Here is a 45,665-nt window from a genome sequence, read left to right on the forward strand (position 1 = left end):
TGATTTGCGCTTGAGCAAAGATCTCATTCGTTAAACAGTATTACTGACTCTTTCGAGCAAGATGTACTTCCCAACTAACCAGATTCAATTGCTCTCGGTCTGACCGTGTTATCGTCAATTGCTAATGCGTCGACTCGGTGGGGTTAACCGTGTGGGTTAAACCTTTTTACGTTTTTACATAGTTAACTTGGTATTCATTACCCGATTGAAGTAATGACCAAATTAATCGTGCATTCTTTGCTGCTAGGGCGATGACAGCCCGTTTAAAGCCTCTACGCTCGATAAGCGCTTTAATCCATAAACTGGTTCTATCCATTTTGTTAGTACAGTTTGCGATGACAGCGCGAGCACCGTGTATTAATGAGGTGCGGATATGCTTCTCACCGCGTTTACTTATTCTGCCTAACGTCGGCTTGCCACCTGTTGAATATTGTTTCGGTACTAAGCCTATCCAAGCTGCGAATTGGCGGCTAGTTGAAAAGTGTTTCGCATCACTAACTGTGGCTACAACGGCTGTAGCGGTGACTTCACCAATGCCTGGAATCGTCATTAAACGCTTGGCGTCTTTCATTTGATTAGCAAGGGCATAAAGCTTCCTATCAGACTTTAATATGTCTTGGTTTTGTAGCTTGATGCTTTGCCATAAGTCATTGAGTAGCTCTCTTGCTAAAGCGGGTAAGGCGTTGTCGGTATCTTCTAAGATTTCAACAATGTGCTTTTGTGCTGGATAGCGACCTTTAGGCATGATGATGCCGAATTCTGATAGCAAGCCGCGTAAACGATTAATCATGGCAGTACGGTCTTTGATTTGACCTTGCCTAATGCGATGTAAGCATAAAACAGCTTGTTGTTCTTCGCTTTTAATACTGACAAAGCGTGTTTTAGGTCTTGTTACTGCTTCACATATTGCTTCAGCATCATTGGCATCGTTCTTTTCACTTTGACGGTAAGGGATAACAAATTTAGATGCCACTCTAAGCTAGTAAGGAGTACGTACGTCGTGGCCGTATTTTGTAAATTCCCTTGCCCAGTAGTGAGCACCAGAACAAGCTTCCATTCCAATGATGCAAGGTGGAATGTTAGCGATTTTCTCTAACAGCTTGTTTCTTTTAACTGTTTGCTTTAGTTTAGTTTTACCGTATTCATCTACACCATGAATACTAAAAACTAATTTGGCTGCTTTTGATATAAAAAAGAGTGATACCAATTGCTTTAATTAAGGACATATGGACTCTCCTTGATTGAATGTTTGCACTTTCAATATGGCACATCGCGGCCATTTGGTAAGGGGAGTCCATATCATTCGTTATACATCAAGGATAGTCCATGTCAGTGTTCGAGATACCTAGGTATAAAGAAAATCCAATTTATCTTTTTTTTGAGTCCTACATCTTAAATACATTAGGTTTTGTTAGCTCAGATAGATATAGACAAATTCAAGAAATGAACATCCAAAAAGTTTTTGATTCATCTCATTCTGATTGGCCTTTGGTTGTTGAAGAAGTATTAGATCTATCCGACACAATTCATATTGCTATTAAGCACTTGTGGCTGAAAAATATGGAGTACTATTATGAGTCCGAAGAAGGGTACTTAGCTTTTGCTCAAGACTTCACCGACAACTACATGAAAGCTGAGTCTGAAATAGATATTTGGACTAAAGAAAGCTTAGCGTCTGCTATTACATACATAAATAGCAGTGGTGAATTTGATGTATAACAAGCGCCTAAACTCCGACAATGTTATGTTGTCATGGTTTTGGCAAAAAACGCAAAAAGCCATGCCAACGCATTGCGTGTTAGGCGGGCGTTGGTATGACTCCCCACGTCAAGCAGAACATGACTATTTCGGCCTAAATATTTAAGCCTAGTTTTGATCTTTTGACTCAATTGGTATTGAGCTAACACAGTCGATGAAGCAAGTAATTTCGTCGGTTGTCATGCTGATATTCGTGGATTACTTGTCTTTCAACAAGCAGCGCCTACCTTACAACTCATATGAAAACATTAGGCGTCGTGACACCTGTCTTCAGTCTATGTTCGTGGTTCAATACCGCTTTCGCAGTATTGCCATCCTAACGCTGTCGGTGATTGTGCCACATCCGATGCTTGACCCACTGCATTAGCTCAAAAAGGTTTATCATGCAGGTACTCTCGATAACCGTAGTTTAGGGTTAACTTGTGTCAACACCACTTCCCGTGAAATAGCCCAGATATAAGCAATCATTTCTCTGGCTATCGCGGTCACGACAAGGTTGTAATGCTTACCTTTATGCATGAGTTTTTGATATCGACGGCACAGCCTTAACTGGGCTTGCCATGCAATATCAATAATCTGTTTTGGTAAGTCTTCTTGTCGTTTCTGTATGTCTGTTGAGATATTGGCTGGAAAGCGATATGAGTGTGCACCTTCGACTAATAACCGCCTTGCTCTGCCATTGCCGCATTTTGTTATCGCACCAAGATGCCGCTTGCCACCACTGGAATGTTCCGATGGCACTAATCCTACGTAACTCATTAATTTTCTAGGATGGTCAAAACGGGTTAAATCACCTAATTCTGCAATCACGCCAGCGGCAACTAATAACCTCACACCCCGTAATGCTTGTATCGCTTTGACTACAGGATAATAACGCCAGTTTTTTACATGGTGTTCTAGCTCATTATCGAGCCGTTTAAGCCGTGCTATGCGCTCTGAAATGGTTTGTAAGTATTCTTGCAAGACGATCTGTTGACTAGGATGCGGCAAGATAAGCTCAGTGAGCCAACGCAAATGTTTCAGCGACCAATTGGCAGTACCTCTGTAGTTGATGTTGTTTCTGAGTTGCAGTGCTTTTAGTTGGTATTTGGCATCTTTTAAGTCCTTCATCGCCGTTTCTCGTGCCCGAGATAAGCCCCTAATGGCTTCATCTTCAGGCTCAGGAACATAGATAGCGGTGAGGTCTTCAGATTTGAGCAGTTTAGCCAGCTTCAATGCATCCCGTTTATCTGTTTTAACCTTCTCACCAGGCTTTTTGGGTATTAGCGAAGGCGCAATGACATAGCAGCAATGACCTAAACTCGTGAGCAGTCGATAAATCCAATAGCCACATGGGCCAGCCTCATAAACGAAATGCAGAGTGGCCGTTGGATACTTAGATTGGAACTGCCTAGCAAGTTTGGTTATAGAGGCTTTAACGCTTGAAACTCGTCCAAAATGAATAGCTTGGGCACCACGTTGATCTTCAATGTAGGCCACTTCAACAAATTCTTTATGAGTATCTAGGCCAATAAAAAGTATGTTATGTTTATTCATGCTGATCTCCGATTTAGTTTCTTTGACAAAACTATTATGGCTCTGGCTTTCAGCTAACCCACGATTAATTGGAGATCAGCATCTTTAGTGGGGAGTCATTATGTCTAGGTGTAAAGGATTAAGCCGAATATGTATTTTCTACTAACTTATGATGTAGTTTCTGATTATATCTCTCGAAGAGAAACTTACCGAGATGAGCATATTAAACTTGCTTTATCTGCTGTAGAACGCGGTGAATTACTGTTAGGTGGTGCATTAACTGAGCCTAGCGATGGAGCTGTATTACTTTTTAAAGGTAGTTCTCCTGATATTGCGGAGAAGTTTGCTAAACAAGATCCGTATGTTCAAAACGGCTTAGTAAAAAATTGGAAAGTTAGAGCTTGGTCAATCGTACTTGGTGCAGGAGTTTCTCCTGATGATTTGACAATTAGCACTTAACAAATCATTAAAGCAGGACAAAAACAGTTGGTTTTACTTGTGCCTCACTTACTTATAGCTAACAACTTTTAGCCGGTTATTGAGGCATTATGTTTCAAGACGATTCTAATGAAAATTGGATTACAGAATAAAACTAAAGAAAGGTGTTATCGAATCATATTGGCTCAAAATGAAAATGGTAATTATCTGTAATAAGACATTATGCAAACTGAGATAGCACAGGAAACGGCAATGACAGGAATGACTGATTTATCGCAATTATTATCAAGTATGTCTCCAGAACTTCAAGCTGGGGAATTTGTTTTTTGTTCTGTAACGGGGCGAATTGCTGATTATGTTCACCTTAATCCAGTATGTTTTTTTCAAGAAAAAGAAGGCTTAACCTTAGTGTTATCGGCGGAAAGTGCCACACAGGCATACCTGCCATTTGAGGCAAAATTTAAGCAAATCACGTTAACCGTTCACTCGAGCCTTGAAGCGGTTGGCTTAACGGCAGCAATATCAGATAAACTGACGCAGCATAATATCAGTGCTAATGTGATTGCGGCTTACTACCATGATCACATCTTCGTTCCTGCAGATAAAGCTTCTGCTGCGATGACTGCATTACAGAGCTTTTCAAAAAACTAATCTGTGTACATCCTGAAAATGAAGTGAGTAGATGACCATTATAGGTGTATAACTGACTTCATTTATCTGTCACTTTGCTTATTTTTCCGTACTGAATAGCGATATATTGTTTGAGAATTTAATCGTTATATTTGAGATCTTTAGCAAAATAATTCTATACTTGAATTCTGCTAACAACTGATTGAATACTTGTTAACATTGTCGGTGTTGAAATAAAGTCTTGTAAACGTTATTTCGTGTGGCTATTCAAGGGAAAGATATGACAGAAAATAAAAAAGAGCTTCCTTCAACGCAAGAAGAAAAGCCTACAGAAGAAGCTCAAAAAACCGATGTTGTCGCCGATAATGCCTCACCAGATGCACCTGCTGACAAAGCTAAGAATCAAAAAATCCGAAAAATTACTAATATTATTTTGCTAGTGGTGTGCTTTTTATTTGTATTCCATTTATTTGCCGATCGCTATATACCGTCAACGGACTTAGGACGAGTACGCGGATATGTTGTGCCGATTACACCTCAAGTGTCAGGTGAGGTAATTGAAATTCTTACCACTGCAAATACTTTGGTCCGTGAAGGGGAAGTGTTAGCTCGTATTAATCCAAGAGATTATGAAATTGCCTTRTTTACTGCTCAACAGCAAGTGACCCAAGCAGGGCAAAATATGGGGGCATTAACTGCGAATGTGACAGCTGCCAAGGCTAAAGTGGCTAATGCGGAAGCGAATTATAAAAATGCGCAGGTACAATCAAAGCGTATTTTTACCATGGTTGAGCAACAAGTTATGTCACAAGCTGATGCCGACAATGCCCGTGCTGAGTTAGTCAGTGCTGAGTCTGGTGTCGCAGCTGCAAAAGCTGATTTAGCTAAAGCAGAAGAACGTTTAGGTTCTGAAGGTGAAAATAATACCGCCGTTAAATCTGCACTGTTAGCGTTAGAACAGGCCGAGCTTAATTTAGCAAGAACCGAAATTAAAGCGCCAACAGATGGTGTTGCATCAAACTTCCGTTTAAAAGAAGGCTTTTATGCCAATGCAGGCCAGCCTGTTATGACGTTTATTTCTTCTGAAGATGTGTGGATTGAAGCAAACTTTAGAGAAAACAGTATTGGCAATATGAAGCCTGGCGATAAAGTGGAATTCGCACTTGATTACGCGCCTGGAGAAGTCTTTACAGGTAAAGTCGCCTACATTGATTATGGTGTCGATTGGGGCCAAAACGAGCAAACGGGTAAATTAGCGCAAACGACAGGGCAAACGGGTTGGTTAAGACAATCTCAACGCTTCCCTGTCACGATTGTATTTGATGAAGAGGAAGCTAAAGGGTTACGTCGTGTTGGCGGACAAGCCGACGTGATGGTCTACACCAAAGAGAGCTCGATAATGAACCTATTTGGTAAGTTCTGGATCCGTCTTGTTAGCTGGTTCTCTTATGTCAGATAAGGCGGTAGCGACACTTGATCCTGAATTAGAAGAAGCAATATATACACGACGTGTATTGCGCTTCACTCTAGGTATTGGACTCGCAGTTGGTATTTCGGCGGTGTTTGCTTGGCAATTAGCGTTTATCGTGCCGGTATTTGTGGCTAAGTTTCTTGTTGATAGAGTCGAGCCAACAATTCAAACCGTTTATGAATTGTTGATTTCAATGGTCGTGACTATCGGTATTGCTTGGTTGGTCAGTTTTGGCCCAGTGCAATACCCGCTCGTGCTATTACCTTTGCTGGCCGTGTTGATGCTGTGGGCTTATTATTTGTTCTCCGATCCCAAGTGGAATTTTTTTGCCACTATCTTAATTATTTCTACATTAGTTTTGCCATATTTAGGGATTTTACATCCTGGAGCCGCCATTTTTGTCGGTGTGGGTTTGAGTTTTTCTGGTGTCGTGTCGGTATTAATATTTGCCTTATTACATATTTTACTACCTGACTTATCGCCCAATCGTGAATCTCATATTGAAGCTGGATTGACAACAGATGAGCGCTTATATGAATCGGTGAGAGCGCTGATTATTGCGTTTCCTGTTATTACTTTCTTCTTTTTGTTTGAGATAACAGGCGCCTTACTAACGATGATATTTATTGCTATTTTATCGTTACAATCTGCCGGAAGTAAAAGTGTAAAAGTGAGCCTTTTCTTATTGATTACCAATGGGATAGGCGGGGTATTAGCGATAGTGTTTTATAACATGCTAGTGATTGTACCTGAACTTGTTTTTTATATCGGCCTAGCCATGATGTGCGCCTTAATATTTAGTCAAAAAATTTATGCAGATCCTATTAAGGCCCCCATTTTTGCGGGTATTTTCTCGGCGCTGTTAGTGGTTGTTGGCTCTACGGCATCATCCACAGACGCTGATGTGGCGACGAATTTCTWTATTCGTATTGCTCAACTATTTATTGTCGGGGTGTATATGGTTGTTGCTTCTTTCTTTTTAGAAACGAGAAATTGGCGATTTTTACAAAAAAGAACCGCTGTTTGATGAGTAAACAGATTAATCTTGAGTGACAGCAGGCGAAATTTAAATTGATTTAAATAACAGGTATAGGCAGCTTTTTTAAACAGTATCTAGGCGTTAAAGGTAATCACATCATGACCGAAACCCAAAGTAACGCAAAAAACAAAACTCAAGCTGCAGTTCAAGCTGAATCTAAAAAAACACTGGAAGAGAACCATTACATTCCGCTATTACGTGCCGAATACTTTGTTCCTTTCATTGTTAGATTTAAAGATTTTGAAAATAATATATACCCTGTTCTGAAAGAAGCTGGCCTGCCAGATACTGTACTTTCCTCTAAACCTGAATACCTTTCAGAAGCGGCACTGCAAAAATTACTGGCAATCATGTATCGCAAGCTGAACTCTAAGCGGTTTGCCAATTGGTTAGAGCAAGTGGCGAGAAGTATTTTTGTGCCGCAGCATCTTGCTAAAATGGCATTAAATGGCACGGTAAGAGACGCATTGCTTGAGTTTACCCATCTTGTAAACAGTGAATCAAAACAGACCAATATTCAGCTTAAAACCTCGGTTAACAAAGTGTGGTTCGCACGATACCGAAATATTAAACATTCTTTTGATGCCAATCTCGCAGAACTGTTTGCATTAACTATGATGCTTGAGCTAATTAGGGTGTTAACTCAGAGCCAGTGGTCACCTGAGGAAATTGCTCTACAGTCTCCAAGCGAAGTGGATTACTTAAGTGAATTAAAGGTTAGTAAGTCACAAATTTATTATGCACGCAGTGTCACTGCTGTGAGCATTTCTGCCGAAGTGTTGTCGCAAAGCGTTAAGTATAAAAAAGGCTGGAGCCAACCCCCACAGGCTGTAATTGAGGGGCCTGAGCGATTTATTGATAGCTTTACTCATGCTCTCACGCCTTATTTGAGCATGGGACGAATTTCAATTACCACCGCAGCGGATTTATTAGGACTCAGTGTACGCACTTTACAGCGCCGCCTCACAGAAGAAGGATTGAGTTACAGCAAAGTGATTGAAGGCATTTGCTTTGAACAAGCAAAGTTGATGTTAAATGATCCTAGTGTACCCGTTACTCAAATTTCATCCGCATTAGGGTATGCTGATGTCGCCCATTTTTCGCGTGCGTTTAAACGTTTAGCTGGCGTTTCACCACGTGAATTCAGAAAGAACTTATCTTAATTAACTTCAATTATATTCATGTTGCGATTGAATTACTGATAGTCGTGTTTGCTTCGCTGGGAGCATGACAATTGTCGCGATCACATATGACTGATTAATCTCAGTTTTATATTAAATATGCCCCTGTGCTTAGCGAGAAAAACCAGTTAATAAAAAAATAATAGCGAATTAATATTTTTATTTTTAACTCAGTGTAATCTTATATAACTTACGCTATATTTTAATAGCAAATGAAACATAAATGACTTTTGTTTAAACAAGTTAACGACACTATGTCGATTCATGGTTTCGTTTAATATTGATAAATGGATTGCCAATAAAGCAGGGAAAGACAACTTATGAGTGAGAAAAAAATAACAACTGCATCTGAGTTTACTCATGCTGCTGTTGATGCTGCGATTAAAATTGCGCTAATTTTCATCATGGTGATTTGGTGTTTTAAAATTATTCAGCCGTTTATCATGCCGATTCTATGGGGTGGTATTATTGCTATTGCACTCTATCCAGTGGTGATATTACTCAGTAAAAAAGTAAAACTATCGGTGGGTAAATCTAGCTTGCTGGTCACGTTACTTGCTCTGTCATTACTACTAGTTCCGACTTTCCTTTTTTCTGGCGCGATAGTGTCAGGCACTCAAGATTTTATCGCTGAAGTCCATGACGGTACTTTAGTGATTCCTGCGCCCAAAGAATCTGTAGCTGATTTACCGTTAGTAGGTGAAAAGCTGTACAACTTTTGGTCTTCGGTTTCTTCTGACTTAGAAAAAGTTGTCAGAACCTACGCTGATGAAATCAAAGGGTTCTCGTCTAAGGCTGCAAGTATATTCGGCAGTTTTGGGATGACCGTCTTACAGTTTCTGATTTCGATTATTATTGCAGGTGTATTCATGTCTCGGGCCCAAGGCTCAAACCAGATGTTTCATAAGGTTTCGGTAAGGCTTGCTGGTAAACATGGTGAAGAGTTTTCTGAACTTGCGGTAGCAACGGTTCGTAGTGTGGTGCAAGGCGTTATTGGCGTGGCATTTATTCAATCCATTTTAGCGGGTATTGGCTTAGGTTTAGCTGGTGTACCGGGTACGGGTATTTGGATGTTACTGGTTCTTATTTTAGCCATTATTCAGCTGCCGCCTATTTTAATTTTGGGTCCTATTATTGCGTATGTATTTACCGTGGAATCTTCAACGGTAGCCATTATGTTCATGATTTGGAGTATTTTGGTGAGTGCCAGTGACGCATTTTTAAAACCTATGTTAATGGGGCGCGGTGTTGATATTCCTATGTTAGTGATATTGCTAGGTGCAATTGGTGGGATGATTCTATCTGGCATTGTTGGCTTATTTGTTGGAGCCGTTGTACTTGCATTGAGTTACAAACTTTTCTCAGCTTGGCTTGTGGTTGAAACGGCTGAGCTTGATAGTGAATCTGTGTTACCAGATGCAGAAAAAGAGTAAAGGTAAAGCTTAATGAATAAACATATGTCCCAAGAAGATAACTTTATTTACCTTCTTGGCTCGTTAATATTAGTGCTGTTAAGTGCAGCTTTGGTTGAGCAGTTTTTTGAAGCTGGGCAAATGATTATTGTTGGTACCACAGTCATGAGCTTGTCTATTGCTGTTATCGGTCTAGGCGAGAATAAACGCTGGATTCGATCAACCTTTGGCTTAATGATCACGACGTTGTTATTTGCCAGTATTGGCTCGGTTTTTGAGTTACTTAACCTTGATATTGTTGGCTTATTAACAATTTTGGCTTTTCTCGTCGTTGCAACCTATCGCGCAGCAAAACAAGTATTGTTCAGCGGCAAAATATCCACGAATCAGATTATAGGTTCTATCTGTATATTTTTACTATTAGGGCTAATTTGGGCTTTTATATATTTACTATTGATTGAGATATTTGGCCCCGCTTTTAATGGCATTGAAGTGCAGAAGTGGACTGATAATTTTTCGACGGCAATCTATTACAGCTATATCACCCTAACGACCGTAGGTTATGGTGAGATTTCTCCAAATATGCCCATTGCTCGCTTTTTTGCTTTTTCTGAGGCCATTTGTGGGCAATTTTATATGGCAATTATTGTGGCAAGTTTAGTCGGGGCAAAAATGTCACAAACAGACTCTTAAAGGCGAACGAATAAAGCGTTATCTTTCAGTTTGGTTGCTTGATTCAGATAGAAGAGGTTTCATGGAATTAGCGAAGAAAACCGTGTTAATAGTGGATGATATGGACGCCATTCGCAAAATTAGTTCTGATCAATTACGTCGCTTTGGTGTTGGCCAAATTTATCAAGCTGAAAATGGCGCGAAGGCACTACACATACTTAAAAACACCCATGTTGACCTTATTATTTCTGATTGGAACATGCCGGTCATGTCTGGAATTGAATTACTCTGTGTGGTTCGAAGCACACCAAAATTTCAATATATCCCTTTTCTAATGATCACGGCAGAAGCTGCCAGAGAACGCGTCAGTCAGGCCATTGCAGAAGGTGTGACTGATATTGTCATCAAACCATTTAACAGCATGATATTGCAACAAAGGGTCACTCAATGCTTACAAGGTTTTGTGAGTAATAAAGCTGGTGTTGTAGCACAAGAGGCAACATCGACGAGTGAGCAATCAGATGCAGAAAGTGATATAGCCCTCAATCTTACTAAGCAAGATAAACATCAAAAATCATCAGTACTTATTGTTGATGATACTGCCGATAACTTAACCTTATTAGGTGGATTATTAAAAGACGAGTACCAAGTTAAACTGGCTAAACATGGGGCGAAGGCGCTTGAAATCGCTCAGTCTGACACGCCTCCAGATATTATTTTATTAGATATTATGATGCCAGATATGAATGGCTTTGAGGTGTTAAAGCAACTTCGAAAACATCCATTGTCGGAGCATATTCCCGTCATTTTTGTCACCGCACTCACAGAAGATAAGTATCAACTGCAAGGACTTGATGGTGGGGCAGTCGACTATATCAGTAAACCAATACAACCCGAACTACTCAAATTAAGAGTACGGAATCTGATGGCTTATGTGACTATGCATAAGAATTTGCAATCAGATTTCGACAGTTTAGTGGCAAATGAAAAACTCAAACAAGAAGTACAGCAAGTTTTACAGCATGATTTAAAGGGGCCTATTGCAGGGTTAATGGCATTGATTGAGCAAATTAAGTCAGACCCACATATTTCTAAAAATAACGCTGAAAATGCGACGATTGCTGAGGACATGACATTTCAGTTGTTGAACATGATTAATATGTCCAGTGAACTGTATAAAATTGAAACGGGGCGTTTTGTGTTAAGCCCTAAACGATTCTCTATACTCGCCCTTATCCAAAAAATCATTGCTGTGTTAAAGAAAACGTTTCAGGTTAAGCACTTGCTTATCTATCTTGATTGCGAAGAAGACGGTGATGAAGATTACGTTGCAATGGGTGATGAAAGTTTAAGTTATTCCATGTTATTCAATTTATTAAAGAATGCATGTGAAGCTGCGCCAAGTAAAACACGAGTTTCGCTGATGCTACAACGTGAGCAGGAGCCTGAAACCAAACAAGCCTTCTTAAAAGTGAGTATTCAAAATATTGGTGTTGTGGATGAAGATATCCGACAACATTTTTGGCAAAAGTATGTTTCAGCTGGCAAAAGCGATGGCACAGGAATTGGGACATATTCAGCAAAATTACTTGCCGAGGCTCAGCAAGGTAAAGTGGCATTAGATGTTGATGATACAAACCAAACGACTAGTGTGTCAGTGTATCTCCCGCATGAGTAATTAAGTCATTATGTAGATTCAGGGTTTGCGCCCGAAATAAGGAAGGTTATGGAAATCAATGCGTTTTTGATGTTGGCTTCAGTGGGATTACTTATTTTCTTAGGTTGGCTATTTTTACGTTTGCGCACCGAAGCAAATGAAGACATTACGCGTTTTTTTTCCAATGACAAAAACCGCCTTTATATTGGCTTAATCGTCTGTAGTTTTTTGGCTTTAATGACAACGATTGCCAACATCGGGCTTAACATAGCTTATAAACATGATATTGAAAAAAGCTCTGAAGCATTAGAGTCTGTAGCCTTAACGACGGATGCCGCTTTGTCGTCATGGGTAAAAGGTTGGGAAGACCGTGTAAATGCGGTTGCGACAAACCCTTTGTTATTAAAGCGAGCCATTAAACTAGAAAATATTGGCGCAGATAAAGAAGAGTTACTAGACAGTGAGCACTTAATTTGGTCTAGGGATGCTTATGAACGTTACAGTGACTCTTTTGGATCATTAGGTTTTTTTATTATTAGCTTAGATGGTAAAAATCTCGCGTCTAGCCGAGATACAAACCTTGGTTTAACTAACATTGTAAAACGTATCTATCCTAATTTATTTAATGAAGCGATAAGCGGTAAAGTCGTCATAACCCCACCAATGCGCTCAGATGTTCCCTTGTTAAATCCCTTGGGGATTACCCGTTCAGATACTCCAACCATGTTTGTACTCAGCCCAATTATTCAAGATAACGGTGAAATTACAGCAGTGTTATCGTTACGAATTGATCCATATTTAGAGTTCGCAAACTTAACCCAAAGTGGCGCTGTGGGTGATACTGGTGAGTCATACTTTGTTGATCACAAGGGCAGGATGTTATCTCACAGTCGCCATGAAGATAAATTAGTTTCGCTTGGCTTATTAGAGCCTGGTCAAATGTCAGTACTTAATCTTTATGTCACTAACCCTCAGCGAGAGTTAACGCCAGATGAACCCGCCGCCGAAAGTCATAATGAAAGACGTTTAACCTATGCTGCTGAGCAAGTGAGCTCGCAAAATAATGGTAACTCTTTTAAAAGTTATCGAAATTATCTAGGTGTCGAAGTTATCGGTGCTTGGAAGTGGGATGAGCGATACGGTTTCGGCATTGTGACAGAAATGAGTATTGATGAAGCGAGCAGTAATTTTCAATATTTTAAAAATATCATTATTACCCTAATTTGCATTATTGCTTTGTCTTGTTTATTGCTCACGTCTGCCAGTTTGTGGCTGAGTCGTCATGTATTGCAGCGATTGCAAATCAATAATGAAAAATTAGAAAAAACCATTTCGATTAGAACCAAAGATCTGCAAGAACGTGAAAATAGGTTATGGGATTTATATGAAAACTCGCCTGTAGCTTATGCCACCTTAGATAAAAATGGCAATTTTACCAAGCATAACAAGCAGTTTGCTGAGATAACCGGTCATGACCGTGAAGCATTTGCGACATTGCAATGGATGGATGTATTAGCAACAGATGATGGTGAGGGAAAACAGATTTTTGAATCGGCATTACAAGGTGAAGATACCTCAGATGCGAGATTGTATTTACACACTCACTCAAGTGGCGCGTTGGCGGTGTCATTATCGGTACGAACCGAGTTTCATCCCGATGGGAGTTTAGCTGAGATCCGTTTAGCGCTACTCGATGTCAACGAACAAGAGACTGTTAGGGCTGAAATGCTGAAGAATCAGCAGCAATATCAGACCTTAGTTGAGAATATACAAGGAGCAGTATTTCGTTGTAATTACGTCGATTTGAAGAAAAATAACTTTACCGTTTTTTATATTAGCCCGAATTTCGAACATATTACCGGTTATCCAGTGAGTGACTTTATTGGTAAGAACCCTGTAAGGCGTTTCGTTGATTTGGCAGTAGGGAACGACGGCGAAGGTTTTTTTGAAAAGGTTCGCGAAGCTGCATTACAAAATGGCAAAGTATTACTCGATATGCGGATTATGAATCGCTCTGGCGAGTTACGTTATGTCCAGATTATGGCGAAATTCGAATTAACTGATAATGAGCAAGAATGCTATTTCGACGGTACAGTATTTGATATTACTGAACAGAAATTAGCTGAAAACTTATTACTTGATTCAGAAGAGAAGCTTGAAGTCGCAGCAAAAAGTGCACAGATGGGAATGTGGGATTTTTATCCGAATCAAAATCGTGTTGTCGTTAATCGAATGTACAGCGAAATGCTGGGGTATCGCCAACTTGATGTTTGCGCCAACGAAGATAAATGGTCGCCATTAAAAAATGGTGTAGAAACATTTGCATCGCTAGTTCACCCCGATGATGAAGCTGATATTTTTGACGCTAAGTCCATTGTCGAACACGACCCAAATCAGATTGTCCGTCAGGAATTCAGGTTGCTTCGACAAGACGGTAGCTATGACTGGATTTTAAGTATCGGTCAGACGTCAGAATTTGATGACAAAGGCATGCCTGAACGCATTAGTGGAGTACATATTAATGTTAACGCTGCAAAAGAATTGGAGCGTGAGTTAGCGGACGCCATTGCTGAGGCTGACAATGCTAATAAAGCAAAAGGTGATTTCTTAGCGAACATGAGTCATGAAATTCGTACGCCGATGAATGCGATAATTGGTATGTCTCACTTAGCGCTTGAAACAGAGTTAACCCGTCAGCAACGTAACTATATTGAAAAAACCAATAACTCAGCCCAATCATTATTGGGCATTATTAACGATATTCTTGATTTTTCTAAGATTGAAGCTGGCAAGTTAGATATTGAAAATATTGACCTAAGTATTGATGACTTACTTAATAATGTAAGTAATTTAATTGGTATAAAGGTGGCAGAGAAAGGACTAGAGCTGCTATTTGATATTGATGACAAGATCCCTGAAAACTTACTTGGTGATCCCTTACGAGTTGGCCAAGTATTAATTAATTTAGCCAATAATGCGGTTAAATTTACAGATAATGGCAATATCATTATCTCGGTGATGCTAGACAAGCTCACGTCAACTCAAGCTTATTTAACATTTTCTGTGAAAGACTCTGGTATTGGTATGAGCCTTGAGCAGCAATCGAGATTATTTAATGCCTTTTCACAAGCAGATGCTTCAACAACACGAAAATATGGCGGCACAGGTTTAGGTTTAGCCATATGTAAAAATCTAGCTGAATTGATGGGGGGCAGCATCACATTAAGTAGTGAAGTAGGGGTTGGGAGTACGTTCAATCTTTCCACTACTTTTGATTTAAACCCTATTGCTTCTTCTCCTCGAAATGCAAATCAGCATGTAAGTTTTGAAGGGAAGTCGGCATTGTTAGTCGATGATAACCAAGCTGCCCGTGAAGTGTTATCAAGCTTGTTGATGAGAGCCGGCATGAAAGTAAAAGCGCTTGAATCAGGCCAGGCAGCTATAGATTTAATTAATGCAGGTGAGCGGCCAGATGTGGCGATAGTCGATTGGCAAATGCCCGAAGTCAGTGGCTTAGATGTCGCACGCTTTATTGGCGAGCTTGAGCCTGAGATAAAGCCTAAGCTCATTATGATTACTGCATACGGCAAAGAAGACTTACTCATGAGTGCATCTGATGTGCACTTTGATAGTATTTTAACTAAGCCACAAACTCAGACTAATTTGGTGAAAACCTTATCTTACGTTCTGTCAGATGCTAGCCCTTATGCCGCAGATACCACCTCTAAAAGCGAATTAACACAAGCTTTAACTGATTTGGCTGGTGCCAGTGTGTTAATCGCTGAAGATAACGATTTGAATCAAGAATTGATTGAAGAACTATTAAACAGCAAACAAATTATCACCACGTTAGCTCAAAATGGGCAAGAAGCACTGGATTTGGCAGCTAAAGAAAAGTTTGACGGTATTCTAATGGACTGCCAAATGCCTGTAATGGATGGGTATACAGCGGCATCAAAATTACGAGCCATTGCTGAAAATGCTGATTTACCGATAATTGCGATGACGGCAAATGCTATGGCTGGCGATAGAGAAAAAGCCATAGCCTCTGGCATGAATGATCATATCCCTAAACCTATTGATGTAGAAGCAATGTTTATCACAATGGCTAAATGGATATCGCCAGCAAATCCTATTGATGTGAATAGCCTGACAATTGATATAAATAACGATCATGATTTTGTTAATCAATTTAAATCGATAAATGCAGCGCAAGGTCTGCAAAGAACGCAAGGCGATGTAGCGCTTTACCGTAAACTGTTGGCAAAATTTGTTGCTGGGCAATCGGGTTTTGTGGGGGCTTTCACCCGTGCGATAGCAATTAACGATGAGACGTTAGCAATGCGACTTGTGCACACTTTAAAAGGTGTTGCAGGAATGATTGGCGCTGAACACTTAGCAGAATTAGCCGCTAAGCTTGAGCAAGAGTTAGCAGAAAGTAATGTTAAGACTGTTCTTATATTGGAAAAAGCGCTTAGTGAAGTATGCACAGAGATTAATAACTCAATGCCGACATTATCAGCTCAACAAAATAGTCTAACCTTAGATAAACCATTAGCGATTAAAACCTTATCAGCACTGATTACGATGCTTGAAAGCTTTGATATGGAAGCAACTGAGTATTTAGACGACCACGGTGAATGCTTGAATGTCGAGCCATTACTTCATAATTATAAATTATTAGAAAAGCAGTTAAGCGAATATGAATTAGATACGGCTATGGAAATAGCTAAGCAAATGATTGAGCAATTAAATCAACTTGATTCTTAGCTGACATTTTCGTCAGCACCTTGTTTACATAACATTTAGCGATAGGAGAACAGATGGAAAAACAAACAATATTGGTGGTAGACGATACTCCAGCAAATATTGATGTTCTCGCGGGTGTGCTGAAGGCTGATTATCATATCAAAATCGCAAAAAATGGTGAGCAAGCGCTGAAGATTGCTAGAGCGATTCCGTTGGATTTAATTTTACTCGACATAATGATGCCGGGAATAGATGGCTATGAGGTCTGTCAGGAATTAAAAGCGGATGAAAGAACTCACCATATACCTGTCATTTTTGTTACTGCGAAAATTTCAGCTGATGATGAAATTAAAGGGCTAAATATTGGCGCCGCTGATTATATTACCAAACCGTTTAATCCTCCTATTGTTCAACGTCGTGTGCAGACTCAGTTAGCGCTGACAGATCAAAATCGTATGCTGGCGATAAAAGTGCAGCAAAAAACGGCTGAAATTGCGCAAAATCAACTCGATGTTATTAGAAAGCTAGGCAGAGCGGCTGAATACAAAGACAATGAAACAGGAATGCATGTTATTCGTATGAGCTACTACACGCATATTTTGGCGTTAGCAGCGGGTATCAATGAAGCAGATGCTGAAGTATTAATGCATGCCGCACCTATGCATGATGTTGGCAAAATTGGCGTCTCAGATGCCATTTTAAAAAAGCCTGGCAAATTAACCGCTGAAGAATTTGATGAAATGAAACATCATTGTGTCATTGGAGCTGAAATACTTGGCGATAATGATTCACCTCTTTTAAAAATCGCACAAGAGGTGGCATTGACTCATCATGAAAAGTGGGACGGAACAGGTTATCCCAATGGACTGAAAGGTGAAGAAATTCCACTTTATGGCCGGATTGTGGCTGTGGCAGATGTATTTGATGCTTTGACCAGTGAGCGCCCTTATAAAAAACCTTGGTCTGTTGAGGAAGCTGTAGCCTTACTTGAACGAGAAGCGGGCAGTCACTTTGAGCCTAAATTAGTGCAATTGTTTGTTGAAAATATTGAGCAAATTGTAGAAATTAAGGCTAAATTTAGAGATGAAGGTTAATTGGGTTGGTATAACTGGCAGATGTATTAACAGGTTGGCATAAAATGGTAACTAATGTCAGATGACCAAGATTATACTTGTTGCATATCAAGTCGTTGAGAAGCAGCTGTTCAATCAATTAGTGCTAATAGTATTTCAAGTCATTTTTTGATGAAGCCGAGCCAATATCAGGGTAAGTCATCGCTCAACGTGCATTAAAAATACAGTGACTGATGTCATAAAACTTTGCAATTTACTCCATAGAGGAAAACACCTATGTCTACGACTTTATTCAGTAAAAAATGTCTTTTAGCTGCAGTGATGGTACCGGCTTTACTTACGGGTTGTGCTACAGGCGACACACCTGAGTCAAAAAAAGCCAATGCGCGTAAAGAAACACAAGCGGCATTACAAGAAATTTATGCTGAACATAGTGGTGCTAAAACAGCAGTTGCACAATCTGTTGGCTATGTTGTTTGTACGGGGAGCAACAGTTACTTATTTGCTCTTTCTACTGGCGGTGGTGTGTGTGTATTAACGTCAAATGGACAAAACTCTTATTATCGTTTTGCTACAGGTGGTGTTGGCGCTGGTATTGGCTGGAAGCAAATGGCATTCGTTCAAGCCTTTATGGATAACGATGCCATGACACGTTTTAAAGAATCCGGCTATGAAGGTCAAGCACAAGCAGAAGCCAGTGCTAAGTATGAAGAAAGCGGTGACCAAGCGTCTGCCAACCAATCTGTTGACGTGAGCGGTGTAAAAACATACCAAGTCAACTTGATGGGGGCTGCTGCTCAGGCAACCGTACAAGGTTACAAATATTGGCCAACTGACTTTACTGATGATTTCATCGAAAATGATGAAAAGTAATCGACAGAGTGACTATGACGTTTTAGTCAACGTCTTTAGGGCCTGCTGATCTTTCAAGGTTGTTTTTGCAGCGAATTGTTGACCATTTATACAAGGAAGAGACTTTGTGGTGTAGTTATTCTACATAAAAAGTTAATAACGCAGTAAAAATGGTCAACAAACGCTGCCCAAAGGGTTCGACTAAAAGCGTTTTACTCTTTGTTGGATGAATTTTGCTTAGATGACTTTTGCTTAGATGACTTTTGCTTAGATGACTAGGCATCAATCCATCCGCCTCAATTAAAACGCTTTTATTTCGAACAAAACTTAACCAGCAAAGAACAACAGGCCCGAGTTAACACTGACTAAAGCAAGATATGAAACCGTAATGAACATTTTCATTACGGTTTTTTATTGTCTGTTTAATAGGCTAATCAACCTAAAGGGACTGTTAGGTTGTCGCTCCAAACGTAATTGTTCGAGCTTCAATGACACTCTATACATATTCCTACAGTGATTGTCGCCTTTTTCGCTTTCCGTGAGTCGCTCAATAAGATAAATTACCCTAGTTAATATAATAAAAATTAAAATGATGTTCAGGACGAATGTTTTTAAGGTGGGTTGAAGTTGATTTCAGTATATTTAGTTGATGATCATGAGTTAGTTAGAACCGGTATTCGTCGCTTACTAGAAGATGAGCGAGGTATTAAAGTTGTTGGGGAAGCCCCAGACGGAGAGACTGCTGTGCAATGGTCGCGTCAAAACGAAGCTGACGTAATCTTGATGGATATGAATATGCCGGGTATGGGTGGATTAGAAGCCACACGTAAGATTTTACGTTATCAACCAGAAGCTAAAATCATTGTTTTAACGGTCCAAACAGAAGACCCATTTCCAACTAAAGTTATGCAAGCTGGCGCATCGGGTTATTTAACCAAAGGTTCCACTTCACCTGAAGTATTACGCGCTATCCAGCAAGTTTCTCGTGGCCAACGTTATTTATCACCAGAAATTGCCCAGCAAATGGCATTGAGTCAATTTAGCCATTCAGATGAGAATCCATTTAGCAGCTTGTCTGAACGTGAGCTGCAAATCATGTTGATGATCACCAATGGTGAAAAAGTAAATGATATTTCTGAGAAACTCAATTTAAGCCCTAAAACAGTTAACAGCTATCGCTACCGTTTGTTTGCTAAGTTAGATATCGGTGGTGATGTGGAGTTGACCCGTCTCGCAATTCGCTACAAAATGCTCGATGCCAGTTCTTTTTAAACGCTAGGTGTTATGCCCATGGTATTAACACCTATCCTAGGATAGTGAATGCCATCTCGTTTTAATTCAGCTTTATTTTTAAAAACCGTTTCTTCTTCGCCTGGTGTCTATCGTATGTACGATGACAAGGGCGAAGTGATTTATGTCGGTAAAGCAAAAGATCTCAAAAAGCGCCTTTCTTCGTATTTTCGCGCTAATTTACCTAATGTAAAAACCCAAGCGCTTGTCGCTCGCATTGCCAATATCGATGTCACACTGACTCACAGTGAAACTGACGCATTGATACTCGAAAATGATTACATCAAGCAATACATGCCTAAATACAATGTATTGCTTCGAGATGATAAATCCTATCCCTATATTTTATTGAGTGGTCATAAACACCCACGGTTGGCGTATCACCGAGGTCCTAAAAGAGAGAAGGGCCATTATTTTGGACCTTATCCCAATGGTGGAGCGGTGCGCGAAAGTTTGCACCTGATGCAAAAATTGTTTCCTATTCGTCAATGTGATGACTTGTACTATAAGTCACGCTCTCGACCTTGTTTACAATACCAACTCTCTCGTTGTAGTGCGCCATGTGTTGGCGCTGTTTCTGATAGCGACTATGCAGAGCAAGTTAAACTTGCAGGGTTATTTCTACGTGGCAAAGATAAGCAGGTGATCACTGAACTGGTTGCTAAGATGGATCATGCTGCAACCGAAATGGAATATGAGTCGGCAGCCCAATATCGAGATCAAATCACCGCACTAAGGCGAGTTGCCGAGCAACAAGAAGTGTCGAACCACAAGGGCGATATGGATGTGATTGGCGTACACTACGCCTCGGGTATTGCGTGTTTTCATTTGTTATTTATTCGAGATGGTAAAATTTTTGGCAGTCGAAGCTATTACCCATCTGTACCTGCTGAAACCGAACTTGAAGAAGTATTGGTGTCTTTTATCGGGCAGTTTTATTTAAATGCCGATATTCAACGTACTATTCCTAAAGAAGTGTTAATCAGTGAATCATTTGCTGAAAAAGCCGTTTTGGAAACCACCATATCAACAGCACTTGAACGCAAATTCGAAATCAAAACCCATGTACGTGGTGAGCGAGCTAACTTTTTACGTTTGGCTGTGACCAATGCAAGTAATGCCGTTAATACTCGATTGTCCCACAAAAATACCGTCGAACAACGTTTTCAACTACTAGAAGAAGCACTGGAATTCACCAAGCCTATCTCACGGATGGAATGTTTTGATATCAGTCATACTATGGGTGAGAGCACTGTTGCTTCTTGTGTGGTGTTTAATCGCGAAGGTCCACACAAGGCAGATTATCGCCGTTATAACATTAACGGTATAACAGGGGGCGATGACTATGCTGCGATGGAGCAAGCCTTAAAGCGACGTTTTGATAAAATTGATAACAACGGAAAGGTGCCTGACATTGTATTTATTGATGGTGGTTTAGGGCAATTACGTATTGCTCAGGCAATCGTTGATGAAAAGTGCGTGCATCTTGATAATCCTCCTTTATTGATTGGGGTAACAAAAGGTGAGGGCCGTAAAGCAGGCTTAGAAACCTTTGTATTTGGTAATAATGAACAAACCTTTGAGCTGGCTAGTGATTCACCTGCTTTTCATTTAATTTTACATATTCGTGATGAATCACATCGATTTGCTATTACTGGGCATCGTAATAAACGTCAAAAAACCAGAAACACATCAACACTAGAGTCAATCCCTGGTGTTGGACCAAAACGACGTAAGTTATTGTTACAACATTTAGGTGGAATTCAAGAAGTGAAGGGCGCTAGCGTGGCAGAATTAACAAAAGTGCCCGGAATTAGCCTAGAAATGGCACAAACAATCCATGATGCATTGCGAGGGGGATAAAATTAAGGCAAGATTGGCGCTGTTTCTGACTATTTGGTTTCTTTCATGCCTTTTAATTTACCTATAGCGCTAACACTTTTTCGGTTATTACTTTTACCGGTATTTGTGATTGTTTTTTATCTTCCCTATTCTTGGGCACCGTTTGCTTCTGCATTTATCTTTTGGCTTGCAGCAGTCACAGATGCATTAGATGGCTATGCAGCAAGAAAGTTAAAGCAATCGACGCGTTTTGGGGCGTTTCTTGATCCGGTTGCGGATAAAATAATGGTAACAACAGCGCTTGTGTTACTGGTTCAGCAAAATGACAATATTTATCTTACATTGGCTGCATTATTCATGATTGGCCGTGAAATTGTTATTTCCGCATTACGTGAGTGGATGGCTGAAATCGGCAAACGAGGTGTTGTGGCGGTTTCTTGGATTGGTAAATATAAAACAGCAGCTCAAATGGTCGCGATTGTTGGTTTAATTTGGCAGCCTAATGAATTCTTGACCAATGTGGCTTATGGATTATTCTATATTGCTGCAGTGCTGACTTTCTGGTCTATGATGAGTTATATTTCAGCAGCTTGGAAAGACTTAACGGCAGAGTAGCTTAATAAAAGTTCAATAAGTTTATTTAGTGTTCATTCAGTTAGTTTTGTTGAAAACAGCAATTGACACCGACAGTGAAATCGGTAGAATGCACCCCCGTAGACAGAGATGCTCTAGCGTATAACCGCAAGGTTGCAGCAAGATGACATCAAGGCTTATTTGAAAAGATAAGCAAATGATTGCGACATTAGCTCAGTTGGTAGAGCGATACCTTGCCAAGGTATAGGTCATCGGTTCGAACCCGATATGTCGCTCCAATCATTCTCTATACGGCGCGATGGCAGAATGGCTATGCTGCGGATTGCAAATCCGTCGACCTCGGTTCGACTCCGGGTCGCGCCTCCACAAATTTTGTTTAATTGTATTGATTTAGATACAGTTAAAACAACACTTTTGCCCGAGTGGTGGAATCGGTAGACACAAGGGATTTAAAATCCCTCGCTTAATAGGCGTGCCAGTTCAAGTCTGGCCTCGGGTACCATTATAAGAAAGCCTCGACATTAGTCGGGGCTTTTTTATGTCTGTAATTCGAGTGTTGGCGAAAGATAAAATCCCTCGTCGTTTTAAAATAAGGCGAGCCAGTTCAAGTCTGGCCTCGGGTACCATTATTCTTCTATGAAGAGCTTACATACGACTTATTGTATTAAGTGTATGGTGCAAAAAAGCCTCAACGAAAGTTGGGGCTTTTTTGTGTCTGTAATTCGAGCGTTGGCGAAAGATAAATCCCTCGTCGTTTTAAGATAGGGCGCGCCAGTTCCAGTCTGGCCTCGGGTACCATCATTCTTCTATGAAGAGCTTACATACGACTTAGTATTAAGGTGTATGGTGCAAAAAGCCTCAACGAAAGTTGGGGCTTTTTTGTGTCTAAAATTTGAATTTGCCTCTACGTCTAGGGCAAAAGATAAATCCCTCGTCGTTTTAAAATAGGGCGTGCCAGTTCAAGTCTAGCCTCCGTTACCATCATTTACATACGACTTAGTATTAAGGGGTATGGTGCAAAAAGTCTCAACGAAAGTTGGGGCTTTTTTGTATCTAAAATTTGAATTTGCCTCTACGCCTAGGGCAAAAGATAAATCCTTCGTCGTTTTAAGATAGGGCGCGCCAATTCAAGTCTGGCCTCGGGTACCATCATTCTTCTATGAAGAGCTTACATACTACTTAGTATTAAGGTGTATGGTGCAAAAAAGCCTCAACGAAAGTTGAGGCTTTTTTGTATCTAAAATTTGAAACTTGCTTCTTGGGGAAAAGTTAACATTTCTCCCCTTATTAAAACTTTGTCGTATGAAAGTCACTTATTTCCGCCTAAGCCTAATTCGGGGCATTAATTGCTCATTTCTATTAACTGTTTTTTGAACAAGCCCACAGTTTAATCAATATAAGTTCACAAAGTAGAACGAACACTCTACTATGGGTAGAGTGTTCGTTCTACTAGTGGGGTGTTTGTGCTTAAACAACAAATTGCAGCAAGTCTTGAAGATGTATTTAGCCAGTTTGGTTTTGCTGAACCGAGTGTTTCTCAGTTACAAAAAGCGTGTGATGTGAGTTTGAGAACCTTGTATAAACATTTTCCTTCTAAAGAAGAAATGATTGTCGCTGCGTTAGATTATCGTCACCAACGATACTTATCTTTTTTGGAACAAGATATAACATCACTTTCTGCGACAGAATCTGTGCTGTGTATTTTTGATCGCTTGCAGCAGTGGATGGAGCAATATGCGCCTAACGGATGTATGTCGATGAATGCCATTGCTGCTTTTCCTGAAGATGAAGCGATCAAAGACGCGGTAGATACGCATAAACAACAAGTTAAGCATTACTTGGGTAATGTTTGTCAACGACCAGAACTGGCCACTCAGTTATTCATCTTGCACGAGGGCGTATCAAGTGTATGGCCTTTATTAGGTGCTGATGCGTTTATCTCAACCAAAATCACAATAACCACCTTACTGGAGCACTAATATGTCACCCATTTCAACATCATTGCCACCTACCATGAGTGGGATTCAGCTTTTAGGCCATGGCGGACCCGAAGTCTTAGCGCTAAACAATGACATTGCTGTTCCAAGTTTTACGGACGAAGATGTGGTGATAAAAGTATTAGCCGCAGGTGTGAATAATACAGACATTAATACCAGAACGGCTTGGTACTCGAAATCTGATGCTGATAGCGACGATGCCAGCTGGTCAGGTAATGCATTAACTTTTCCACGGATCCAAGGTGCGGATGTGTGTGGCGTGATAGTGGCCGTTGGGGCAGGTGTTAACCGCAATAGAATAGGCCAGCGAGTGTTAATTGAGCCGTGTTTACGTTTTGCTAAAGGAAAACGTTTAGAGAGCCCTTGGTATTTTGGCTCAGAATGTGATGGAGGGTTTGCAGAGTATACCGTGGTGGCCGATCAACATGCCCATGCTATAGATAGTGAGTATTCTAATGAGGAGTTGGCATCATTTCCATGTTCCTATTCAACGGCTGAAAATATGCTAACTCGAGCTAGAGTGACTGCCAAGGATACGGTATTGATCACTGGTGCTTCTGGAGGTGTTGGCTCTGCAGCAATTCAGTTAGCAAAAGCACGTGGTGCTAAGGTGATTGCTGTAACTAGCCCAAGTAAGAATGAGCAACTTCTTGCATTGGGAGCCGATCAAGTTTTGGAGCGTAATATTGATTTAGTCAAAAGTTTAGGCCGAAACAGTGTCAATGTGGTGATTGATTTGGTGGCTGGCAAGCAATGGCCACAATTGTTAGATATCTTGATGCCAGGAGGACGCTATGCGGTATCCGGTGCTATTGGCGGTGCTATCGTTGAGCTTGATGTAAGAACCTTATACTTAAAAGATTTAAGTTTTTATGGTTGCACAGTGCTTGAGCCAGACGTGTTTCCAAATTTAGTTAAGGCTATTGAGCAGAAAAAGATAGCCCCCGTGATTGCAGAGGTTTTTCCTTTAGCTAAGATTAACGATGCTCAGCTGATGTTTGAGCAAAAACAGCATGTTGGGAAAATTGTACTCACTGTTGGCTAAGTATGCTTAATGCAATGATGGCCAACAATGTCTTAGGCCATCATTGATTGGCTTTTAGTTAACCGACTTGTTGATTTTGGTTCACTTCGATGAGGTCGACCACCATTTTCCCCCAGTGTTGATAAACCTCAGCACTAGGATGAAAACCATCTTCAGCCATGACCGCATCAGTGAGCGATTCGCGCATATTTAATAGTTCACAGGGTAAATCACTTTTTGATACCCAATGGTGTAAAGCGAGATTAAATTCAGCCGCGCGTGCGCCTAAAAACCAACGAAAAGGTTGCGGTAAAGCAGGAAAAGCCTCCATCGGCGGCACTGCGGTAATTATAATGTGTTGGCAATTAAGTTTGCTTTTTAATAAATCGCAAAGTTGCTCAATGTGTAGAATCCAAGTGCTGCTTGTAATGGGGCTTAGTACATCATTAACGCCTAATGATAATACCGCGATATCTATATTTTTTGAGCTGTTATCAGGGATCACTTTATTAAGGTGATTTACACACGCTTGAGTATTGCTACCGCTTTTAGCAATCAATTGCCAACGAACTTGACGAATGTGATGGGTGTTAACACCCGAATGACGTGATTTTAAATGAGACAGAATTTGCCCAGTAAGTGCCTGTTGTTGGGTTTCCACTCCTACGCCAGCAGCGGCAGAGTCACCGACAATGAGTAGGTTTAATGGTTCGACAGTTTGATTTAATGCCTGATTTAATGAGCCATCATGAGGCGCTAGATTATCGACTCCTTCTCGCAGTCCTGTTGCTTCTGGTAATGGTAATGTCGTTTTTTTTACCCAAATGGCCTGCACGAGATAGACAGGCCAAAGCAGTAATAAACTAAGGTAATGCATATGTCGGTGTCCTTTCCGTTTGTTGTGTTAAGTTATTGCATTAAACCAGATTAAATTTGATTTCATAAAGTTGTTCAACGCCTGGGTAAACTTCTTGTATGAGTGATTTCAGCATGTCTAAAGGCATATTCTCTTGCATAGCGTGAGTGTCATCTAACTGATGAAATGCCACTTTCTTTATCGAAATAACCTTAATATTGCAAAACCAGCGTTCGTCTTCAAATGTCGACACACTGAGGGTTTCGCCTTCGATGAAATGAGCTTCAGATTCATCTCGTAAGGTAATCGTTTTTGCACCAGATAAAATATCTTCTTCAAAGCGACTAAAAAAGCTAATAGGGGTTAGTTCAGGCATTTAACGGATATTCTTGTGTTGTAGTGATAACATTTTGCGATATTTATTATACATCTAGCAAGTGATTCAATTTCGTCATATTTCACAATCTAATCAGATAGCTTAACTAAACGACCTGAATAACATATCATGTGCGCTTTTTTGTCCATTGTCATGGACGATATGATGAAGGAACTTCCATTGCACACGCTAGCTCAATTACAGTTCGGTGAATTAAAACAGCAACACATCAAGCGATTACAAATAGCAGAGCAATTAACGACATTTCCATTAGAGATTTTAACCTTGTCGGACTCTTTGGAAGTGCTTGATCTTTCAAATAACCAACTCAGCAGTTTACCTGATGAGTTTGCTTGCTTAGCTGAGCTTAAAATTCTGTTTCTTTCATTTAATTGTTTTACCGAAATCCCATCTGTCATTGCTCAGTGCCCTAAACTTGAAATGATTGGCTTTAAAGCCAATCAAATTGAATCAGTTCCAGAGAATTGCTTTCCGGTTGATACCCGCTGGCTTATTTTGACTGACAATCAAATCACCCATTTACCAGAGTCAATGGGGCAATTACATCGCTTAAAGAAGTGTGCTTTAGCAGGGAATGTGATTACTCAATTACCCGATTCAATGCAGAACTGTCATGAACTTGAGTTACTGAGAATATCGGCCAACAAGTTAGCAAGTGTACCTGATTGGTTATTAAGTCTCCCAAAGCTTGCTTGGCTGGCATTTAGTGGAAACCCTGTGACGCAAAGTAGCGAAACTCATGCAGACTTTTTACAAGCAAGCATGTCTGAATTTGTATTAGGCGATCAATTAGGTCAAGGCGCTTCAGGGGTGATATATCAAGCTCAATGGAACAAGGCGCAATTGGATAGTGCTCAAACGTCTAGTCATCAAACCGTTGCGTTAAAGATGTTTAAAGGGGCTGTTACCTCAGATGGATACCCAAAAGATGAGCTTCATTGTTGCTTAACCGCAGGTGAACATCCAAATCTGATTAAAGTGTTAGCGCAAATTGCTGAGGGCGATGACTTAGGTTTAGTTATGGAGATTATCCCTTCTGGTTATTATAATTTAGGTTTACCACCATCGTTAATTACCTGCACACGAGATACCTTTGCCGATGAAATGAGTATCTCACTGGAAAACATTATAAAGGTTATGGCGAGCATGGCTGGAGCATTAGCCCATTTGCATTATCAAAAAATCAGTCATGGCGATATTTATGCGCACAATACTATGATAGATGACAGTGCAAATATTCTGTTCGGTGACTTTGGCGCCGCGACGGATTTAAATAAATTATCTGTATCGCAAGTCAATCAAATGCAAGCAATAGAAGTGAGAGCCTTTGGCAATATGTTAGAAGATCTTCTCGGACATTACAGTCAATCTTCTCTACATGAAAGTAGTGACTTGGCTGACAAAACGCTATTCACGTCGTTATTATTATTGACAGAACAATGTTTAAATAACTCAGTGAGTCAGCGCCCAAGTTTCAATGAACTCGCTCAACAAATATCAAGTTTACGTTAAACCATATCGGCTTAAACATGCGAGCTTGGTTAATGACAAAGGAATGGAATGACACAAGCTCAAATTGACATCATATCCCAGCAGATCAAGCAATGCCGTTTATGTGAATCAAGGTTAGCCCATGGTGCTAATCCTGTGGTACAGATCCATTCGAAAGCGAGAATCTTAATTGCTGGGCAAGCTCCTGGGCTTGCTGTGCATCAATCAGGTATTCCTTTTAATGACGCTAGTGGAGATAGACTAAGGGACTGGTTAGGCATAGATAAGGCTGTATTCTATGATCCCGAAAAAGTCGCTATTCTACCGATGGGCTTTTGTTATCCAGGAAAGGGCAAAAGTGGCGATTTACCGCCGTTAAAAATATGTGCGCAAACTTGGCGAGAACACGTTTTAGCTGAGTTGACTCACATTAAGCTGACCGTACTTGTTGGTAAATATGCTCAAGACTATCATTTAAATGAAACCAAACAGTCTTTAACGCAAACAGTACAAGACTGGCAAAAATACCCCGATTCAATTCTGCCTTTACCGCACCCAAGTCCAAGAAATAATATATGGCTGGCAAAAAATCCGTGGTTTGCCGAGAAATTGTTACCTGAGCTCAAACATCGAGTCAATCAAGCGCTCGCGATGTCGTCTATATAAGTCGGTGATATATTAGTCTTTCGCGCTGTGTTTTTATGCTATTTGCTCGCAAAATGGGCATTTGAACAATAAGTTTCATTTTTATGTTGATCCTATCTGAAAAATCAGTAAAGTATGCACCACATCAGCGGCGGCAACCGATTGCTTACGTTGAAAAACAAATTTTGTAACGCGTTTTGACGAGTTACCAGAGTTTGCCCGAGTGGTGGAATCGGTAGACACAAGGGATTTAAAATCCCTCGCTTAATAGGCGTGCCAGTTCAAGTCTGGCCTCGGGTACCATTATAAGAAAGCCTCGACATTAGTCGGGGCTTTTTTGTGTCTATAATTCGAGCGTTGGCGAAAGATAAATCCCTCGTCGTTTTAAGATAGGGCGCGGCAGTTCAAGTCTGGCCTCGGGTACCATTATTTACATACGTAAGTATGGTGCGAAAAGCCTCAACGAAAGTTGGGGCTTTTTTGTATCTAAAATTTGAAACTTGCATCTTGAGAAAAAGATAAAATCTCTCGTCGTTTTAAGATAGGGCGTGGCAGTTCAAGTCTGGCCTCGGGTACCATTATTTACATACGTAAGTATGGTGCGAAAAAGCCTCAACGAAAGTTGGGGCTTTTTTGTGTCTATAATTCGAGCGTTGGCGAAAGATAAATCCCTCGTCGTTTTAAGATAGGGCGTGCTAGTTCAAGTCTGGCCTCGGGTACCACTATTTACATACGTAAGTATGGTGCGAAAAAGCCTCAACGAAAGTTGGGGCTTTTTTGTATCTAAAATTTGAATCTACGTTTAGGGCAAAAGATAAATCCCTCGTCGTTTTAAGGTAGGCTAACTGGGCCACTGTTTAATGTGCCGCTATGGATAAAATATAAAAAGCTTTGTAAGACGCATGTGAGCGCGCGTTTGCAAGATTTGAAAATGAAGTGAGATAGAATGTGAAAGCCTCCTATTATCCCAAATAGGAGGCTTTAATTTGTCTTTTGACGCTACTTTTTTATGGATTAATGTATTTTTTAAAGGCTGGAGCTGGTTTAAAGCTAGGTTGATTAAAACCTGGAATTTCGATGCTTTCACCCGTTTGCGGATTCCGTCCATTCTTAGCCAAATGATACCTTAATTCAAAGGTGCCAAATTGCGGTAAATACACTTTTTCGCCTTCTGCTAACGCTTTATGAAGTTGGATAAGAATTTGCTCTAACTGTGGCTTTAATTGAGATTGAGAAACGCCGGTATCAGACGCCATGACTTGTAATAATTGCTTCTTGTTCATAAATGCTGCAGTGAATAAATATTGAAAAAATTTTTGCGGGGCATGTTTATAACAGTTCTTATAATCCTTTCCTAGTTTCTTTAGTTCAATTAGCTGCTTAGTAGTCAGCGGTTAAGTTTTTTGTTCTATTTTTATCCTTCTTTCGTAGTAACTTGTAACTGAACGTCACAGTCTGTAACACAAGGTTGATATTTTTTTGCCATACTTAATTGTCTATGGCGTTAAGACGGGAGAGAAATGAATGAGAATTTTGTATTATCTACGTGTCTCTTTCACTTTTATTAGTTTGTTATCAATTGCTTTTGCAGGCCAAACTCATGCAGTGCAGTCCCAAAGGCTGTCACAAGATCAAATTCAGCCAGCAACATACAAAACACTTGCTCAGCATGTGACTTTACTTTCATTAGTGGAGTCTTCCGTTATTTGGCAAGATTACTTAACTATCTTGCAAAAGGGCAGTGAGGCTGAAAAACTCGAGTACATAGACAAAATTCAACAAGAGATCGCTCGCTTCTGGCATGATCGAAATGTACGCTTGCCTTATGATTCGCTGACTTCTTCTATGTCCGAAAAACGACAGGTTTATGCCTTAGAGCCTGCGGTTGAAGACTACCTTAGTGTTCAAAATCACATTAGGCGCTTATTGTGGCTGAATCAGCGCCATGATTGGCCTCAAATACAACCTGGTGGCTTATTAAGGCCTGGTGATAGCCATAAGACCATCAGTTTGATTTCTCAAAGACTCTGGTTATTGGGAGATTTATCTTCTCGATCTGAAACCCAATACACTTATGACAATACAATTGCGATGGCGGTGGCGAGATTTCAGCAGCGACATGGTTTGAAAGCTGATTCTGTTATTGGCCCCAAAACGTTACATTGGATTAATCAAACGCCACTGCAACGCGCTGAATTATTAGCCAGCAATTTTGTTGAAAAAACCAGTTATTTGTCTGACTTAGGTGAGCGCTACTTGTTAGTGAATATACCTGCATTTGAAATGGTATTAGTCAATGAAAGCCAAATCGCATTGAGCTCTAGAGTGATCGTAGGCAAAGCCTACAGACGAACACCTGTGATGCAGGGGCAAATCTCCAACATCGTCATCAACCCTACTTGGACCGTTCCTAAAAAACTAATGCGACGAGATATTCTGCCAAAGGTTGCCCAAGATGGACATTACATTACTGACAGGCAGTTTGATGTATTTGATATCACTGGCACTAAAGTGAATAAAACAGCGTCAGAGTGGCAAGATATTGTTTCAACAGGCCCGTTTCCTTATCGGTTAGTGCAGAGGCCTGGTAAGATAAATGCGCTTGGACGCTACAAATTTCACTTTAAAAATGATCTCAATATCTATTTACATGACACGCCAGATAAAGCCTTGTTTGATGAAGATGACCGAGCATTATCATCTGGCTGCATTCGAATCGAAAAAGTACAAGAACTAGCGGAGTGGTTTGCCGAAAATGTGGTGATTGATAAACGCACTTGGCATCGAATGCAGGAGCAAGGCGAGCAAACGCAATGGTTTTCACTTTCTCAAACAGTGCCAGTCCACCTGGTTTACTGGAATGCGTGGGTTGATGAAACTAACCTCGCTCAGTTTCGTAATGACATTTATCATTTAAATAACATTAAACAAACCGAAGTGGCCAATAATGCAGCAACTTCGTTACAAGTGTCTTCTCGTTAAGTTATTGACCAGATTAACACTTGCCGTTTTGTTCATAATTTAAGCTGATTTTATCGGTTTGAATGCTTGCTATTGTCTCACTTTCCGTTTAACTTCGCTTTCAATTGTGTAAAAAACGCACATGTTTTTGATTATTTGAAAGTGGTGAGTGAATGTCTTTAGTGTGTCCTGCCCGTCGGCAATTAGTGTTAGGTTTAAGTGGTGTTGCTGTTGCTTCTATGTTTTCCAATCCAGTTCAAGCAAGCCGTTCTACTCAAGGTGTTAGAGAACTCAGTTTTTACAATCGTCATACCGGAGAGCGTCAAAAAGGCCAGTTTTGGGCTGAAGGTGAGTATGACCAAGATACTTTGTCATTATTTAGCGAAGTACTACGTGATCATCGTCAGAACCAATCAGCGCCTATGGATAAGCGTTTATACGAATTTGTTTATCAGCTACAACAGGCTTTAGGTAATACTGATGAAGTTCATGTCATTTCCGGTTACCGCTCACCAAAAACCAACAATATGTTAGCAGCTAAGAGTAATGGAGTCGCAAAGAAAAGCTACCACATGAAAGGAATGGCGATGGATCTTGCAATCCCAGGCGTTGAGCTTAAAAGCCTTCGTGATGCTGCAAAGTCATTAAAATTGGGTGGCGTAGGTTATTATCCACGTTCTGGTTTTATTCATGTGGATTGTGGCCCTGTAAGAAGTTGGTAGTGTTTTCATATTGACACTATTAACGATGTGACTGCTTGATACTATCTTGAGAAGCATGAGTGAATGGTATGATTTTTACTTAATAACTTGTTGAGTCAAGGTGGCTATGATAGAATCCGCGCGCTTTGTTAAAGAACAAGCACGAGTTGTTATTGGTCGAAAATAACAACATCAATTTATTTTTTATAAGTGAGAAACACATGTCTTACACTATTCAAGCTGAAATCCGTACTGAAATCGGGAAAGGTTCGAGCCGCCGCCTACGTCATGCGAATTTAGTTCCTGCTGTTATCTACGGTCCAGGTAAAGAGCCAATGTCAATCAAAATGGCTCAAAAAGATATCGTAAACATTCAATTGAATGATGACTTCTACAACACTGACTTAACACTAGTTATCGACGGTAAAGAAGTTAAAGTACGTGTACAAGCAATGCAACGTCACGCGTACAAAACGCTAATCGAACACATTGATTTCAAATTTGCTTAATTGCTAGTTTGAGTGAAAAAAGCGCCTTAATGGCGCTTTTTTTGTGTCTGTAAATTGGCGGTATTGAAGTAACGGTAGTTCACTGTGAAATGACAAGCTGTATTAGGTTTATAGCAATAGCGGTTGCTATCGTTTTAGCGGATTAATCGACGTTAAAACTGTAGTAAATATCAAGAGACTGATTGATCGTCCCTGAGACGGTTTCTAAATATAACTGTGACAAAATATAGTATCGAACTGTCATCTCATATCCTGGGTTAAATACACCAATACCGTATTTCACCATTAAGTCTTCGCCAATGTAGCCACTAATGGCAAATCGTCCTTCATCGTTCGCATCTAGCTGGACGTTAGAAAAACCAAACTTTTCAATCAAGCCTGTGGCTGTTGAGCCAATATTATTGATTGCTCCACCACCTAATTGCGAGCCTAAGCTTAATGCAGCCCCCATCATTAAGGCATTATTTTGCTCATTGCTGGAGTTACTAAATCCTGCGCCAGTAATAATATAAGAGAGAATTTCTGCTTGCTCTTTTGCTGGACTTGAAAACAAGGTGACCTCAGGTTGCATTGCTGTACCTGTCACTCGTACGCCCGCAGTTAAGTCTTCATCTTTAATTTCTCTGACTGCTTCAATATTTAGATTAGGGACTTCGGTAGGGCCGGAGAATTGTACTTCGCCCGTACTAATCGTCAGTGTTTGTCCCATGAATTTATAAGAGCCATTAGTGACCTTAATATCACCAAATAGTAGGGGAGGCTTGAATGCTTGTTGTTGCAGCAAAAGGGTGCCACGTAATTTTCCGCTAAGGCCCATACCGTCAATCAGTAACTCATTACCAACTTTAATATTTAAATCCGAGACCACGGCGTAAGGGCTTGTTTGTTGTTCTTTTTCAGAAATAGAATCGTTAAATACGACATCTGAGGAAACGSCAACGCCGCCTTCTGCAAGCTGAACAACTGTAATTTCACCCGTTGGAATGTCGACATTGCCTTTTATCGCCAGTTGCGTTGTGTCGAAAGTAATATTGATGTCGGGAGAAATATCTAATATCGCAATTGGAGGTTGAATAAATGCGAGCTTGTCGCCCAGAATATCAATATCACCGCTAAATCGACCATCAGGCCAAGCCAACGTACCCGCCACACTCGCTTTACCATCTCCCATTGCTAACGTGCCATCAACTTTTGCCTGTTGACCTTTTAACTGCATTGCTAGAGTAATATCGTCAATTAACGTTGGGTTGTTCGTTGTGGCTAAAGCCCCGTTTTCTAGGCTTAAGCTTCCTTGCACCTCAGGCTGAGTTAGGTTACCTAATATACTCAGGTCCGCTGCGAACAAGCCTTCTAATGTTGCGAGTTTAGGGAAAAAGCCCCTCAGTGGCCCTATATTAATCGTATCGGCTTTGATAAAGCCTGTTAATGCGCGTTCTTCATCATTACTAATACTGATTTGGCTGTTAATTTCAGCAATATTCTCAGCGCTAACAATAAGGCTGCTTTTGAGCTGTGTTTCATCAATCACAGCATCCAGCTTGATGGTATCGTAGTGTAGGTTGATTCGATCGTTTTCGGTGCGGCGTAATGCTATATCCCCACCATTAAGCAATAGCGCAATGTTGGCTTTAAGTTTGTCAGTTTCTGACCACTGAGCTGTTGCTTCTAAGTCGGACTCACCAGTCCAGTTTAGACGAGGAGGCAGCAGCGGCTGTAACAAGTTACCTGGTTGGCCATTGATACTTAGCGAAAGATCGCCTTGAGTACCAAATCGACCTTGCTGGTTTAAACACAGACTACTATGGGTTTGAATTAAGCAAAAAGGCGTAATCTGTCCTTCTTGATTGAGCTGATCCCATTGGATATTAACAGGGTTATTTATTTGCCAAGCACCTAATAAATTTGAAATAACAAGTGAGTTAATGTCGGTATTAAAGGTTTGCTTTTGTTCATTAAACTGATTATTGATTTGAGTGTTTAATGCGATGTCACCTTGCGTATTGAGTTTAATTTTTTGTTCAGCAAGGGTTCCTTCGGCGCTAAGCGTTAATCCTGATAAATCAATCTGTTGCCATGAAAGCTGGTTATTATTGATGCTAAGGGTAAATTGATGTTCATTTAACGGTAGGTAATGGCCTTTAAGAGTTAACTGTTCAATATCAATATCAGCAAATTTAACATTACTCACTCGGCCACTTACGTCAACGATTGGTTGCGTATCATCCCCTGTCACATCAATTTTTGCATAAATTTCGCCTTTAGCATTAGGTAACCACTGGCTAACATCAGGTACGGAGAGCTCGGCATCGACATCCCAAAAACGGCTAGCTTGACCATTAATTAATAATTCTGCTCCTAATGCACTTGCCTGTAAATTGTCGGCATTGATGGCGAACTTATCATTGAATTCGATATTCCCTTTCACCGTTAACGGAAAATCATTTAATGTGCCACTGAGATCGGCATCTTCTATGGTTATTTGCCATTGTTCATCATCAATAACGCCAGCGGATAGCAGTGAACCATCAATATTGCTTGCAAGTTCCGTTAATTCATAAAGATAGGGGACTTTGTCTAGTTGAAGCGAAGATGTCGCTAATTGTGCTGACCAACTGACCTTATCATCAAAGTTGAGGTTGCCGTCTGCTACTAGGTTTCCAGCTTCTGACTCGACATCAAGATGCGAGATAATGAGCTCATTTTGACTAAGCTCAATATTGGCATCAAGCATTAAAAGAGGGTGATACGGGCTTAAAAACTCACCACTAAAAATGGCAGACTGTTGATGAATGTTTCCTTTACTGGTGAGCTTACTTAATCTCGCGGTGTAATCGGGTTTATCAAGTGGCCAGTTAATATTTGCTTGAGCAATTTCAATTTGATAATCCATTTCTGGCTTACTTAACTCAATAATTGCTTCGAAGTCGATGTCTACATCGCCAGTTGCAGACACTAATAACGATAAGTTGTCGAAACCATTCTCGGCCTCAATCGCTATTTTTTGTTGAGTAAAATCAGGTGCTTCAGTCACCTTGCTAAGGTTAAATTTGGCATCAATATTCATTGGGTAGTCATGATTAAGACTAATATCGCCAACGAGAGAAGCCTCGCCATAATCATGAGAGACCGATAATGCTTGCACATCAATTAAGTATTCAACATAGCTACCAGTTAGCGAAATATGAGAAAAATTATCAGTTCTATTACCTAATTTCATTACGCTGTCATGGGTAATGAGCTCATCAACATAAATAGGAAAAGTCATGTAAACGGCTGGCAAGTTGGCCATGGCCCAGGTTTCTAATTCTGATGATGAAACGTTTTTATCTTGATTATTTGGGCTTGAGGTTGCTTGCGTATCGGCAGTATCTTGTTGGGAAGATTCACCTAATGGTATATCGACTAATAAGCCTTCACTATGTAAGTAATTTACTCTGAGTCCACTCTTATTCCATAACGCTTTACCTTGCAGGCGACCTGCGTTGTAACGCATGTCATTCACTGTGACTTTTACGTCGTTCAGATCTAACTGATTGAGTCCAATAGTGACGGGTAAGATCAACGGTGAAGGGGATTGCTGTTCAGCGGCATCCTCATTATTGGTGTCTTTAGCGTTGTCATTTTCTGATGGCTTAGAAGGTTCATCATCTGCAAACTGATCGGTTTGTACTATGACAGTAACATCATCAGCAAAAAAGTTATCAACACAAATCTGTTTGTTAAAAAGACAAGTTGGAACCCATGAGAGGCTCAGGCCTTCAACCTCTACAGCGACGCCGTCCATTGACCAACGAGCAGTAGTAAATTCAAGTTGATTGTTTATAGTGCCTGATTTTAAGTTTAACGCTAAGTTAGGAACAAACTGGTTGGCTAGCATCACACTGATCTGGGCACCAATCGGAGTGCCAATCAGAATTGCTATCAGCATCAATAACAGTAAAGGGATATAAATAGCAGTACGAGTACAGAGTTTAAACGCTTGCCAACAACGACCTAAAAATGATTTTGGTGGTTTTGATGCAGGTATATGCGCTAACGATGAACTGTCGTGTTGATTGCTATCTTCTGTTTTAGGGGGCATAGAATCAGTCATTATAAGTCTGTCCCCATGGTTAAATGAATTCGCCAAGAACGATCAATGGTTTCAGTTTCTTTTAGGCCTACACCTAAGTCAAACTTAATAGGACCAATAGGTGAAATCCAATGTATACCGCCACCAACAGAGACGACAGGCTCAAATTGTTCAGTATCAAAAGCATTACCAGCATCGACAAAAGTGGCGACTCGCCAAGTGTCAGTGAGATAATATTGATACTCTAAACTACCAACGACTAAATAGCGTCCACCGACAACCTGCCTCGATAAGCCGCCCTCAGAGTTAACATACTCGATATATGGGCCTAACTCTTGAAAGCCGTAACCACGAATCGATTGATCGCCACCGGCAAAATAACGAAGTGAAGGCGAGATTTGATCAATTTGATCACTATCGGCAATATTTGCGCCTAAATCCAGACGTGATACAAAACGATGACGTTCAAAAAAAGTATCAATCCATTTTAATCTTGCTTCGATTTTCGTTAAGCGAATTTCAGAGCCTAGATTAGGATCGCCATACTCGAGACTGTAAGTTTGTCTAAAGCCTGACTTAGGGTCTAAGGTGTTGTCTCCACGCGTTGTTTTACTTAATCCAAAACCAGCCAATACAAATTGCGGGTCATAGTCAGTATCAGATTGATTATAAAACTCATGGTTATATTCTAAGGAGTAGCCAAATAACCAACCGCTGTCTAATCGTTGTTGCCTGATTATCCCAAACAAACGTTTTTCAGATTCCAATTGCCCCGTATAATCGTAGTTTCTGTCATCTTCATTGTAATCTTGCGTTACCCCGTATTTATCACGTAATAAACCAACCCTAAATTTAAGCTGATCATCAAGAGGATGAGTTAACGGAATGGTATAAGTGGTTAAAAACTTCGGTCTGTCAGGCGACCATTCCATTGTGGTTTCTTGGGTATGACCATAACTGTTAATTTCTGGCATACGCCAAGTAAGCCGAACTCTTGGCTCAACGGTTTTTTCTGCATTGGTTCCAATATCGGCGCCCAAACCCACCTCAAAAGAGTGAGTGGGTCTTGGGGCTAAATCAACTTTAATCGGTACTTTAGTCTCAGACATGTTATCAATTTGAGGTAACACTTTAATATTACTGAAATAACCGGTATCAATTAAATTCCGATTAAGCCGATTTAGGCGTTGGGTTGAGTAATTCGCATTAGGGTCAAATGGAATGAGTTTTTCAAGTAAATCATCATTTATGGTCTGGCCTGAAAACGTGACTTCCCCCATTTTGTATCGTCTTCCTGATTCAAAATAGAGGTGGATTTTAGCGGTATTTAAATCACGATTGATTTCAATTTCAGAGCGAGTAAAAGCCCCGTCAAAATAGCCTCTGGCCAGTGCGAGTGTTACTAGGTTTGATTTTAATTCTGAATAAACACCATGGTTAAGGGTATCACCTGGTTTAATTGTTAACTGATCCATCCAGCGATTAAAGCTATTATCATCGAGCATTTCATCACTGAATTTGATGTCAATCCATTGAATGATAGTCGGTTCGCCTTCATCAATATTAATAGTGAGTTTCCAAGGGGAGTTTTTGGACTCGGTAACATTAATATCCACTTTTGCGTGATATCGGCCCATTGATTCAAGTGCAGCGGTAACATTATCTTCTACGGTAAACAAAAATGCGCGGCGCTGAACTTGAGAAGTGGGTGATTCACCTAAGTGAGCACGTACGTTTTTGGCCAAACTGCCTGAAACACCCTGCAGTTCAATCGTTAGCCATTCATCTTTTTTAGCCCAAGCAAAATTTGATGCCAATGAAACAAGGGCAACGCAAATGACTAGGCAATATTGTAAAGACTTGGATAACAATGACTGAATGCTTATCAACGAATAAAGATGGTTTACCTATTGTCGCCAGATTACCGCAATCAGGCAAGGTTATGATTGAAATTATCGCCTGAAATGGTTACAAAGATACAAACTGATCAAGGACTTGCTTAAAATGAAAACAATAACACTAGCACTGATAGCATCAATGGCTTTATTTTCTGGTTTAGCGAACGCAAAAACGAAACCTTTTGCGATAGCCATTCATGGTGGAGCAGGGACCATTCAGCAAAGTAGCTTTACCCCTGAGCAAGAAAAAGCCTATCGAGCGAAGCTAAAAGAAGCGGTAGATGCAGGCTATGCTGTTTTAGATAAAGGCGGCTCTAGTTTAAGTGCAGTAACCACTGCAATTAATGTACTAGAAAACTCACCGTATTTTAATGCGGGTAAAGGAGCGGTATACACTCATAATGAACAGCATGAAATGGATGCATCTATTATGGATGGTAATACCATGAACGCAGGTGCGGTTGCTGGCGTTAAACACATTAAAAATCCGATTGATTTAGCGCGCTTGGTAATGGATGAGTCTGTCCATGTCATGCTTTATGGAGAAGGGGCTGAAGAGTTTGCTTTAACTCAGGGGGTCCAATTGGTGGCTAACGAAACCTTTAATACCCAAAAACGTTATCAAGGTTTACAGCGTGCAAAAGCAAAAATGGCTGAAGCGAAAACCAGTGCAGATTATCAAGCGGCTCACCAACAACTTGATACTGAATATAAAGTTGGCACTGTTGGCGCTGTCGCATTAGATAAACAAGGTAATATTAGCGCAGGTACCTCAACCGGCGGAATGACCAATAAACGCTATGGTCGTATTGGCGATGCGCCCGTTATTGGTGCTGGAACTTATGCTGAGAATGGAGTGTGCGCAGTGTCAGCGACTGGACATGGTGAGTATTTTATTCGCTACCAAGTCGCTGGTGACATTTGCGCGAAGGTGAAATACCAAAGTAAATCGATTATTCAGGCTGCGGATGAGGTGATTAATCAAAGATTGATTACCGCAGGTGGTACGGGTGGCGTGATAGCCATTGATCATCGCGGTAATATTGCGACCCCTTTTAATACAGAAGGGATGTACCGTGCAACGCGTAAGAGTGGGGAAGAAGCACAAGTGATGATTTGGCGTGATAAGTAAGCCTTAACTTTCTTTGTTATTGTTATCAATCACGATTGAGATTTAAAAAAGCATCAAGTTTTCGCTTGGTGCTTTTTTAGTTCAGCCTATGCTGAGTTTGAGGTCGTAACTTATATGTGTTCCAAACCTTGTTTACGGCTTTGACCCAAATGAAGTTTGGAAATAAAAGATGAGGTAACGATCATCAAAAGTGCATTTACAAGCTTAATATCTAGCTCATTTATGCCCCATAACGAGCTAGCGAGAGAAACTCATGTGGCGGTGAGCGGAAATATCCCCTGATATTTTCTAGTCTTTTGTGCACTATATCTGATTTTGAAGTGCTGGATAGATATACAGTTATCATTGTACACAGATGAATTGTGAGTATAGTGAGCAAAAAATCGGGTGATTTATGCTCGATAAACTTCTAGTTTTTTGATAAGTTGTTGAATCTAAAGTTATTGATAAAAGGTTGTAGAGACCTCTACATCAAAGCGCTCATTTTTGCGGGCTTGATATGAATAAAACGGGTGTTAAATTTTCATTTTATCAATACTAAACAGTCGGTTGGCTTGGTATCGTTGCTACTAAGTTGAATTTTGTCAGGAACATTATCGAGCAGCTATATAATAAGCTGTTAAGTGGCTTAGATAGTAAGTGTAAGAATCATAGATTATGGAAGATAAAATAGTTTCAGCAGTGAAAGACTTTGCTAACTCGATAAATTCGGGAGGTAAAATGGTGGCTGATATGTCATCTCTAATTGATGTGACTTCTCAGCTACCTCTTAGTAGTTTTGACTATTGGGAACGCTTAATTAGGTCGGAATTTTCCTTGGCATTAAGGAAGTCAACTCCACCAAAGTGGAAAGTATGGTCTAAACCTAGTGAACTTCTGACTTGGTTAGATTTAATAAGTTGGGATGGTTACAAGCGAGAAAAAACTTTACGAACACTGTCTGGTGCTGCTCCAAACACTTTCTTTTTTTCACTTGCCATTCGTAGGCTTAATGATTGGGTGCCTCAAGTTCGTGAGGCCGCAAGGGAAAAGCTTCCTGAGATTGCAAAGGCGACTAACCCAGAATTTGTTGTTGAAGCGCTTTGTATCGCGCTATCTAATTGGAATTCATGGGGCAGGATTAAGGAAGAAGATAAAAATGTTCTCTTACAAATAATTTGTGACGAAGAAATAGCTGAATCACTAAGATCGAAGTTAATTTCATCCACCTCTGGACCAATGCCTTCTCTATTCTCTCAACTTGGTCGCACACCGATTCTTGATGAAAACATTGAAAATATTGCGAGTAAAGCCGCTCAGCCTACGGTTCGTGCTAAAGCTTACCGTAGTTTATTTGAAGGCAAGATTTCATGGATTGAAGGAAGAAAATGGGAATGGACAGATATAAGGTATTGCGAAGGTAGGCTAAACCCTATCGTCGCAGAACGGGAAGTAAGTGTTCAAACATCATTGCTCACTTTACTCAACCTCTCTTCGGAAGATAGGTCTTCAATTGTAAGGCGTATTTCAGCAGAGATTTTGATACGAGATCTATCAAATATTGGAGTTATTGCTAGGGATTATGCTGAAAAGTTTGCATCAGATAAGTCCCAAGCAGTATCTGAAAGAGGACGGTTTGCTTTAAAGAAACTAGAAGAGATAGATCGTGCAAATGCCACTTAACAAGCAGTAGCAACGGACTCGTCAACCTGTCACTTGTTTTGCAAAAAGCCGCAAACAAGCGCCTGTTTAACTCGCCGCTGTGCTGGGCGTTAAATGCCTAGATGGAGTTCGGTGAATGGTGGGTAGAGTTGTTCATTACAAAGAGTTTGTAGATAAAGATTCAATTACGATAGATTGTGACGATCTTAATTATAGATACTCACTAACCATTCCTTTTAATCGTGAAGGAGAGAAATCTGCATTAGTTATAATGATGAATCCATCGAAAGCTACAGATAAAATTTCAGATAACACTATTAATAATGTGCTTACTCGTATTTACAATGAGTGCCCTGATGTATCAAAAATAACGATAACTAACCTTTATCCTCTTTATGAAACCTATTCTGAGAAATTAGAAAATCATAAAGAACAAAGCCAAATTAATTTTAAAAAAATGGAAACGGCTATATCTCAGAGTGACTTCGTACTCTTAGGTTGGGGGAAACCCACAGATAAAAATAATAAAGATCTTCAAAAAATAAAATACCATGAGCATGCTCTAAAAGCAGTTAAGTTACTTCAATCTCAGAAAGTACCTGCTTTCAAGGTTGGTGATTTACGAGATGATTTATTCCCGAAACATCTCGGTCGTCAGAGTTTTGATCTAAAAATGTCTAAAATAGATTTAGGTACACTTGCTAAAAAAATAAATAAAAAAATAAAAGTATGAGTATTGGTAGGCACTTAACAAGTCAATTTAAACGGAACTAAAACAGTGTGCCATGTTTCGTTCCTCAACAAGTTTGGCACACAATTTTAGTCCGCTTAATGTGGGCGTTAGTTTGCAGGGAAGTATCGTGCATATCGAATTCTTGAGAGATAAAAATCAAATAATGCCTAAAATAGAAAGTCCTTCTGAGGTTTATTCTATGAAAATATGGCACTGCAATTTTAACTCACTCAAATCAATCCATGAATGTAATAACTTAGAGCAACTATCTATTGCTACGTTACCTGAAAGTGATTTTGAATTTCTTAGTAAATGTCATAACTTAAAATTGCTGTCAATTGTACATTTGCCTGACATTGCAAGCTTCGAGAGCTTTCCAATTTTAAATCAACTTGAAACCCTTTCTCTTTCTACGCTACCTAGTTGGGATTCTTCGGGTAAAAAAACAACAGTAGACTCATTAGCTCCTTTGGCTAAGCTGCCTAATCTAAAGCACATTGAATTGTTTGGCGTTGTCCCAGACGATTTGTCTATTGAGGCTCTTAACATTTTTAATAACGTACAGAGCGCTCGCTTTTCTAAATATCCTAAAAGATTACTAAATACATTTTACAAACAGTCAGGCGTAAGCGATGATTGGGCACCAGAAATTGCAAACTAACAAGTCGTTTAAAAGGACAAAAAACAGTTGGCTTTTGCTCCTACGTCGCTAATTTTAGCCAACTATTTTATTGCCTCTTAACGAGGCGTTAGGGTTACAAGGAAAGAATGTCGCATATCGAACAATTTTGTGAATCAGCTATTGCTAAAGGTGATGGGACAACATCTCGTGACCACGAATATTTTGAAACTATGAAATCATCTATTGCTCATATTTCTGATTCATCTAAATTACTCCCTTTACTTAACCACGAAAATGCTTGGGTAGTTTGCTGGGTTGCCAGTCATTTATTAGCGACAGACAACACTAAAAAGACTATTAATGCTCTAAAAGCTTTAGTTAAAAAAGGTGGGGTTTCAGGTTTTAGTGCTGAAATGGTAGTTCAAGAGTTTAATCAAGGTAGCTTTGTGTCGCCTTTAGAGCAAAAGTAACCCTAACAAGTCGTTCAAGTGGGACTCGTAACAGTTGGCTCGGTTTCGCTTCGCTACACATTTTAGCCAACAATTACTCGCCCCTTAACGAGGCGTTAGGGTTACCGAGATATGGAAGTCGCATCTATCAATCTAAAATCATCTACGGCTGATTGTGAAGAGAATCCAAAGATTGAATGGAATAAATTTGATTTAAGCATTTGCTATAAGAATTGGAGCAACGAAAGTGTTACTCTGAAATTCTTTGATGTGCCTCATTTTAAAATGGTGAGTAGCGATGAATTAACTGTTTCAACTTTAAGCGATGGTTGTGTTTATGAAGTCACAAACTCTGAGCTAACCGCAAGCTTAATCAAATGTGGTGAAATCACAAAAGAAGAAGAGTTTAAGCATTGGCTTATTGGTTTCAATGGGATCGGTTCCTTCATTGAAGTAGTCTTCAGAGGCTTTGATGAAAAGTAACCCTAACAAGGCATTCAAAARGACAAAAAACAGTTGGTTTTTGCTCCTTCGTCGCTTATTTTAACCAACTATTTTTAGCCTCTTAATGAGGCGTTATACATCAAGGATAGTCCATGTCAGTGTTCGAGATACCTAGGTATAAAGAAAATCCAATTTATCTTTTTTTTGAGTCCTACATCTTAAATACATTAGGTTTTGTTAGCTCAGATAGATATAGACAAATTCAAGAAATGAACATCCAAAAAGTTTTTGATTCATCTCATTCTGATTGGCCTTTGGTTGTTGAAGAAGTATTAGATCTATCCGACACAATTCATATTGCTATTAAGCACTTGTGGCTGAAAAATATGGAGTACTATTATGAGTTCGAAGAAGGGTACTTAGCTTTTGCTCAAGACTTCACCGACAACTACATGAAAGCTGAGTCTGAAATAGATATTTGGACTAAAGAAAGCTTAGCGTCTGCTATTACATACATAAATAGCAGTGGTGAATTTGATGTATAACAAGCGCCTAAACTCCGACAATGTTATTTTGTCATGGTTTTGGCAAAAAACGCAAAAAGCCATGCCAACACATTGCGTGTTAGGCGGGCGTTATATAGCACAAGGAAGTTATGCGATACCTTCTAATTTTTTGCATTATTTTATTATGCAGTTGCTCAAGGGAATATCACCCTGCGATTGGTGGAATTCAATTTTCTATAAATGGTGTCGATAAGGCTGAGTTGATAAGTAAACTTGATTCTTTCGCTCTCAATAATGACCTTAATAAAATCTCTGAAGGGGGCGAACAAATGCTCCCAGAAAAAGCGGCTGTTTTGGTTGCTGCTAAATATGAATTAGATGACAGCACTCACATTTTCATTCAAAACTATTTAGATCATGAGTGCTTTTTTGCTGCGGCTTATGACTATGATAAAAATAATGGTAATAAAGCACTAGAAATTGCACAATCGTTAAAGCAAAATTTAATTAAATCCTTTGGCACTAGGCTCACTTTCTACAACGATAGTCAGTGTCAAAGTGCTATATAACAAGCACTTTAAACGGAACAAAAACAGTTGGCTAAGTTCCGCTTCGCTTCACATTATAGCCAACAATTTTTGTCCGCTTAAGTGGGCGTTAGCAGTACAGAAGAGTATCGTTGATGATTGAGAGAAAAAGTGGAATTTATGATGGCCGTAATAAATCATCAGCATATAAAGATCTAGTTTGGACTGTTGCTACATCCTCTGATACTTCAGTGGGTATTGAGGAACAAACAAAACTTACCTTAGACACTATTCAAGCTAATTTAGTCGAGCTAGGCTCAGACAAAACTAGAATTGTTTCGGCTCAAGTATATATTGCTGATATGGCTGAAAAAACACTAATGGATTCAGTTTGGAAAAATTGGTTTGGTCAAAATCCTGAGCATTGGCCTCAAAGAGCCTGTTTAGGTGTAAACCTTGAAGGTGATGTATTAATAGAAATAACTGTAACTGCGGTACGGAGTTAAAGTACTGCTAACAAGAGACTATGGCGTCAATAGCTAATTTCATATTTTTGGCGCTTCCCACATTACACCATCTCTTAGCATTGAATTCAGTGTTACAACCATCTTTCTAATACAGGCAATAATGGCTACTTTCTTTGGTTTTCCGGCTGCGACTAAACGTTGGTAAGTTGCTTTGAAAACAGGATTTGATTGTATGGCTGACATCATTGCCATATACAAAACTGTCCTGACCTGATGCCGTCCACCTTGTATCTTTCTTTGGCCTTTGAAGCGACCACTTTCCTTATTCATTGGTGCAACACCAACTAATGAACTCGCTTCTTTATTATTAATATATCCGAGTTCTGGTAGGTTACTGATAATTGAAGCTGCGGCTATTTT

Annotated in this window: 40 protein-coding genes, 4 tRNA genes and 1 pseudogene; 37 read left to right on the plus strand and 8 right to left on the minus strand. The window is 40.0% G+C overall.

Annotation, left to right across the window (positions count from 1 at the left end; all coding sequences use genetic code 11):
- Positions 1-166: 166 nt before the first annotated feature.
- Positions 167-1,226, minus strand: a pseudogene (locus tag A9267_RS08240) (IS110 family transposase).
- A gap of 100 nt (positions 1,227-1,326) precedes the next feature.
- Between A9267_RS08240 and A9267_RS08245 the strand changes: the two are divergent.
- Genes A9267_RS08245 through A9267_RS21770 form a run of 3 tightly spaced genes read left to right on the plus strand, consistent with a single transcriptional unit; the run spans position 1,327 to position 2,125 of the window.
- Positions 1,327-1,719, plus strand: coding sequence for a hypothetical protein (locus tag A9267_RS08245; RefSeq protein WP_065108879.1), 393 nt, complete (start codon positions 1,327-1,329; stop codon positions 1,717-1,719).
- On the plus strand, positions 1,712-1,864 hold the full coding sequence (locus A9267_RS21765) for a hypothetical protein (protein ID WP_156669126.1): 153 nt from the start codon (positions 1,712-1,714) through the stop codon (positions 1,862-1,864). Before A9267_RS08245 ends, A9267_RS21765 begins: the two co-directional genes overlap by 8 nt.
- Positions 1,865-1,912: 48 nt before the next feature.
- Complete coding sequence (locus A9267_RS21770; protein ID WP_156669127.1) at positions 1,913-2,125, plus strand: hypothetical protein; 213 nt, start codon at positions 1,913-1,915, stop codon at positions 2,123-2,125.
- 14 nt (positions 2,126-2,139) lie between these two features.
- Here the strand turns inward: A9267_RS21770 and A9267_RS08250 are convergent, their stop codons facing one another.
- Entirely contained in the window at positions 2,140-3,294 is a 1,155-nt protein-coding gene (locus A9267_RS08250; RefSeq protein ID WP_065108880.1) for an IS110 family transposase, read from the minus strand.
- Positions 3,295-3,423: 129 nt separating this feature from the next.
- Between A9267_RS08250 and A9267_RS08255 the strand changes: the two genes are divergently transcribed.
- The 19 genes from A9267_RS08255 (at position 3,424) to A9267_RS08345 (ending at position 25,215) form a co-directional block, all read left to right on the plus strand.
- Complete coding sequence (locus A9267_RS08255; RefSeq protein ID WP_065108881.1) at positions 3,424-3,732, plus strand: YciI-like protein; 309 nt, start codon at positions 3,424-3,426, stop codon at positions 3,730-3,732.
- Positions 3,733-3,963: 231 nt separating this feature from the next.
- Positions 3,964-4,362: an ACT domain-containing protein gene (locus tag A9267_RS08260; RefSeq protein ID WP_065108882.1), complete on the plus strand. Its 399-nt coding sequence runs from the start codon at positions 3,964-3,966 to the stop codon at positions 4,360-4,362.
- Positions 4,363-4,621: 259 nt separating this feature from the next.
- Positions 4,622-5,800 (plus strand): HlyD family secretion protein, encoded by a 1,179-nt coding sequence (locus A9267_RS08265; RefSeq protein ID WP_055026374.1) that lies wholly within the window; start codon positions 4,622-4,624, stop codon positions 5,798-5,800.
- Entirely contained in the window at positions 5,790-6,839 is a 1,050-nt protein-coding gene (locus tag A9267_RS08270) for a DUF2955 domain-containing protein (RefSeq protein WP_065108883.1), read from the plus strand. Before A9267_RS08265 ends, A9267_RS08270 begins: the two co-directional genes overlap by 11 nt.
- 110 nt (positions 6,840-6,949) lie before the next feature.
- Positions 6,950-8,014 (plus strand): helix-turn-helix domain-containing protein, encoded by a 1,065-nt coding sequence (locus A9267_RS08275; protein WP_065108884.1) that lies wholly within the window; start codon positions 6,950-6,952, stop codon positions 8,012-8,014.
- A 338-nt stretch (positions 8,015-8,352) separates the two neighbouring features.
- Positions 8,353-9,465: an AI-2E family transporter gene (locus A9267_RS08280; RefSeq protein ID WP_055026377.1), complete on the plus strand. Its 1,113-nt coding sequence runs from the start codon at positions 8,353-8,355 to the stop codon at positions 9,463-9,465.
- A gap of 12 nt (positions 9,466-9,477) precedes the next feature.
- Complete coding sequence (locus A9267_RS08285) at positions 9,478-10,137, plus strand: potassium channel family protein (protein WP_055026378.1); 660 nt, start codon at positions 9,478-9,480, stop codon at positions 10,135-10,137.
- A 61-nt stretch (positions 10,138-10,198) separates the two neighbouring features.
- Positions 10,199-11,794 carry a hybrid sensor histidine kinase/response regulator gene (locus tag A9267_RS08290; RefSeq protein ID WP_065108885.1) on the plus strand — a complete coding sequence of 532 codons (1,596 nt, stop codon included), beginning with the start codon at positions 10,199-10,201 and terminating at the stop codon, positions 11,792-11,794.
- Between the two features lie 48 nt (positions 11,795-11,842).
- On the plus strand, positions 11,843-16,543 hold the full coding sequence (locus tag A9267_RS08295) for a response regulator (RefSeq protein WP_065108886.1): 4,701 nt from the start codon (positions 11,843-11,845) through the stop codon (positions 16,541-16,543).
- A gap of 53 nt (positions 16,544-16,596) precedes the next feature.
- On the plus strand, positions 16,597-17,616 hold the full coding sequence (locus tag A9267_RS08300; protein ID WP_065108887.1) for an HD-GYP domain-containing protein: 1,020 nt from the start codon (positions 16,597-16,599) through the stop codon (positions 17,614-17,616).
- Positions 17,617-17,871: 255 nt separating this feature from the next.
- Positions 17,872-18,468: a hypothetical protein gene (locus A9267_RS08305; RefSeq protein ID WP_055026382.1), complete on the plus strand. Its 597-nt coding sequence runs from the start codon at positions 17,872-17,874 to the stop codon at positions 18,466-18,468.
- A 606-nt stretch (positions 18,469-19,074) separates the two neighbouring features.
- Positions 19,075-19,719: a UvrY/SirA/GacA family response regulator transcription factor gene (uvrY, locus tag A9267_RS08310; RefSeq protein WP_055026383.1), complete on the plus strand. Its 645-nt coding sequence runs from the start codon at positions 19,075-19,077 to the stop codon at positions 19,717-19,719.
- Positions 19,720-19,767: 48 nt separating this feature from the next.
- Positions 19,768-21,600 carry an excinuclease ABC subunit UvrC gene (uvrC, locus tag A9267_RS08315; RefSeq protein WP_055026384.1) on the plus strand — a complete coding sequence of 611 codons (1,833 nt, stop codon included), beginning with the start codon at positions 19,768-19,770 and terminating at the stop codon, positions 21,598-21,600.
- 45 nt (positions 21,601-21,645) lie between these two features.
- Complete coding sequence (pgsA, locus tag A9267_RS08320; RefSeq protein ID WP_055026385.1) at positions 21,646-22,194, plus strand: CDP-diacylglycerol--glycerol-3-phosphate 3-phosphatidyltransferase; 549 nt, start codon at positions 21,646-21,648, stop codon at positions 22,192-22,194.
- 181 nt (positions 22,195-22,375) lie between these two features.
- Positions 22,376-22,451 (plus strand) — tRNA-Gly (locus A9267_RS08325).
- Positions 22,452-22,465: 14 nt separating this feature from the next.
- Positions 22,466-22,539 (plus strand) — tRNA-Cys (locus tag A9267_RS08330).
- Positions 22,540-22,589: 50 nt separating this feature from the next.
- A tRNA-Leu gene (locus A9267_RS08335) sits at positions 22,590-22,675 on the plus strand.
- A gap of 961 nt (positions 22,676-23,636) precedes the next feature.
- On the plus strand, positions 23,637-24,152 hold the full coding sequence (locus A9267_RS08340; RefSeq protein ID WP_065108888.1) for a TetR/AcrR family transcriptional regulator: 516 nt from the start codon (positions 23,637-23,639) through the stop codon (positions 24,150-24,152).
- A 1-nt stretch (position 24,153) separates the two neighbouring features.
- On the plus strand, positions 24,154-25,215 hold the full coding sequence (locus tag A9267_RS08345; protein ID WP_065108889.1) for an alcohol dehydrogenase family protein: 1,062 nt from the start codon (positions 24,154-24,156) through the stop codon (positions 25,213-25,215).
- A 58-nt stretch (positions 25,216-25,273) separates the two neighbouring features.
- On the opposite strand, the gene A9267_RS08350 is transcribed toward A9267_RS08345, so the two are convergent.
- Entirely contained in the window at positions 25,274-26,071 is a 798-nt protein-coding gene (locus tag A9267_RS08350) for an SGNH/GDSL hydrolase family protein (protein ID WP_065108890.1), read from the minus strand.
- A gap of 40 nt (positions 26,072-26,111) precedes the next feature.
- On the minus strand, positions 26,112-26,426 hold the full coding sequence (yqfB, locus tag A9267_RS08355; RefSeq protein WP_065108891.1) for a N(4)-acetylcytidine aminohydrolase: 315 nt from the start codon (positions 26,424-26,426) through the stop codon (positions 26,112-26,114).
- A gap of 180 nt (positions 26,427-26,606) precedes the next feature.
- Here yqfB and A9267_RS08360 point away from each other — a divergent pair, with 180 nt between their 5' ends.
- The 3 genes from A9267_RS08360 to A9267_RS08370 all read left to right on the plus strand — a co-directional run bounded on the left by A9267_RS08360 (position 26,607) and on the right by A9267_RS08370 (position 28,886).
- Positions 26,607-27,959 carry a leucine-rich repeat-containing protein kinase family protein gene (locus A9267_RS08360; RefSeq protein ID WP_065108904.1) on the plus strand — a complete coding sequence of 451 codons (1,353 nt, stop codon included), beginning with the start codon at positions 26,607-26,609 and terminating at the stop codon, positions 27,957-27,959.
- A gap of 48 nt (positions 27,960-28,007) precedes the next feature.
- Positions 28,008-28,604, plus strand: a complete 597-nt coding sequence (locus tag A9267_RS08365) for a uracil-DNA glycosylase family protein (protein WP_065108892.1) — start codon at positions 28,008-28,010, stop codon at positions 28,602-28,604.
- A 196-nt stretch (positions 28,605-28,800) separates the two neighbouring features.
- Positions 28,801-28,886: transfer RNA gene (locus A9267_RS08370), tRNA-Leu, on the plus strand.
- Positions 28,887-29,590: 704 nt separating this feature from the next.
- On the opposite strand, the gene A9267_RS08375 is transcribed toward A9267_RS08370, so the two are convergent.
- Positions 29,591-29,974 (minus strand): HU family DNA-binding protein, encoded by a 384-nt coding sequence (locus tag A9267_RS08375; RefSeq protein ID WP_331711999.1) that lies wholly within the window; start codon positions 29,972-29,974, stop codon positions 29,591-29,593.
- Positions 29,975-30,107: 133 nt separating this feature from the next.
- Between A9267_RS08375 and A9267_RS08380 the strand changes: the two genes are divergently transcribed.
- The 3 genes from A9267_RS08380 to rplY all read left to right on the plus strand — a co-directional run bounded on the left by A9267_RS08380 (position 30,108) and on the right by rplY (position 32,754).
- On the plus strand, positions 30,108-31,565 hold the full coding sequence (locus A9267_RS08380; protein WP_065108894.1) for a L,D-transpeptidase family protein: 1,458 nt from the start codon (positions 30,108-30,110) through the stop codon (positions 31,563-31,565).
- 152 nt (positions 31,566-31,717) lie between these two features.
- Positions 31,718-32,266, plus strand: a complete 549-nt coding sequence (locus A9267_RS08385) for a DUF882 domain-containing protein (RefSeq protein ID WP_055024730.1) — start codon at positions 31,718-31,720, stop codon at positions 32,264-32,266.
- Between the two features lie 200 nt (positions 32,267-32,466).
- Complete coding sequence (rplY, locus tag A9267_RS08390; RefSeq protein WP_055024729.1) at positions 32,467-32,754, plus strand: 50S ribosomal protein L25; 288 nt, start codon at positions 32,467-32,469, stop codon at positions 32,752-32,754.
- 142 nt (positions 32,755-32,896) lie between these two features.
- On the opposite strand, the gene tamB is transcribed toward rplY, so the two are convergent.
- The gene (gene tamB / locus A9267_RS08395; RefSeq protein ID WP_065108895.1) at positions 32,897-36,847 is read right to left on the minus strand and encodes an autotransporter assembly complex protein TamB; all 3,951 of its coding nucleotides are present in this window, start codon (positions 36,845-36,847) and stop codon (positions 32,897-32,899) included.
- Positions 36,847-38,697 (minus strand): autotransporter assembly complex protein TamA, encoded by a 1,851-nt coding sequence (locus A9267_RS08400; RefSeq protein ID WP_443018790.1) that lies wholly within the window; start codon positions 38,695-38,697, stop codon positions 36,847-36,849. The genes tamB and A9267_RS08400 overlap by 1 nt, the downstream gene beginning before the upstream one ends.
- A 133-nt stretch (positions 38,698-38,830) precedes the next feature.
- On the opposite strand from A9267_RS08400, the gene A9267_RS08405 reads away from it, so the two are divergent.
- From A9267_RS08405 to A9267_RS08445, 9 genes are all read left to right on the plus strand, one after another.
- Positions 38,831-39,856, plus strand: coding sequence for an isoaspartyl peptidase/L-asparaginase family protein (locus tag A9267_RS08405; RefSeq protein ID WP_055024727.1), 1,026 nt, complete (start codon positions 38,831-38,833; stop codon positions 39,854-39,856).
- A gap of 657 nt (positions 39,857-40,513) precedes the next feature.
- On the plus strand, positions 40,514-41,518 hold the full coding sequence (locus tag A9267_RS08410) for a hypothetical protein (protein WP_065108896.1): 1,005 nt from the start codon (positions 40,514-40,516) through the stop codon (positions 41,516-41,518).
- Between the two features lie 115 nt (positions 41,519-41,633).
- The gene (locus A9267_RS08415) at positions 41,634-42,230 is read left to right on the plus strand and encodes a DUF1643 domain-containing protein (protein WP_065108897.1); all 597 of its coding nucleotides are present in this window, start codon (positions 41,634-41,636) and stop codon (positions 42,228-42,230) included.
- 127 nt (positions 42,231-42,357) lie between these two features.
- Positions 42,358-42,891, plus strand: a complete 534-nt coding sequence (locus A9267_RS08420) for a hypothetical protein (protein ID WP_065108898.1) — start codon at positions 42,358-42,360, stop codon at positions 42,889-42,891.
- Between the two features lie 107 nt (positions 42,892-42,998).
- On the plus strand, positions 42,999-43,322 hold the full coding sequence (locus A9267_RS08425; RefSeq protein ID WP_065108899.1) for a hypothetical protein: 324 nt from the start codon (positions 42,999-43,001) through the stop codon (positions 43,320-43,322).
- Between the two features lie 111 nt (positions 43,323-43,433).
- A complete protein-coding gene (locus tag A9267_RS08430) occupies positions 43,434-43,784 on the plus strand; it encodes a hypothetical protein (RefSeq protein WP_065108900.1) in 351 nt (116 codons plus the stop codon).
- Between the two features lie 113 nt (positions 43,785-43,897).
- Positions 43,898-44,290, plus strand: a complete 393-nt coding sequence (locus A9267_RS08435; RefSeq protein WP_065108901.1) for a hypothetical protein — start codon at positions 43,898-43,900, stop codon at positions 44,288-44,290.
- A 221-nt stretch (positions 44,291-44,511) separates the two neighbouring features.
- Positions 44,512-44,820, plus strand: coding sequence for a hypothetical protein (locus tag A9267_RS08440; protein WP_156669128.1), 309 nt, complete (start codon positions 44,512-44,514; stop codon positions 44,818-44,820).
- Positions 44,821-44,933: 113 nt separating this feature from the next.
- Positions 44,934-45,284, plus strand: coding sequence for a RidA family protein (locus tag A9267_RS08445; protein ID WP_065108903.1), 351 nt, complete (start codon positions 44,934-44,936; stop codon positions 45,282-45,284).
- 39 nt (positions 45,285-45,323) lie between these two features.
- On the opposite strand, the gene A9267_RS08450 is transcribed toward A9267_RS08445, so the two are convergent.
- The coding region (locus tag A9267_RS08450) for a transposase (protein WP_156669129.1) at positions 45,324-45,665 on the minus strand (342 nt) is incomplete at its 5' end.

Origin of the sequence: Shewanella sp. UCD-FRSSP16_17, from assembly GCF_001675935.1 — a bacterium.
In the GTDB taxonomy this organism is placed as follows: domain Bacteria; phylum Pseudomonadota; class Gammaproteobacteria; order Enterobacterales; family Shewanellaceae; genus Shewanella; species Shewanella japonica.

Coding starts and splice junctions, on each gene's coding strand:
- A9267_RS08345 (WP_065108889.1), top strand. CDS start 24,154: ATGTCACCCATTTCAACATCATTGCCACCTACCATGAGTGGGATTCAG.
- A9267_RS08260 (WP_065108882.1), top strand. CDS start 3,964: ATGACAGGAATGACTGATTTATCGCAATTATTATCAAGTATGTCTCCA.
- A9267_RS08290 (WP_065108885.1), top strand. CDS start 10,199: ATGGAATTAGCGAAGAAAACCGTGTTAATAGTGGATGATATGGACGCC.
- A9267_RS08245 (WP_065108879.1), top strand. CDS start 1,327: ATGTCAGTGTTCGAGATACCTAGGTATAAAGAAAATCCAATTTATCTT.
- A9267_RS08300 (WP_065108887.1), top strand. CDS start 16,597: ATGGAAAAACAAACAATATTGGTGGTAGACGATACTCCAGCAAATATT.
- rplY (WP_055024729.1), top strand. CDS start 32,467: ATGTCTTACACTATTCAAGCTGAAATCCGTACTGAAATCGGGAAAGGT.
- pgsA (WP_055026385.1), top strand. CDS start 21,646: ATGCCTTTTAATTTACCTATAGCGCTAACACTTTTTCGGTTATTACTT.
- A9267_RS08415 (WP_065108897.1), top strand. CDS start 41,634: ATGGTGGGTAGAGTTGTTCATTACAAAGAGTTTGTAGATAAAGATTCA.
- A9267_RS08435 (WP_065108901.1), top strand. CDS start 43,898: ATGTCAGTGTTCGAGATACCTAGGTATAAAGAAAATCCAATTTATCTT.
- A9267_RS21765 (WP_156669126.1), top strand. CDS start 1,712: ATGTATAACAAGCGCCTAAACTCCGACAATGTTATGTTGTCATGGTTT.
- A9267_RS08365 (WP_065108892.1), top strand. CDS start 28,008: ATGACACAAGCTCAAATTGACATCATATCCCAGCAGATCAAGCAATGC.
- A9267_RS08430 (WP_065108900.1), top strand. CDS start 43,434: ATGGAAGTCGCATCTATCAATCTAAAATCATCTACGGCTGATTGTGAA.
- uvrC (WP_055026384.1), top strand. CDS start 19,768: ATGCCATCTCGTTTTAATTCAGCTTTATTTTTAAAAACCGTTTCTTCT.
- A9267_RS08380 (WP_065108894.1), top strand. CDS start 30,108: ATGAGAATTTTGTATTATCTACGTGTCTCTTTCACTTTTATTAGTTTG.
- A9267_RS08250 (WP_065108880.1), bottom strand. CDS start 3,294: ATGAATAAACATAACATACTTTTTATTGGCCTAGATACTCATAAAGAA.
- A9267_RS08275 (WP_065108884.1), top strand. CDS start 6,950: ATGACCGAAACCCAAAGTAACGCAAAAAACAAAACTCAAGCTGCAGTT.
- A9267_RS21770 (WP_156669127.1), top strand. CDS start 1,913: ATGAAGCAAGTAATTTCGTCGGTTGTCATGCTGATATTCGTGGATTAC.
- A9267_RS08350 (WP_065108890.1), bottom strand. CDS start 26,071: ATGCATTACCTTAGTTTATTACTGCTTTGGCCTGTCTATCTCGTGCAG.
- A9267_RS08255 (WP_065108881.1), top strand. CDS start 3,424: ATGTATTTTCTACTAACTTATGATGTAGTTTCTGATTATATCTCTCGA.
- A9267_RS08445 (WP_065108903.1), top strand. CDS start 44,934: ATGATTGAGAGAAAAAGTGGAATTTATGATGGCCGTAATAAATCATCA.
- yqfB (WP_065108891.1), bottom strand. CDS start 26,426: ATGCCTGAACTAACCCCTATTAGCTTTTTTAGTCGCTTTGAAGAAGAT.
- A9267_RS08285 (WP_055026378.1), top strand. CDS start 9,478: ATGAATAAACATATGTCCCAAGAAGATAACTTTATTTACCTTCTTGGC.
- A9267_RS08295 (WP_065108886.1), top strand. CDS start 11,843: ATGGAAATCAATGCGTTTTTGATGTTGGCTTCAGTGGGATTACTTATT.
- A9267_RS08385 (WP_055024730.1), top strand. CDS start 31,718: ATGTCTTTAGTGTGTCCTGCCCGTCGGCAATTAGTGTTAGGTTTAAGT.
- A9267_RS08425 (WP_065108899.1), top strand. CDS start 42,999: ATGTCGCATATCGAACAATTTTGTGAATCAGCTATTGCTAAAGGTGAT.
- A9267_RS08305 (WP_055026382.1), top strand. CDS start 17,872: ATGTCTACGACTTTATTCAGTAAAAAATGTCTTTTAGCTGCAGTGATG.
- A9267_RS08280 (WP_055026377.1), top strand. CDS start 8,353: ATGAGTGAGAAAAAAATAACAACTGCATCTGAGTTTACTCATGCTGCT.
- A9267_RS08410 (WP_065108896.1), top strand. CDS start 40,514: ATGGAAGATAAAATAGTTTCAGCAGTGAAAGACTTTGCTAACTCGATA.
- A9267_RS08405 (WP_055024727.1), top strand. CDS start 38,831: ATGAAAACAATAACACTAGCACTGATAGCATCAATGGCTTTATTTTCT.